46 protein-coding genes (1 of these 46 only partly in view) are annotated in these 57,671 nt (G+C 60.8%); 29 read left to right on the forward strand and 17 right to left on the reverse strand.

Annotated features, from left to right (window positions below; translation table 11 throughout):
• From AO065_RS27545 to AO065_RS24575, 3 genes are all read right to left on the reverse strand, one after another.
• A partial coding sequence (locus tag AO065_RS27545) for a pyridoxal-phosphate dependent enzyme (protein ID WP_122857102.1) occupies positions 1-630 on the reverse strand: 630 nt, incomplete at its 3' end.
• Positions 631-1,211: 581 nt separating this feature from the next.
• Complete coding sequence (locus AO065_RS24570) at positions 1,212-2,252, reverse strand: AraC family transcriptional regulator (RefSeq protein WP_004884536.1); 1,041 nt, start codon at positions 2,250-2,252, stop codon at positions 1,212-1,214.
• Between the two features lie 2 nt (positions 2,253-2,254).
• Entirely contained in the window at positions 2,255-3,397 is a 1,143-nt protein-coding gene (locus AO065_RS24575; RefSeq protein WP_004884535.1) for a carbon-nitrogen hydrolase family protein, read from the reverse strand.
• A 222-nt stretch (positions 3,398-3,619) separates the two neighbouring features.
• Between AO065_RS24575 and AO065_RS24580 the strand changes: the two genes are divergently transcribed.
• From AO065_RS24580 to AO065_RS24600, 5 genes are all read left to right on the forward strand, one after another.
• Positions 3,620-5,659: an NADPH-dependent 2,4-dienoyl-CoA reductase gene (locus AO065_RS24580; RefSeq protein ID WP_004884534.1), complete on the forward strand. Its 2,040-nt coding sequence runs from the start codon at positions 3,620-3,622 to the stop codon at positions 5,657-5,659.
• 51 nt (positions 5,660-5,710) lie between these two features.
• Positions 5,711-6,646, forward strand: coding sequence for a 1-aminocyclopropane-1-carboxylate deaminase/D-cysteine desulfhydrase (locus AO065_RS24585; RefSeq protein ID WP_004884532.1), 936 nt, complete (start codon positions 5,711-5,713; stop codon positions 6,644-6,646).
• 120 nt (positions 6,647-6,766) lie between these two features.
• Positions 6,767-8,113, forward strand: coding sequence for an MFS transporter (locus AO065_RS24590; RefSeq protein ID WP_004884530.1), 1,347 nt, complete (start codon positions 6,767-6,769; stop codon positions 8,111-8,113).
• A gap of 392 nt (positions 8,114-8,505) precedes the next feature.
• Positions 8,506-9,714: an MFS transporter gene (locus AO065_RS24595; protein WP_004884529.1), complete on the forward strand. Its 1,209-nt coding sequence runs from the start codon at positions 8,506-8,508 to the stop codon at positions 9,712-9,714.
• Positions 9,714-10,994 (forward strand): arsenic transporter, encoded by a 1,281-nt coding sequence (locus AO065_RS24600; protein WP_004884528.1) that lies wholly within the window; start codon positions 9,714-9,716, stop codon positions 10,992-10,994. The genes AO065_RS24595 and AO065_RS24600 overlap by 1 nt, the downstream gene beginning before the upstream one ends.
• Here AO065_RS24600 and AO065_RS24605 read toward each other — a convergent pair.
• Positions 10,960-11,943 carry a DUF1853 family protein gene (locus AO065_RS24605; protein ID WP_004884527.1) on the reverse strand — a complete coding sequence of 328 codons (984 nt, stop codon included), beginning with the start codon at positions 11,941-11,943 and terminating at the stop codon, positions 10,960-10,962. The genes AO065_RS24600 and AO065_RS24605 overlap by 35 nt on opposite strands.
• Positions 11,944-12,276: 333 nt before the next feature.
• On the opposite strand from AO065_RS24605, the gene AO065_RS24610 reads away from it, so the two are divergent.
• From AO065_RS24610 to AO065_RS24690, 17 genes are all read left to right on the forward strand, one after another.
• A complete protein-coding gene (locus tag AO065_RS24610; protein ID WP_032651727.1) occupies positions 12,277-13,362 on the forward strand; it encodes a GGDEF domain-containing protein in 1,086 nt (361 codons plus the stop codon).
• A 96-nt stretch (positions 13,363-13,458) separates the two neighbouring features.
• Positions 13,459-14,349 carry an NAD(+) kinase gene (locus AO065_RS24615; RefSeq protein ID WP_004884525.1) on the forward strand — a complete coding sequence of 297 codons (891 nt, stop codon included), beginning with the start codon at positions 13,459-13,461 and terminating at the stop codon, positions 14,347-14,349.
• On the forward strand, positions 14,349-15,320 hold the full coding sequence (locus tag AO065_RS24620) for a metallophosphoesterase (RefSeq protein ID WP_004884524.1): 972 nt from the start codon (positions 14,349-14,351) through the stop codon (positions 15,318-15,320). The genes AO065_RS24615 and AO065_RS24620 overlap by 1 nt, the downstream gene beginning before the upstream one ends.
• Positions 15,317-16,189: a rhomboid family intramembrane serine protease gene (locus tag AO065_RS24625; protein ID WP_004884523.1), complete on the forward strand. Its 873-nt coding sequence runs from the start codon at positions 15,317-15,319 to the stop codon at positions 16,187-16,189. Before AO065_RS24620 ends, AO065_RS24625 begins: the two co-directional genes overlap by 4 nt.
• A 28-nt stretch (positions 16,190-16,217) precedes the next feature.
• Positions 16,218-16,478 (forward strand): YeaC family protein, encoded by a 261-nt coding sequence (locus AO065_RS24630; protein ID WP_004884522.1) that lies wholly within the window; start codon positions 16,218-16,220, stop codon positions 16,476-16,478.
• Positions 16,475-17,311, forward strand: a complete 837-nt coding sequence (locus AO065_RS24635) for a DUF2797 domain-containing protein (RefSeq protein WP_004884521.1) — start codon at positions 16,475-16,477, stop codon at positions 17,309-17,311. The genes AO065_RS24630 and AO065_RS24635 overlap by 4 nt, the downstream gene beginning before the upstream one ends.
• 12 nt (positions 17,312-17,323) lie before the next feature.
• Positions 17,324-19,990 carry an aminopeptidase N gene (gene pepN / locus AO065_RS24640; RefSeq protein WP_004884520.1) on the forward strand — a complete coding sequence of 889 codons (2,667 nt, stop codon included), beginning with the start codon at positions 17,324-17,326 and terminating at the stop codon, positions 19,988-19,990.
• A 244-nt stretch (positions 19,991-20,234) separates the two neighbouring features.
• On the forward strand, positions 20,235-20,888 hold the full coding sequence (locus AO065_RS24645; RefSeq protein WP_004884519.1) for a YjfI family protein: 654 nt from the start codon (positions 20,235-20,237) through the stop codon (positions 20,886-20,888).
• 26 nt (positions 20,889-20,914) lie between these two features.
• On the forward strand, positions 20,915-21,622 hold the full coding sequence (locus AO065_RS24650; protein ID WP_004884518.1) for a PspA/IM30 family protein: 708 nt from the start codon (positions 20,915-20,917) through the stop codon (positions 21,620-21,622).
• Positions 21,623-21,652: 30 nt separating this feature from the next.
• On the forward strand, positions 21,653-22,219 hold the full coding sequence (locus tag AO065_RS24655; RefSeq protein ID WP_004884517.1) for a rhomboid family intramembrane serine protease: 567 nt from the start codon (positions 21,653-21,655) through the stop codon (positions 22,217-22,219).
• Positions 22,220-22,292: 73 nt separating this feature from the next.
• Positions 22,293-23,318, forward strand: a complete 1,026-nt coding sequence (locus tag AO065_RS24660; RefSeq protein ID WP_004884516.1) for an ion channel — start codon at positions 22,293-22,295, stop codon at positions 23,316-23,318.
• Positions 23,315-23,977 carry a YjfK family protein gene (locus AO065_RS24665; RefSeq protein WP_004884515.1) on the forward strand — a complete coding sequence of 221 codons (663 nt, stop codon included), beginning with the start codon at positions 23,315-23,317 and terminating at the stop codon, positions 23,975-23,977. The genes AO065_RS24660 and AO065_RS24665 overlap by 4 nt, the downstream gene beginning before the upstream one ends.
• Before the next feature lie 13 nt (positions 23,978-23,990).
• Entirely contained in the window at positions 23,991-24,416 is a 426-nt protein-coding gene (locus tag AO065_RS24670) for a DUF350 domain-containing protein (protein ID WP_004884514.1), read from the forward strand.
• 27 nt (positions 24,417-24,443) lie between these two features.
• Positions 24,444-25,247, forward strand: coding sequence for a DUF1190 domain-containing protein (locus AO065_RS24675; protein WP_004884513.1), 804 nt, complete (start codon positions 24,444-24,446; stop codon positions 25,245-25,247).
• A gap of 12 nt (positions 25,248-25,259) precedes the next feature.
• Positions 25,260-26,417, forward strand: coding sequence for a glutathionylspermidine synthase family protein (locus tag AO065_RS24680; RefSeq protein ID WP_004884512.1), 1,158 nt, complete (start codon positions 25,260-25,262; stop codon positions 26,415-26,417).
• A 214-nt stretch (positions 26,418-26,631) separates the two neighbouring features.
• Positions 26,632-27,678 (forward strand): WD40/YVTN/BNR-like repeat-containing protein, encoded by a 1,047-nt coding sequence (locus AO065_RS24685; RefSeq protein WP_004884511.1) that lies wholly within the window; start codon positions 26,632-26,634, stop codon positions 27,676-27,678.
• Positions 27,679-27,705: 27 nt separating this feature from the next.
• Positions 27,706-30,096 (forward strand): efflux RND transporter permease subunit, encoded by a 2,391-nt coding sequence (locus AO065_RS24690; RefSeq protein WP_004884510.1) that lies wholly within the window; start codon positions 27,706-27,708, stop codon positions 30,094-30,096.
• Positions 30,097-30,321: 225 nt separating this feature from the next.
• Here the strand turns inward: AO065_RS24690 and AO065_RS24695 are convergent, their stop codons facing one another.
• Together AO065_RS24695 and AO065_RS24700 are read right to left on the reverse strand one after the other, a co-directional pair.
• Positions 30,322-31,035: a FadR/GntR family transcriptional regulator gene (locus AO065_RS24695; protein ID WP_004884509.1), complete on the reverse strand. Its 714-nt coding sequence runs from the start codon at positions 31,033-31,035 to the stop codon at positions 30,322-30,324.
• Between the two features lie 121 nt (positions 31,036-31,156).
• Positions 31,157-32,899, reverse strand: coding sequence for an IlvD/Edd family dehydratase (locus AO065_RS24700; RefSeq protein ID WP_004884508.1), 1,743 nt, complete (start codon positions 32,897-32,899; stop codon positions 31,157-31,159).
• A gap of 215 nt (positions 32,900-33,114) precedes the next feature.
• On the opposite strand from AO065_RS24700, the gene AO065_RS24705 reads away from it, so the two are divergent.
• The 6 genes from AO065_RS24705 to AO065_RS24730 all read left to right on the forward strand — a co-directional run bounded on the left by AO065_RS24705 (position 33,115) and on the right by AO065_RS24730 (position 38,597).
• Positions 33,115-34,428, forward strand: a complete 1,314-nt coding sequence (locus AO065_RS24705) for an MFS transporter (RefSeq protein WP_004884507.1) — start codon at positions 33,115-33,117, stop codon at positions 34,426-34,428.
• Positions 34,429-34,461: 33 nt separating this feature from the next.
• A complete protein-coding gene (araD1, locus tag AO065_RS24710) occupies positions 34,462-35,454 on the forward strand; it encodes an AraD1 family protein (RefSeq protein WP_004884506.1) in 993 nt (330 codons plus the stop codon).
• A 552-nt stretch (positions 35,455-36,006) separates the two neighbouring features.
• On the forward strand, positions 36,007-36,291 hold the full coding sequence (locus tag AO065_RS24715; RefSeq protein WP_032651582.1) for a DUF5629 family protein: 285 nt from the start codon (positions 36,007-36,009) through the stop codon (positions 36,289-36,291).
• A 112-nt stretch (positions 36,292-36,403) separates the two neighbouring features.
• Complete coding sequence (locus tag AO065_RS24720; protein WP_004883853.1) at positions 36,404-36,946, forward strand: hypothetical protein; 543 nt, start codon at positions 36,404-36,406, stop codon at positions 36,944-36,946.
• Positions 36,947-37,054: 108 nt separating this feature from the next.
• Positions 37,055-38,227: a lactonase family protein gene (locus tag AO065_RS24725; protein WP_004883854.1), complete on the forward strand. Its 1,173-nt coding sequence runs from the start codon at positions 37,055-37,057 to the stop codon at positions 38,225-38,227.
• 187 nt (positions 38,228-38,414) lie between these two features.
• Positions 38,415-38,597: a hypothetical protein gene (locus AO065_RS24730; RefSeq protein ID WP_004883855.1), complete on the forward strand. Its 183-nt coding sequence runs from the start codon at positions 38,415-38,417 to the stop codon at positions 38,595-38,597.
• A gap of 246 nt (positions 38,598-38,843) precedes the next feature.
• Here the strand turns inward: AO065_RS24730 and AO065_RS24735 are convergent, their stop codons facing one another.
• From AO065_RS24735 to AO065_RS24785, 11 genes are all read right to left on the reverse strand, one after another.
• Positions 38,844-39,443 carry a glutathione S-transferase gene (locus AO065_RS24735; protein WP_004883856.1) on the reverse strand — a complete coding sequence of 200 codons (600 nt, stop codon included), beginning with the start codon at positions 39,441-39,443 and terminating at the stop codon, positions 38,844-38,846.
• Complete coding sequence (locus AO065_RS24740; RefSeq protein WP_004883857.1) at positions 39,440-43,087, reverse strand: AAA family ATPase; 3,648 nt, start codon at positions 43,085-43,087, stop codon at positions 39,440-39,442. The genes AO065_RS24735 and AO065_RS24740 overlap by 4 nt, the downstream gene beginning before the upstream one ends.
• Positions 43,084-44,328 (reverse strand): exonuclease SbcCD subunit D C-terminal domain-containing protein, encoded by a 1,245-nt coding sequence (locus tag AO065_RS24745; RefSeq protein WP_004883858.1) that lies wholly within the window; start codon positions 44,326-44,328, stop codon positions 43,084-43,086. Before AO065_RS24745 ends, AO065_RS24740 begins: the two co-directional genes overlap by 4 nt.
• A 39-nt stretch (positions 44,329-44,367) precedes the next feature.
• Positions 44,368-46,032: a BatD family protein gene (locus AO065_RS24750; protein WP_004883859.1), complete on the reverse strand. Its 1,665-nt coding sequence runs from the start codon at positions 46,030-46,032 to the stop codon at positions 44,368-44,370.
• On the reverse strand, positions 46,029-47,747 hold the full coding sequence (locus AO065_RS24755; protein WP_004883860.1) for a VWA domain-containing protein: 1,719 nt from the start codon (positions 47,745-47,747) through the stop codon (positions 46,029-46,031). Before AO065_RS24755 ends, AO065_RS24750 begins: the two co-directional genes overlap by 4 nt.
• Positions 47,744-48,802, reverse strand: coding sequence for a vWA domain-containing protein (locus AO065_RS24760; protein ID WP_004883861.1), 1,059 nt, complete (start codon positions 48,800-48,802; stop codon positions 47,744-47,746). The genes AO065_RS24755 and AO065_RS24760 overlap by 4 nt, the downstream gene beginning before the upstream one ends.
• A complete protein-coding gene (locus AO065_RS24765; protein WP_004883862.1) occupies positions 48,795-49,289 on the reverse strand; it encodes a DUF4381 domain-containing protein in 495 nt (164 codons plus the stop codon). The genes AO065_RS24760 and AO065_RS24765 overlap by 8 nt, the downstream gene beginning before the upstream one ends.
• A complete protein-coding gene (locus AO065_RS24770) occupies positions 49,286-50,230 on the reverse strand; it encodes a DUF58 domain-containing protein (RefSeq protein ID WP_004883863.1) in 945 nt (314 codons plus the stop codon). The genes AO065_RS24765 and AO065_RS24770 overlap by 4 nt, the downstream gene beginning before the upstream one ends.
• Before the next feature lie 4 nt (positions 50,231-50,234).
• On the reverse strand, positions 50,235-51,194 hold the full coding sequence (locus AO065_RS24775) for an AAA family ATPase (RefSeq protein ID WP_004883864.1): 960 nt from the start codon (positions 51,192-51,194) through the stop codon (positions 50,235-50,237).
• A gap of 326 nt (positions 51,195-51,520) precedes the next feature.
• On the reverse strand, positions 51,521-52,282 hold the full coding sequence (locus AO065_RS24780) for an amidohydrolase family protein (protein WP_004883865.1): 762 nt from the start codon (positions 52,280-52,282) through the stop codon (positions 51,521-51,523).
• Positions 52,283-52,320: 38 nt separating this feature from the next.
• Entirely contained in the window at positions 52,321-52,680 is a 360-nt protein-coding gene (locus AO065_RS24785; RefSeq protein ID WP_004883866.1) for a hypothetical protein, read from the reverse strand.
• 382 nt (positions 52,681-53,062) lie between these two features.
• Here AO065_RS24785 and AO065_RS24790 point away from each other — a divergent pair, with 382 nt between their 5' ends.
• Positions 53,063-57,671, forward strand: the 5' portion of a protein-coding gene (locus AO065_RS24790; RefSeq protein ID WP_004883867.1) for an NAD-glutamate dehydrogenase. 248 nt of this gene lie beyond the right edge of the window; the window shows 4,609 of its 4,857 coding nt (coding positions 1-4,609); it begins with the start codon at positions 53,063-53,065; the stop codon falls past the right edge of the window.

Consider the following 57,671-nt stretch of genomic DNA (forward strand, 5'->3'; position numbering starts at 1 on the left):
CTCGACGCCGATCACCTTGATCTCGGGCCGCAAATACTTCACGTAGGCCGCAATCCCCGCGATCAGTCCGCCGCCGCCCACGGGCACGAAGATCGCGTCCAGTTGGCCCGGCTGCTGACGCAGGATTTCCATGGCCACCGTGCCTTGCCCGGCAATGGTGTCGGGGTCGTCGTACGGGTGGATATAAACAAAACCCTGCTCGTCGACCAGCTTCAGCGAATACGCCAGCGCCTCGGGAAACGAATCGCCATGCAGCACCACGGTCGCCCCGCGTGAGCGCACGCCCTCGACCTTGATTTCAGGCGTGGTGCGCGGCATCACGATCGTCGCCTTGATGCCCAACTCCCGCGCCGCCAGCGCCAGCCCTTGCGCATGGTTGCCCGCCGAAGCCGTGACCACACCGCGCGCTGCGTCTTCAGCGGTCAGTTGCGCCAGCTTGTTGTAAGCGCCGCGAATCTTGAACGAGAACACCGGCTGCAGGTCTTCGCGCTTGAGCAGCACCTGGTTGCCGAGCCGCTCGGAGAGCTGGCGCGCGCCGTGCAGCGGCGTCTCGATGGCGACGTCGTAGACGCGGGAAGTGAGGATTTTGCGGGCGTAGTGATTGAGCAGATCGGGCTGGCCATGACTCATCGCGTCGTGTCCTTGCAGATCGTTGTTTCGCAGGAGGCGTTGCAGGAAGAGGCAATAATCGAGTGCGCGGCTGCAATGAGGGCGATAGAGCGATGGATAGCGATCATGTCTGACTCCTGTTGAGCATTAGTGGCTCTGGAGGCAGAAAAAAACCCGCCTCCAGGGCGGGTTTTTTTGAAAACGTCGGCTAACCCGCCATGACTGGAATGACGGTAATAATAATCTGGCCTAGGTTTTGCTGGATGAGGTTCATGTGGCCGAGGGTAGGGCGGCCGGGGCAATGAAGTCAAGGCTTGATTGCCAACATCCCGAGGCGTCCGGCTTCTGAAGATCCTGTCAGGCTTTTCGTTTATTGATGGGTATCAACATTTTTATTTCACATTGGCACTTTAATGTTGATCCAACGGTCAGTTATTCCAGCTTTACTGACCGTCGTAACCGACCTTGGTAAAACCACTGCATGACTCAATCAGCCGGAGGGCGAAGAAATGGATGAATATCAGGAAGAACTGCTCGAATATCGCGCATCGGAGCTGGACCCGGTAGAACCGGCCGATGACGCTACCGAACTGTGAAGGGCTTCAGGCACTTCGACGCTGGCTGCGGCGGAACTCCCCCGGAGTCTGTCCGTTCCAGCGTTTGAAGGCGCGTTGAAAGGCTTCGGCCGACGCAAAACCCAGCAGATAGGCAATCTCCCCGAACGCCAGTTCAGTGTCGCGAATATACGTCATCGCCAGATCACGTCGCGTGTCATTCAGGATCGCGCGAAAACGGGTCCCTTCTTCGGCCAGCTTGCGGCGCAGTGTCCAGGTCGGCAACTTAAGCCGCGCAGCCACTTCCTCCAGGTCCGGTTCCCTGCCTCCGCTCAATAAAGGTCCCAGCAACTGAGTGATGCGTTCACGCAGACTGCGTGTGCGGGTCAATTGATCCAGTTCCTTCTCGCACAACTGCAGCAGATGCCGCCAGGTGCTCGGGCAATGGTCGGGATTCTTCAGTGCCAGACAGTCCAGATCCAGCCGAAGCTGGTTGGTGGTCGCACCGAACGCAATCGGGTTGTCGCTCAGATGTGCGTACTGCGCGGCGTATTCTGGTGCGTCGAACTCGATTTCGACCCGTTGAGCGCGCAGTTGGCGACCGGCCAGTGCTGACAGTTGCGCGACCCACCCGCTCAGGATCGAATCCACGACAAAGCGGTTGTAACTGTTATAGGGGCTGATTGAATAGAAGCGTATCCACGCCCCGCCAGCCTCTTCATGAAAGCTCGACTGGCCCCGATAGTTTGCGCCGTACAGAGGCTCGAAGCGGATCATGGTGCGGGCTGCCTCGCGTACATTCGGCGCCTGGGCTGCGGTGACACCGGCAAGCCCTGCCTGACCGAGCCTGCTCAGCGCCCCCATGCGCAACCCCAGGCCCGGTTGGTTGGTAAGCCGGATGGCGGCGTGGCCCAGGCGCATGTAGCGTGGAATCGACAGCCGTGCACCGGCTTCGCTCAGGCGGTCTGCATCCAGACCGTATTGTTCGAGCAGCAGGTCGGGGTCGTGCCCGAAACTGCGTACCGCGTCGGTCAGGCTCTGTACGAAACCCACCGAGAGATCGCCCAGGCGCAGGGTCAGGTTCGGCATGTTCAGAGCCAGACGTTGATCAGTCGGGCACCGCCGTCAGCAGCATTGTCCAACGGTTGCTCGGTAATGGTCTGACCGCTGCGGCTGACAAAGCTCTGCCCGGAGGTGCCGTGATTCCAGAATTGCCCGTGCATGAACACGCTGATACCGGCCCTGGCGGTGCTCTGTGGTTCGCGTGCGATGAGGGTCAGGCGGTGCCAGGCTTCTTGTTCGCTCAGGCTGCCGGGCTCAAGGTCCAGTCTGGGCGTGTCGTGCGTGCGGGTGCCATGCCACGCACCCGACCAGCTGTTTTTCCCGTTTACAAAGGCAGGTACAACGATCAACTCGACGTTTTGCTGATTCATCCGTGCGTAATTATCGGGGTACCAGCTGTCGGTGCCGATGAGGATCCCCAACCGGCCGGCCGGCGTGTCGATCACATTGATCCGGGAGTCGCCTGCCGCTTTGACGTAACGCTTATGGTAGCGGCTGGTAAACAGCTGGCGTTGGGGCTGGCCCAGCGGCTTGCCGTCACTGCCGAAGGTCACGCTGCTGTTGTACAAGGCGCCGCTGCCGATCTGCAACTGCCCGTCTTCCACGCGAGGGTTTGGCAGCACGATGGAGCCTGCCACCAGCGTTACCTCGAATTCCTTGGCCAGCCCGCCGAAAACGTTCTGGTAATCGCGCACCATGGAGCGCGCCTTCATCCGCAGACGGGCATCGTCCACACGTTTTTCGCCCTCGGCAGTCATCATCGCCGTGACGAATTTCAGGGGATTGCTCCAGGCCAGCCAGTCCATGGACTCGTCCACGGTGGCAGCCTGATAGAACTGGTTCTTCTCACCACTGGCATACAACCAGGTGCCGATGTGCTCAGGCAGTACGACGATAGTCCGGGCATTGAGCAGTCCCTGGTCGCGCGCTTGCTGCAGGTAGGCTGCCAGTTTGCGATGCAGATGCGACAGGTCCTGATAATCGGTGGGAAACAGCTCGGGCTCGATGCCCAGCAGGTTTCCCCGCTCGCCGGGCTGCCCTTCATTGATGGCCAGGCGGATGCGCAGATCCGACAGGTAATGCCCCATCGGACGCTGCTCGGTCCAGAGTGCGTAACTGACAAGGCTGGCCAGGCTCACCAGAATAAGGCACGTGGCAAAGAATTTACGCATAAGAGGGGCGCACGGCTGCCTGAGTGAAATAGTCGACTAGGGTAGGACTACACCCGGCGCTTGCCAAGGGGTGCTGCGCGTTTGGATCAATAACTTGTCACTTTCGGTCATTGAGTGTGATCGGGCGGCTCTTTACTGTTGCGCCATAGAGGGTCTGCAGGATCCTGATGAAGAGGGCACGCAGAGGTCCTCTACCCGTGATTGAAACGATGGAGCTCCGCCATGACTGCTGCTCATTACCCGCATCTGCTGGCCCCGCTGGATCTGGGCTTCACCACGCTGCGCAACCGCAGCCTGATGGGCTCGATGCACACCGGCCTTGAAGAGAAACCAGGCGGTTTCGAGCGCATGGCGGCGTACTTTGCCGAGCGTGCACAGGGTGGTGTGGGCCTGATGGTGACGGGTGGCATCGCGCCGAACGAAGAAGGCGGCGTCTACGAGGGTGCAGCCAAGCTCACGACCCCGGAAGAAGCCTTGCAGCATCGCGTCGTGACCCAGGCGGTTCACGAGGCAGGCGGCAAGATCTGTCTGCAGATTCTGCATGCCGGGCGTTATGCGTACAGCCGCAAGCAGGTCGCGCCCAGTGCGATTCAGGCACCGATCAACCCGTTCAAGCCGCGTGAACTGGACGAAGAGGGCATCGAAAAGCAGATCAGCGATTTCGTGACCTGCTCGACCCTCGCTCAGAGCGCAGGCTATGACGGCGTGGAGATCATGGGGTCGGAAGGTTACTTCATCAATCAGTTCCTGGCCGCGCATACCAACCACCGTACCGACCGCTGGGGCGGCAGTTACGAAAACCGCATGCGTCTGGCGGTCGAGATCGTGACGCGTGTGCGTCAGGCCGTCGGCCCGAATTTCATCATCATCTTTCGCCTGTCGATGCTGGACTTGGTCGAAGGCGGCAGCACCTGGCAGGAAATCGTGCAACTGGCCAAGGCCGTCGAACAGGCGGGCGCGACGATTATCAACACCGGTATCGGCTGGCACGAAGCGCGGATTCCGACCATCGCCACCAAGGTCCCACGCGCCGCGTTCAGCAAGGTCACGGCCAAGCTGCGTGGTTCGGTGAACATTCCGTTGATCACCACCAACCGGATCAACACCCCGGAAGTCGCTGAACGGATTCTCAGTGAAGGCGATGCGGACATGGTCTCCATGGCGCGGCCTTTCCTGGCTGATCCGGAATTCGTCAACAAGGCTGCCGCCGGGCAGGCAGAACTGATCAATACCTGCATCGGCTGCAATCAGGCGTGTCTGGATCATACCTTCGGCGGCAAGCTGACCAGTTGTCTGGTCAACCCGCGCGCCTGTCACGAAACCGAACTGAATTATCTGCCCACCCGACAGATCAAGAAGATCGCCGTTGTTGGCGCAGGTCCTGCCGGGCTGGCGGCGGCCACCGTGGCTGCCGAGCGCGGACATCAGGTGACCCTGTTCGATTCCGCCAGCGAAATCGGTGGTCAGTTCAACATCGCCAAGCGCATTCCGGGCAAGGAGGAGTTTTCCGAAACCCTGCGCTATTTCACTCACAAGGTGCAGGACACCGATATCGACCTGCGTCTGAATACTCGCGTGACTGCGCAGGACCTGTTGGGCGCGGGCTTTGACGACGTCATCCTGGCCACCGGCATCGCTCCGCGTACACCGGCCATTCCCGGTATCGACAACCCGAAGGTGCTCAGCTATCTGGACGTGATTCTGCAGCGCAAGCCGGTAGGGCGCAGCGTGGCGGTGATCGGCGCGGGTGGTATCGGTTTCGACGTGTCGGAGTATCTGGTCCATCAGGGTATCGCCACCAGTCTGGATCGTGAGGCGTTCTGGAAAGAGTGGGGCATCGACACCACGTTGGAAGCGCGCGGTGGCGTGGCGGGGATCAAGCCGGAAGTTCATGCGCCGGCGCGTCAGGTTTTCCTGTTGCAGCGCAAGAGCTCCAAGGTCGGCGACGGTCTGGGCAAGACCACCGGCTGGATTCATCGCACGGGCTTGAAGAACAAGCAGGTGCAGATGCTCAACAGCGTTCAGTACCTGAAAATCGACGATGCCGGTTTGCACATCCGCATCGGCGAAGAGGGTGAGGAAAAGCTGTTGCCGGTGGACAATATCGTGATCTGCGCCGGGCAGGACCCGTTGCGTGAACTGTATGACGATCTGGTCGCGGCGAAGCAGAGCGTGCATCTGATCGGTGGCGCGGACGTCGCAGCCGAACTGGACGCCAAGCGGGCGATCGATCAGGGCTCGCGGCTGGCCGCCGGGCTGTGACATCGCTCGCGGGCAGGTAAACTGCGGCTCGTTTCATAACCGGCCTTCACCATGATCCGCGATGCCCTCGACTGGCAACCCTTTGCAGCGCTTGAACCCCTCGACTTCGACTGGCTGCAACAGGCCGGGGTCGAGGTCAAGGTTTTGCGTCTGGACCTCATCGACCCGCTGATCAGCGGCAACAAATGGTTCAAGCTGATCGGGCACCTGACTCAGGCTGTCCGCGTCGGGGCAACGGGTGCGATCAGCCTGGGCGGTGCCCACTCCAACCATCTCCACGCGCTGGCCGCAGCGGGCAAGCGCTTTGGCTTCCCGACCGTCGGCCTGTTGCGCGGTCATCCGCAGGAAACCCCAACCGTGCTCGACCTGCAAGCCTTCGGCATGCAGTTGCACTGGCTCGGTTACGCCGGTTATCGCGAGCGTCATGCGGCTGATTTCTGGCTTCCCTGGCAGGCGAGCCATCCGGCGCTCTACCCGATCCCTGAAGGTGGTGGCGGTTTGCCGGGCACCGTGGGCTGCGCCCGGCTGTTGTCGTTGGTTCGCAGCCAGCTCGGGCAATCGGGGTGGGACGATTATCACGGCTGGTGGCTGGCCGCCGGGACCGGCACGACGATGGCCGGACTGGTCATCGCCGAGCAGGGTAGCCATCCGGTGTATGGCGCGATGGCGGTGCCGGATGATCATGGCGTCGCGCAGAACGTTGTGACATTGGCCGGTGATGACAAGCCCGGCTGGCAGTTGCTCGATGCCAGCCGAGGCGCGTTCGCCAGAACCGACCCCCTGTTGCTGGAATTCATGACCCAATGTGAAACGCAAAGTGGCGTGCCGCTTGAGCCGATCTATACGGGTAAAGCCTTGCTGGCACTGCATGACGAAGTGCTGGCTGGCCGCTTCAAGCCCGGCACCCGTCTGGTTTTTGTCCATACCGGTGGGTTGCAGGGCAGACGTGCGATGGGGCTAAAGCCCGCGCCAGAGCCTTTGGCATGAAACCTGTACCGAATGCGTCGAGGCGTCGGCTCTGACTATGCGGATGACTGTTCTGGACTGAGGTGTCCGGGTCGCTGTCTCGATAATCGATCCATTCCAGATCAATACGCCGAGGTCAGCATGACAACTACCGCCGCAGAACACGTGGATCCTGCCACGCTGAGAAAAGTCATCGTGGCCGCTGCCATTGGCAACTTTGTCGAATGGTTCGACTTTGCCGTCTATGGCTTTCTGGCCACCACCATCGCCTTGCAGTTCTTCCCCAGCGGCGACACCAGCGCCGCGCTGTTGAAAACCTTCGCCGTATTTGCCGTGGCGTTTGCGTTCAGGCCGTTGGGCGGCATCTTTTTCGGCATGCTGGGTGACCGAATCGGCCGCAAGCGGACGTTGGCCATGACCATTCTGCTGATGGCGGCGGCAACAACACTGATCGGTTTGCTGCCCACGTACGCCGCCATCGGTGTGACCGCGCCGATTCTTCTGACCATCATCCGCTGCGCTCAAGGCTTTTCGGCGGGCGGTGAATATGCCGGTGCCTGCGCCTACCTGATGGAGCATGCTCCGCGTACGCAACGCGCCTGGTATGGCAGTTTCGTCCCGGTCTCGACGTTTTCCGCCTTCGCGGCGGCGGCCGTGGTGGCTTACGCGCTTGAGGCTTCGTTGTCCGCTGAAGCCATGGGCAGTTGGGGCTGGCGTCTGCCGTTCCTGATCGCCGCGCCGCTGGGGCTGGTCGGTTTGTACCTGCGCTGGAAACTGGACGAAACCCCGGCGTTCCAGGCGGTAACCAAGGAGCACGCGATCGCTCATTCACCGCTCAAGGAAACGCTGCGCAACCACGCAGCCGCTATCTGTTGCCTGGGCGCGTTCGTGTCGCTGACGGCGCTGTCGTTCTATATGTTCACCACCTATTTTGCGACCTATCTGCAGGTGGCGGGCGGATTGAGTCGGGCGTCGGCGTTGCTGGTGTCTTTGATTGCCCTGGCGTTTGCCGCCGCGATCTGCCCGCTGGCCGGGGCGTATTCTGACCGGGTAGGGCGTCGCGTCACCATGGCCACGGCTTGCATACTGTTGATGCTGGTGGTGTTCCCGTCGTTTTTGATGGCCAGTTCCGGCTCGTTCGCAGCGTCGGTGATCGGCGTGATGCTGCTGGCGGTCGGCGCGGTGCTGTGTGGTGTGGTTACGGCAGCGCTGCTGTCGGAGACGTTTCCGACCCGCACGCGATACACCGCGTCGGCCATCACCTACAACATGGCCTACACGCTGTTTGGCGGCACCGCACCCTTGATGGCGACCTGGCTGATCAGCACGACCGGCAGCAACCTGTCCCCGGCGTTCTACCTGATTGCCGTGGCGGTGATGGCGATGGTGGGCGGTCTGGCCCTGCCCGAGACTTCCAGGGTTTCGTTGCATGATGTGGCGGTTGCGGATAACGGGGCTGCAGTGGCTTCGGCTCAGACGCATGCGTAACGTCTGCTTACGGATGTGACGCGGAGCGTCACGGGAGGCATGTCCACGCGGAGCGATGGGCACGATAAGCCAAGTCACTGATCACCGATCGTTACCACGCTCCGCGTGGTAATGCATTTCAGGACGCTCCGCGTCCCGGCGTGCACTCAGATATACCCCGTTTGATCAGACCTATTGGGACGCAGAGCGTCCCGAGCGGCATGCCAACGCAGAGCATTGGCATGATCACTCAAATACCTTGTCCTTCCCAGTGGCTGAACCGGTTTACAAAAACGCAACAAAACGTGGCACACCTGCTCCAAAAAATGGCACATTGGCGCGCCCTGGTACGCGTGACACATCTTGTAATCATCCGTCCGGGGACACCCGAAAATCTTTTATGGATGAATCCCATGGCGACCAGTGCTCAGCCAGGTGCGGCGACGGCCACGACAACCCCACAATCCAGCCCGCTGGTGATGCGCATCATCGGTGCGGTTGCACTCGCGCACCTGATCAATGACCTGATCCAGGCGATCCTGCCGTCGATCTACCCGATGCTCAAGGCCAGCTATGACCTGAGCTTCACCCAGATCGGCCTGATCACCCTGACGTTTCAGATCACTGCGTCGCTGTTGCAGCCTTGGGTCGGTTATTACACCGACCGCCATCCCAACCCGCTGGTGTTGCCGGTGGGTTCGATCTGCACCCTGATCGGCATTGTGATGATGTCGATGGTCGGCACATTTCCGCTGATTCTGCTCGCCGCCGCGCTGATCGGCATCGGTTCGTCCACCTTTCACCCGGAAGCCTCGCGTATCGCGCGGCTGGCCTCGGGCGGGCGTTACGGGCTGGCGCAGTCGACGTTCCAGGTGGGTGGCAACACCGGCTCGGCGTTCGGCCCGTTGCTGGCGGCGGCGATCATCATCCCGTTCGGGCAGGGCAATGTGGCCTGGATCGGCCTGTTCGCGTTGTTTTCCCTGGGCCTGCTCTACGCGATCAGCCGCTGGTACCGCGCGCACCTGAACCTGTTCAAGCTCAAGGCCGGGCAGGCCGCCACGCACGGTCTGTCGAGAAACCGGGTGATTGCCTCGCTGGGTGTGCTGGCGTTTCTGGTGTTCTCCAAGTTCTTCTACATGACCAGCCTGACCAGCTATTTCACCTTCTACCTGATCGAGAAGTTCGACCTGTCCGTGGCCAGTTCGCAGTTGCATCTGTTCCTGTTTCTGGGCGCGGTGGCGGCGGGGACGTTCTTCGGCGGCCCGATTGGCGACAGGATCGGCCGTAAGGCGGTCATCTGGTTCTCGATCCTCGGCGCCGCGCCTTTCACCCTGGCGCTGCCTTACGCGGACCTGTTCTGGACCAGCGTGCTGAGCGTGATCATCGGCTTCGTGCTGGCGTCGGCGTTTTCCGCCATCGTGGTCTACGCCCAGGAACTGGTGCCCGGCAACGTCGGCATGATCGCCGGACTTTTCTTCGGCCTGATGTTCGGCTTCGGCGGTATCGGCGCAGCCTTGCTCGGCAGCCTGGCCGACAGCCACGGCATCCTCTTCGTTTACAACCTGTGTTCGTACCTGCCGCTGCTTGGCATTCTCGCGATCTTTCTGCCTCGGACTAAATGATGCTAATAGCAACGCTGATCTTCCTGTTCACCATCACGCTCGTCATCTGGCAGCCCAAAGGGCTCAGTGTCGGATGGAGCGCAGTGCTCGGGGCGGGTCTGGCGTTGCTGACCGGCGTGGTTCATCTCAGCGATATTGCAGTGGTGTGGGGCATCATCTGGAATGCCACTGCCACTTTCATTTCGCTGATCATCATCACGTTGCTGCTGGATGAGGCGGGTTTCTTTTCCTGGGCGGCGCTGCACGTGGCGCGGTGGGGCAATGGCAAGGGGCGGCGTCTTTTCGCATTCTTCGTATTGTTCGGCGCACTGGTGTCGGCGCTGTTCGCCAACGACGGCGCGGTGCTGATCCTGACGCCGATCGTGATCGCGATGATGCTGGCGCTGCGCTTTTCCCCGGCCTCGACCCTGGCCTTTGTCATGGCTGCCGGATTCATTTCCGACACTGCCAGCCTGCCGCTGGTGGTGTCGAATCTGGTGAACATTGTGTCAGCGGACTATTTCAAGATCGGCTTCAACCGCTATGCGGCGGTGATGGTGCCCGTCAACCTGGTCAGCGTTGCGGCCACGCTGGCGGTATTGATGCTGTATTTCCGTCGTGACATCCCGCGTGACTTCGATCCCGAGCAGCTTGAGAAGCCGGAAACCACCATCAAGGACAGGGCAACCTTCATGGCTGGCTGGTGGGTGCTGCTGATCCTGCTGGTGGGCTGTTTCGCACTCGAACCGCTGGGGATTCCGATCAGCGCGATCTCGGCGACCTGCGCGGTGCTGTTGCTGGGCATCGCCGCCAAGGGCCATACGATTTCCACGCGCAAGGTCGTCAAGGAAGCACCGTGGCATATCGTGGTGTTCTCGCTGGGCATGTATCTGGTGGTCTACGGCCTGCGCAACGCCGGACTGACCGGTTATCTGGCCAGTCTGCTGGACTGGTTCGCCGGTTACGGTATCTGGGGCGCGGCGATGGGCACGGGTGTGATGACCGCGTTCCTGTCGTCGATCATGAACAACATGCCGACGGTCCTGATCGGTCTGTTGTCCATCGAAGGCAGTCATGCGACCGGTGCCATTCAGGAAGCGATGATTTACGCCAACGTGATCGGCAGCGACCTGGGACCGAAAATCACCCCGATCGGCAGTCTGGCAACCCTGCTGTGGCTGCACGTGTTGCAACGCAAGGGCATCACCATCGGCTGGGGTTATTACTTCAAGGTCGGCATCGTGCTGACCTTGCCGGTGTTGCTGATCACACTGGCGGCGCTGGCAGTGCGATTGGGTTGAACGGATGGCTGGTGTCGGCCAGGTTCGGCCACAGGTCCGACACCAGAAACAATCGCTCGGCTTCCTCCCATTCGCCCTCGGCGTTTTCGGTCAGGCGCACCAGCAGCTGCGCCGGTGCCAGCGGGTCGAGCTGGGTCAGCCAGTCCTGTAACTGTTCACCGCTCCACGCCTGTCGATAGTGCGCGGGTGCCAGCCAGGCGTGGCGGGGCAGCGGTTGCCAGCGACCTGTTTCGCTCTGGCTCATGAACCGCTCCCAGTCGCGCTGATGCAGCCAGCGGCCTTTCAAATGCTGAAGATGCGCTCCCGCAGGTGGATCGGCAGATCCCGGCCAAGGGTAGAGCAGATACCCACCCAGCCACAGCTCGGCGCTGAATGTCTCGATGCCCAGAGCTGCGAGGGTCGAGCGACTTTCTGGCCGTGAAGAGATCGGCAGTTGATGCTGGCTCAGGTGCGCCAGCTTGCGATCCAGCCGGTCGTGACAGCCAGGGCCCAGCCATTGCGCCGGGTCACTGCCGTCGCCGTCCTGCGGGCCGAGATACAACTTGATCGCCAGCTCTACGTGATGCACGCCGTCACGGTCGCGCAGCAGCATATCCAGTTCGCCCAGTGTCTGACCGTCCAGGCGGATCGGCAGGTTGGCGGCGATGATCTCCACGCCCGGCGCGTGCTGCACTGCGAATTGCCAGAGTCTTTCGTAATAACGCCCCAGACGGCGCGTGGAGGCCTGCGCGATCCAGTGCTCCAGCTCCCGGCTGTCCTGATCCAGTTCACGCAGGAAATCGGCCAGTCGTTGTGGCGCCTCGACCCAGTCGCTCCCGGCCAGTGGATGGCGTTGCGGCCAAGGCGTGGCATCAAGCATGGGCGGCGCCAGAATGACCCACGCAAGGTCGCGCACCTCAGGGTGTCGCAACTGACGCGGCAGGTCGATCAGATCGGGGAATAAAGTCATGTATCGAGAATAGCCCGAGTCGGGTATGGCAGGTCGAGTGTTTTATCAGACGCCAGGTGGATATTTTTCACACCGCAGGCGATCAATTCACTATCACGCTGTCAGGTCTGCCAAAGCGATCATTGCCTCGTAACAATTGCTTCGTAGCAATTCCTTCGCAGCAATTGATTCGTAACAATGACAGGCATATCTTGATGCTGGCATTTTAATGCGAGTTTGTATTCAGGCGTTGAATTGCAACAGGTTTGAAAGTCCCTTGTGCTGTCAACAGGATGGCACAGCGAACGGGGCAATATGTGTCGTGATCAGGGTTTGGAAGGCCTGGAGTTTTCAATGAATGCTGAAATGCAGGCCCGGATAAAGAATCTTCTCTCACCTGCCGTTGCACTTGCGCAATGCCTGGCGATCCTGTGCTGGGTCATTGTTCTGCTGGTGACGCCGGGCGTCCAGTACGGCGTTCTGGAAATCGCGCTTACCCTGGGGCTTCTTTCTATCTGTGTGGTGCAATGCCGAGCAAGGAATTTCAAGGTCTGGCGGCTGGCAGGCGTTCTCTTCGTGATCATGGTCGCCTGCTGTTTTGCCAGAGCCAGTCAGTTGAACAGCGCCATGGGCATCAATTGGGCATTGCCCATTGCCGTGATGATTATTCTGGGGTCGACATTGTTGATGGTTTATACCCGGGATTATGTAGTCGTGACGATGCTCTCCTGGATCATTCTCTCTCCCGCGCGTGGTATTGAACCCGGCGCGGTGGCTTATATATTCATCGCGCTGTTGTTTATTGCATCGACCAGCCTCGGCATTCTGCTCAATCACACCTACACCCGGACGATTAGAAATGTACTGTCGCTGGAAAGCCGCTTTCGCGAACTGTCATTGACTGATCACCTGACGGATATATTGAATCGTCGCGCCCTGATGGAGTCGCTTGAATATCATCTGGATGCCCGAAGTGCCGGTTATTTTCTGATGCTGGATATTGATGACTTCAAGCGGGTCAATGACGAGTCCGGCCATGACGTCGGTGATAACGTGCTGCGATACATGGCCTCGTGCCTCAAACGAACGGATGGCAGCCTCGCGTATGGCCGTCTGGGCGGTGAGGAATTCGGCGTGATCCTGCCGGTCTGCGGCGAGCACCAGGCGCTGGACTATGTGAGCCGCCTGCTGGACACCATCAGGCAATCAGCGACCGGTTACCCCTTCACCTGCAGCGCCGGGCTGGCTGAAATCGACGCCGAATCGACCGCTTTTCAAGTGATCAAGACGGCAGACGTCAACCTGTATCAGGCCAAGGGGGCAGGCAAGGACATGGCCTTCTGGAAAAATTCGCCGCTGGCTGACTCGACGGCAGGACGCTTTTACGCCGAGCGTGATCAGGTGCAGGGGCTGGTGCCGTCTCCCGGTCTGGAGCCCTGAAACGGCGCCTGCTGCTGCACGTCCGTTTGCCGCTGCGCGGTGCTTTCGCCCATAATCCCCTTTTCCAAGCCGTCTCGAACCCGCAGCAGGAGTCTCATGGAGCAATTTCGCAATATCGGCATCATCGGCCGCCTGGGCAGTGTTCAGGTGCTCGATACCGTGCGCCGACTCAAGAAATTCCTGTTGGACCGGCATCTTCACGTCATCCTTGAAGAGACCATCGCCGAAGTGCTGCCGGGTCACGGCCTGCAGACCTCGTCGCGCAAGATGCTCGGTGAAGTCTGCGACATGGTGATCGTGGTCGGCGGCGACGGCAGCCTGCTGGGTGCTGCCCGGGCGCTGGCCAGGCACAACGTGCCGGTTCTGGGTATCAACCGGGGCAGCCTGGGTTTCCTGACCGACATCCGTCCCGACGAGCTGGAGGTCAAGTGCGCCGAAGTGCTGGACGGGCACTATCTGGTCGAAAACCGTTTTCTGCTGCAGGCCGAGGTTCGCCGTCATGGCGAGGCAATCGGGCAGGGCGATGCGCTTAACGACGTGGTGCTGCATCCCGGCAAATCGACCCGGATGATCGAATTCGAGATCTACATCGACGGCCAGTTTGTGTGCAGCCAGAAGGCCGACGGCCTGATCGTTGCCACCCCGACCGGTTCGACAGCCTATGCGTTGTCGGCAGGCGGCCCGATCATGCACCCCAAACTCGACGCTATCGTTATCGTGCCGATGTACCCGCACACCTTGTCCGGCCGGCCCATCGTGGTCGATGGCAACAGCGAGCTGAAAATCGTGGTGGCCAAGGACATGACGATCTATCCGCAAGTCTCCTGTGACGGGCAGAACCACTTCACCTGCGCGCCCGGCGACACCATCACGGTCAGCAAGAAACCGCAGAAGCTGCGCCTGATTCATCCTCTGGACCATAACTACTACGAAGTCTGCCGCACCAAGCTCGGCTGGGGCAGCCGGCTTGGTGCTGGAGGCGACTGATGATCGATCCGGCGCGTGGCTACGATCTGATCGGTGACGTGCATGGGTGTGCTCATACCCTGGAGCATCTGCTGGAGCTTCTCGGTTACCGCCTCCAGGCTGGCGTGTGGCGCCACCCTGAACGCATCGCGATCTTTCTCGGTGACATCATTGACCGCGGGCCTCGCATCCGTGAGTCGCTGCATATCGTTCATGACATGGTCCAGGCCGGTCAGGCGTACTGCATCATGGGCAACCATGAATTCAACGCACTGGGCTGGGTTACGCCGGCGTTGCCGGAAAGCGGCCACCGCTTCGTGCGTGAGCACACGCCGCGTCACGCCAAGCTGATCGGCGAGACGCTGGCGCAGTTCGAACAGCATCCCGATGAGTGGAAAGCCTTCGTCGAGTGGTTCTATGAGCTGCCGCTGTACCTGGATGCAGGGCGTTTCAGGGTGGTGCATGCCTGCTGGGATGCGACCCTGATCGATCCGCTACGCGGTCTGCACGGCACCGGTTGCATCGATAAACACTTCGTCCAGGCCTCGGCCGTGCCCGGCAGTTTTGCCAGCAATGTGTTCAACCGCCTGCTGCGCGGCACCGACATGCGCCTGCCGCACGGTCTGACCCTGACCGGTGGCGACGGCCTCACCCGTGCCTTCTTCCGCACCAAGTTCTGGGAAGACGATCCGCAGACCTACGGCGATATCGTGTTCCAGCCCGATGCGCTGCCCGAGGGCGTTGCCAAGACGCCGTTGTCCACTTCCGAAAAGAACGCGCTGCTGCGTTATGGCAGTGACGAACCGATGCTGTTCGTCGGTCATTACTGGCGCAGCGGCATTCCTGCGCCCATTCGGCCGAACCTGGCCTGTCTGGATTACAGTGCCGTGCTCTACGGCAAACTGGTCGCTTACCGACTGGATCAGGAAACACACATCGATCCGGACAAATTTGTCTGGGTCGACGTACAGCGTCCCGAGGTTTCACGATGAGCCCTGTTGCAGCCCTGCGTCTGCCGTTGAACGCTGACCTGAGCGGTTTCGTGACCCTGTTGCAGCGTATGCAGATTCCGCACCGGGTCAGTGAGGAAGTGGGCGAACAGGTACTGTGGGTGCCGGATGCGGGAGAGTTGGTGCAAGACGTCCGAGAGCTGTACGAGCGCTTCCCCCAGGGTGACGAAGCCTTTCAATTGCCCGGCAGCACTCAGGCTCCGGTCACCGGTGGTCCCGGTGTGATGCATCAGTTGCGACGTTGCCCGGTGACCGCGCTGGTGCTGCTGGTCACGTTGCTCGTCGCCGGTCTGACCTTGCTGGGCGACAATCTGGAAGCCATTCGCTGGCTGACGTTTCTGGACTTCCGTGTTCAGGGTGATTACGCCACCTTCTTGCCGCTGGATGACATGCTTGCCAGTGGTCAGTGGTGGCGGATCGTATCGCCCATGCTGATTCACTTTGGCATCCTGCATCTGGCCATGAACGGCATGTGGTACTGGGAGCTGGGTCGGCGGATCGAGATTCGTCAGGGCAGCTGGCAGTTGTTGGGTCTGACGCTGCTGTTCTCGGCAGTGTCCAACTATGTTCAGTACCTGTCGTCCGGTCCAAGTCTGTTCGGTGGGCTTTCCGGTGTGCTTTATGGTCTGCTCGGCCATTGCTGGATTTTCCAGATGCTGGCGCCCAATCCTGTCTATCGCCTGCCGCGCGGCGTGCTGGTCATGATGCTGGTCTGGCTGGCGCTGTGCATGTCCGGTCTGGTGAGCATGCTCGGCTTTGGCGAAATCGCCAACGGTGCCCACGTCGGTGGCCTGATCATCGGTTGTATTACCGGCCTGCTGGGTGGTGCGCTCGCGCGCCGCAAGGCCTAAAATTGCCCGCTATTTTCTGGAGTGCGCCATGTCATCTTTTGTAGAAATGATTGAAAACATCACCCCGGATATCTACGAGAGCCTGAAACTGGCCGTGGAAATCGGCAAATGGTCCGATGGTCGCAAGCTGACGCAGGAGCAGCGCGAGCTGTCGCTGCAGGCATTGATCGCCTGGGAAGCGCAGAACCTGCCTGAAGACCAGCGCACCGGTTACATGGGGCCGCAGGAATGTTCGTCCAAGTCGGCGCCGGTGCCCAATATCCTGTTCAAGTCGGATGCCATCCATTGATCGAGATTGGACGCGGCGCCGTCAACAAGATGTCCGTGCGCCAGGACGACGATTCGTCGCTGGTGCAGTACGCTTTTCGCCTGGGCGACACTGAAATCGCCGTCAACCCGCTGATCGGCAAGACGGTCCGTCTGGAATTTCTGGGCGCCATTCATTGCAGCCACTGCGGCCGCAAGACCAAGTCCAGCTACAGCCAGGGTTATTGCTACCCGTGCATGCTCAAGCTGGCGCAGTGCGACGTTTGCATCATGAGCCCGGAAAAATGCCATCACGACCAGGGCACCTGCCGTGATCCGTCGTGGGGCGAGCAGTTCTGCATGACTGACCACATTGTCTACCTGGCCAATTCGTCGGGCGTGAAGGTGGGCATCACGCGTTCCACCCAGCTGCCGACCCGCTGGCTTGACCAGGGCGCCAGCCAGGCGCTGCCGATTCTGCGTGTCGCTACGCGTCAGCAGTCGGGCTTTGTCGAAGACCTGTTGCGCAGTCAGGTGGCCGACCGTACCAACTGGCGCGCCTTGCTCAAGGGTGATGCACAGCCGGTGGACCTCAAGGCCATCCGTCAGGAGCTGTTCGACACCTGCGGCGCGGGCCTGCTGGGATTGCAAGAACGATTCGGTCTGCAAGCCATCCAATTACTTCATGACGCCGAGCCCGTCGAGTTTCGCTATCCGGTCGAGGCTTATCCGACCAAGATCGTAAGCTTCAACCTGGACAAGAACCCGATTGCCGAGGGCACGCTGCTGGGGATCAAAGGCCAATACCTGATCTTCGATACAGGCGTGATCAATATTCGCAAATACACGGCCTACCAGCTGGCCGTGCATCAGTAAAAGGATTCCAGCATGCGCACCGAACAACCGACCATGATCTATCTGAAGGATTATCAGGCGCCCGAGTATCTCATCGACGAGACGAACCTGACGTTCGAGCTGTTCGACGATCACTCGCTGGTCCACGCGCAACTGGTCATGCGCCGTAACCCTGCACGTGGTGCCGGTCTGCCGCCGCTGGTGCTGGACGGTCAGCATCTGGAGCTGCTGTCGGTAAATCTGGACGACGTCGAGCTGACGGCGGCCGATTATCAACTGACCGAAGACCACCTGACCCTGCACCCCAAGGCAGAGCGTTTCACGGTCGACAGTACCGTGCGCATCCACCCGGAAACCAACACCGCACTGGAAGGGCTGTACAAGTCCAGCGGCATGTTCTGCACCCAGTGCGAAGCCGAAGGGTTTCGCAAGATCACCTATTACCTTGACCGCCCCGACGTGATGAGCAAGTTCACCACGACGGTCAGCGCCGAGAAACACAGCTTCCCGATCCTGCTGTCCAATGGCAATCCGGTTGCCAGCGGCGAGGAAGAGGACGGTCGTCACTGGGCGACCTGGGAAGATCCGTTCATGAAACCGGCCTACCTGTTCGCGCTGGTAGCGGGCGATCTGTGGTGTGTCGAAGACACCTTCACCACCATGAGCCAACGGGTCGTGACCCTGCGCATCTATGTCGAGCCGGAAAACATCGACAAGTGCCAGCACGCCATGAACAGCCTCAAGAAGTCCATGCGCTGGGACGAGGAGACCTATGGTCGTGAGTACGATCTGGACATCTTCATGATCGTCGCCGTCAACGACTTCAACATGGGCGCGATGGAGAACAAGGGTCTCAACATCTTCAATTCCAGCGCCGTGCTGGCCCGTGCCGAGACCGCCACTGACGCCGCTCACCAGCGCGTCGAGGCCATCGTAGCCCACGAATATTTCCACAACTGGTCGGGCAACCGCGTGACCTGCCGTGACTGGTTCCAGCTGTCGCTCAAAGAAGGCTTCACGGTCTACCGCGACGCAGGCTTCTCCGCCGACATGAACTCGGCCACGGTCAAGCGCATCCAGGATGTCGCGTTCCTGCGCACTCATCAGTTCGCCGAAGATGCAGGCCCGATGGCCCATGCCGTGCGTCCTGACAGCTTCATCGAGATTTCCAACTTCTACACCCTGACTGTGTACGAGAAGGGCTCCGAAGTGGTCGGCATGCTGCATACCCTGCTGGGCGCCGACGGCTTCCGCAAGGGCAGCGATCTGTACTTCGAGCGGCATGACGGCCAGGCCGTGACCTGCGATGACTTCATCAAGGCGATGGAGGATGCCAACGGCGTCGACCTGACCCAGTTCAAGCGTTGGTACAGCCAGGCCGGTACGCCACGTCTGGCAGTCAGCGAGTCCTATGACAGCGCAGCCGGCACCTACAGCCTGACCTTCCGCCAGAGCTGCCCGACCACACCGGGTCAACCGGGCGATCAGAAACAGCCGTTCGTGATTCCGGTCGAGCTGGGCCTGCTGGACAGTCAGGGCAACGACATTGCGCTGCGTCTGTCGGGCGAAGCGTCAGCCACGGGTACCACGCGCGTGCTGTCGGTGACCGAGGCCGAGCAGACGTTCACGTTCGTCGACGTCACTGAAAAGCCGCTGCCTTCTCTATTGCGCGGCTTCTCGGCACCGGTGAAGCTGAGCTTCCCTTACGACCGCGACCAGCTGATGTTCCTGATGCAGCACGACAGCGATGGCTTCAACCGCTGGGATGCCGGTCAGCAGCTGTCGGTGCAGGTCCTCCAGGAAATGATCGCTCAACATCAACAAGGTCAGGCACTGGTGATGGACCAGCGTCTGGTAACAGCGCTGGGCACTGTGCTGGCTGACGAGCAGTTGGATCAGGCAATGGTCGCGGAAATGCTGTCGCTGCCGGGCGAGGCCTATCTGACTGAAATCAGCGAAGTGGCGGACGTCGAAGCCATTCATGCGGCGCGCGAGTTCGCCCGTCAGCAATTGGCGGACAGCCTGTACGAGGGCCTGTGGGCGCGTTATCAGGCCAACCGTGACATCTCCAAAGTCACACCTTATGTCGCCGAGGCCGAGCATTTCGCCCGCCGTGCGTTGCAGAACATCGCGCTGTCGTACCTCATGCTCAGCGGCAAGCCGCAGGTGTTGACCGCGACCATCGACCAGTTCGATACCAGCGACAACATGACCGAGCGCCTGACTGCACTGGCCGTACTGGTCAACTCGCCGTTCACTGAAGAGCGTGACAAGGCGCTTGCCGTATTCGCCGAGAACTTCAAGGACAACGCGCTGGTCATGGACCAGTGGTTCAGCGTCCAGGCTGGCAATGCGCAGCCGGGTGGTCTGGAGCGGGTCAAAGAGCTGATGCAGCATCCTGCGTTCAACATCAAGAACCCGAACAAGGTCCGCGCCCTGATTGGTGCCTTTGCCGCGCAGAACCTGATCAACTTCCATGCCGCGGACGGCTCTGGCTATCGCTTCCTGGCAGATCTGGTCATCGAGTTGAACGGCTTCAACCCTCAGATCGCCTCCCGCCAGTTGGCCCCGCTGACTCGCTGGCGCAAATACGACAGCGCCCGTCAGGCCCTTATGAAAGCCGAACTGGAGCGCATCCTCGCCTCCGGCAAGTTGTCGCCGGATGTGTATGAAGTGGTGAGCAAGAGCCTGGCCGAGTAAGGGCTGATGTAACGAAGGGTGTGATGTCGGCACTCTGAACAGAAGGGCTGTCCGCTGCGGGGGACGGCCCTTTTTTATGGGGTGAGTGACCGAGCGTTTCAGACATCACAGATTGCGCGCGCAATGATCGCGTGAGCATCGAGAAAAATCCTACGAAAAATCTCACATGTGATGTATATCCAGCCGTGAAAACTTCTGATACGTTGCTCATCAGTTTCATGGCCATACACAAGGGGAAGCGCCAATGCCTCGTAAAGCCAAGGGCGATAACGCAACTGACCCGGCCAAGGCATCGAAGAGCTCCACCGACTACATGCGTGAAATGCGTCTGCGACTCAAGGACGCCGGGCTGGTCAAGCGGGAGTTCTGGATACGGCCCGAGAACGTCGATGCCCTGCGGGGGATCGAGAAAGCGTTAAGACAGCCCTTTCTGGGTGACAGGATCAAACTGGAGGATTTCATGACCGAGAACACCAACTGGACGATCAGCTCTCTGCAAAAGGCCCTTTCCGAACTGGATCTGGTCACTGAGGGCAGGATCGAGATGGGCGTTATCGAAGGCGACGCGGCAGGCATCAAGCTGACCATGGCCGACTTCGGTGATCTGCCTATCTACATCGCGGTCGAGGGCGATCAGATTCTGGCCGACGCCACGCTGATCGAGGTGAACAAGATCAAGGATGTCGCCGCCTTCAATGGCGAAGTGTTACGCAGTCGCGACCTGTTTCCGCTGTCTTCGGTCGGTATCGAAAGTCTGGCTGATGGCCAGGAAGTCTATTGCCTGTTTGGCGCGCTGAGCGCTGCGTCTTCGCTCACAGTGATTGTTCAGGAAATTCTGACCCTAGCGGACAACGTGATCCGTGCGGCCGAAGCCTTCGAAGATCACTTCATTTACTGAACATCCCTGTCAGGAGCAAAGCATTCATGACAACAAGCATCTGGAAAAAACTGGTTACCGCCGTCCGTGGCGGAGCTTCCGAAGTGGGCGAGTCGATCGCCGACGCCAACGCGATCCGCATTCTGGATCAGGAAATCCGTGACGCAGACAGCGCGCTGGTCCGGGCGCGCGACGGCCTGATCACCATCAAGGCCAAGCACAAGCTTTCGGCGCAGCGTCTTGAAGAGCACGCCACCAGTATCGCCAACTGGGAAGGTCGCGCCATGCAGGCCCTGAACAAGGGTGAAGAAGCGCTGGCCGTGGAATGCGCCACCAAGATCGCCGAGATCGAAGCCCTGCGTGATCAGGAAAAGGAACTGGCTGATCAGTTCGGCAAGCAGGTCGGTCTGCTGCAGGAACAGGTCGTCAAAGCCGAGTCGCGCATCAAGAGCCTCAAGCAGCAGGTCGAAATGGCCAAGGCGCGCGAAACCGTACAGAAAGCCCGTGTTGCAACAGCCACTGCCACCGGTGGCGCGAGCGGCGCGGTCGAAACGGCCGTCGGTTCGCTGGCTCGCCTCAAGCAGCGTCAGGACGAACAGGACGCCAAGCTGGAAGCCGCTGAAGAGCTGGCGGGTCAGTCCAACGGCAGCGATCTGGAGCGTCGTCTTCAGGAAGCGGGCATTGGTGCCAAAAGCGGCGGTGCAAATGATGTGCTGGCGCGCCTGAAAGCCAAAAGCCAGACGCCTGCACAGTAATCGTTCATTGAAGGCAGGCGAGGCGACCGGATGAGCTTTTCGGCACGATTGAAGGTCATCCTCGCACTGTCGCTGGTGTTGGTCGCCGTGCAGTTCGTCAATGTGTTTTCGTCCGGCAATCTGGTCACGTACGGCATCATTCCACGTACGTTTTCCGGTTTGCAGGGCATCTTTTTCGCGCCTTTCATTCACGGTTCGTTTCGTCACCTGTTTGGCAACCTGTTGCCATTCATGGTGCTGAGCTGGCTGGTGGCGACCGAAGGTGTGAAACGTTACGCATGGGTCGCAGGGCTAATCTGTCTACTGGGTGGCATTCTGGTATGGCTGTTTGGCCGTTCCAGCATTCATGTCGGTGCAAGTGGCTTGATATTCGGCCTGTGGACCTATCTACTGGCGCGGGCGTGGTATCAGCGCAGTCTGGTCAGCCTGCTGCTGGCGATGATCGCGCTGGCCGGTTACAGCGGACTGATCTATGGATTCGTTCCCATGCCGGGTATTTCATTCGAGTCGCACCTGGCCGGCGCGCTTGCGGGTGTCGTCGTCGCCCGGCTGATGCATTCAAAAACGTTACAGAGTGAAACCACCCGAGTGGTTTGAAGGGCATGCTGTGGATTGCGGGTCGTCGTTGCCGACCCGTCTGGAAGGGAACCTGAATCATGGATTTGCACGCATGACCCTGTTGCTGTTACTTCGGCGTCACGCCTCGGTGTTCTTCGAACGATTCGGCTGGGCCGGTATTGGCGTCCTGCTGCTGACGCACTACATCGTCTCTTGGCTGTTGCTGACGCTGGCGGGCGAGGAGCATCTGGTTCAGGGGGTCGATTTCACCTACTTCTACCTCACGACGGCGACCACGGTCGGGTATGGCGACCTGTCGCCCAAGTCCGAATGGGGCAAGCTCATTACCACCACCTGGATCATGCTGGGCGGTATCGCCTTGCTGACGACCGTCATTGGCAAGGCGTCGACTTCGGTCGGTGACATCTGGAGAAGAAACATGAAAGGACAGGGCGACTGCTCGGCTCTCACCGGCCATACCTTACTCGTCGGCTGGGACGGTGAAACCAGCGAACGCATCGTCGAGCTGCTCGGCCAGGACACGTCCACCAGCCGCACAGGACTGGTGATCTGTGACTCGATCATCACGGAAAACCCGATGCCGGGTCGTGCCTCGTTCATCAAGGGCGATTCGCTGGACTCGCCAGCCGTGCTGCTGCGTGCCGGAGCCATCGGCGCGCAACGAATTCTGGTGCACACCCAGTCCGACAGCCTGACCCTGGCAATCGTGCTGACGCTCAAGAGTCTGGGGCCTACCGGGCATGTCGTGGCGCATTTCAACAATTCCGAACGGGCGGCGCTGGCCAGAACCTATGCCCCCGAACTGGAATGCACGTCGAACATGGCCATTGAAATGCTGGTGCGTTCGTCTCAGGATCCGGGCTCGAGTTCGGTGATCACCGAGTTGCTGTGCATCGGCGAGGGCGCCACGCAGTTCCGCCACGTGCTGCCAGACAATTACACCTCATCCTGCGGCGACCTTTACATGCGCCTGCGTCAGGATTTCAACGCCACGCTGATCGGCTATCGAGCCTCTGCCGTGGCGCAGTTTCAGATCAATCCCGCCAATGATGTACCTGTGCACGGTGGGGAAATTTTCTACATTGCCTCCAGTCGGCTTCAAGGAGATGCGCTATGAGTTGGTTCAAACGTGCCATGGGGCTGGAAGCGCCCAAGACGTCGGCCAGTGCCAACGGAACGACGGGCTTTTCCAGTCCTCTGGGCCTGGCCTCCGGACGGATGCTGTGCCTGGACAGCTCGCTGAAGATGCTGCTCGACGGGCATTCCTATGTGGTCATTCCCGGCGACGAAAAGGTCTGGTCGGTTGGCCGTATCGACCTCGGTCAGTCCATGGCGCTTCAGCGTTTCTATCTGGATAACGAAGACTACTTTCTGCAAGTGGTCACCAATGGCCCGGCGCCTGAAGATATTCAGGACATCATCCTGTTCGGCTATTACAGTGCCTCGCCGATCACCAGCAAGGACGAGTTGCTGCGCCTGACCGGACCTGCGTCGAAGATCGGGCTGCCGACCTACGAGCACGAAGGCGAGGTATTCGAAAGGCAATGGGGAACCGAACCCGGACAGACCGAGCTGACGCCGCTGGACGAAGACGTCGTCAGCCCTGACGGCGCCTATCGCGTCAAACACCTGAGCATGCTGTACGCCCGTGAGACAGGCCTGATCAATCGTCGGGAGTTCCTGCTGTTCTCGGTCGAGGAAGACGAGGAGGGCGAGATCACCGTCACCACGGCGGTTGGCGTGACGCTGCAATCCACTGATATCAACGTTCTATGACAAGGAAATCCTCATGATCGACGCGCTTCGTATGTCGCTCAACGCCACTGCGGTGTTCGGTTTTGTGATGTACATCCTGGTGGCGGCCATCCTGTTCGCCCTGTTCCAGTTCATCTACAGCCGCATCACGCCGCACAAGGAATTCGCGCTGATCCGCGAGAACAACAGCGCCGCCGCACTTGCGCTGGGTGGTTCGCTGATCGGTTTCGCGCTGCCAGCCAGCAACATCATCACGTACAGCATCAGCATTCTGGACGTGATCGTCTGGGTGGTGATCGCAGCCGTGGTGCAACTGGCCGCGTTTGGCGTCACCAGCGTGGTGCTCAAAGGGCTGTCGACGCGCATTGCCAAGGGCGAAACAGCTGCCGCCATCTACTCGGCCAGCGTCGCGATCAGCGTCGGTCTCCTCAACGCAGCCTGCATGACCCCTTCGGTCTGACAGCAGCGACGGTCAAGGAGACTCTCGATGAGACGCAGTTCAGTAAAATGGGTGCTCGCCAGCACGCTGCCTCTGGCCATTTCCGGCTGTGGCGCTGCAGACGAGGAGCCCAACTTCACGGCGCGGGCCAGCTTCAAGTCGGTCCAGGAATGCACCGAATCCAAGGTTCCGGTCGATGTTTGCTCGGATGCCTTCATGAAGGCAATGTCGGATCACAGGGCCATAGCTCCGGTCTACGATGACAAGGCTTCGTGTGATGCCGATTTCATCCCGGATTACTGCCAGGTCACGTCCGACGGCAAGTACATGCCCAAAATGGGCGGGTTCGAGCTGGGGTTTGAAGGCAATGTGCCCAAGGATGCTCTGGAACGGGCCCAGCAGGAAGTGGCACAGACTGCACCACCCGGCATGAGCGGCACCACCGGACTGTTGACCGGCCTGCTGATCGGCAACCTGATGAGCAATGGCTTTGGTGGTGGCAGCCGCTACTACTCGCAGCCTATCTACCAGACTCGCGACGACCGCAGCTCGGGCTCGTTCGGTTATTACGGCTCGTCGTTGCCGAGCCAGATGGAGCGTGGCAAGACTTTCGGCAGCTCGACCCAGGCACGCTCAGGCTCCGGCAGCTACGACAGGAATACGCTGGGTCGAAGTCTCGGCAGTTCCGGTTCAGGCTCAGGCTCGAGTTCGGGGTCCAGCTTCGGGTCACGCTCCAGTTCCGGGTCATCGGTGTCTTCGACGATCTCGCGCGGTGGCTTCGGCAGTCAGGCGTCTGCGCGCAGCGGCTGGGGTGGCAAGAGCAGCAGTAGCAGTAGCAGTTTTGGAGGCTGACGGATCCGGCCCATGAAAAAGATCAGCATCGAAGAACGACCTGACTGGCAAGCCACCGTCGAGCGTGAGGGGTTCAACTTCCACACCATCGACGGCGAACGCTACTGGGATGAACGCGGGTATTACCTGTTCACCGAACAGCAGATCACCCGCGATCTGGAAGCGCCGACCCAGGAACTGCATCAGATGTGCATGGATGCCGTGGGACGGATCGTGGACAGCGAAGAGCTGCTGCGCCAGCTCGCCATTCCGGAAGCGTTCTTCGACCTGATCCGCACCTCATGGAAGCAGGGTCACCCGCACCTCTATGCACGGTTTGACTTCGCCTACGATGGCAGCGGTCCGGCAAAGATGTACGAGATCAATGCCGATACCCCGACCAGCCTGATGGAGGCCGGGGCGGTGCAGTTGCTGTGGCTGGAAGAGCAGATGGCGCGCGGTGTTCTGCCTGCTCATGCCACTCAGTTCAACTCCATTGCCGAAGACCTTGTGCGAGCGTTCGCCGAGTTTCCCCGTCAGGGACCGTTTCATTTTTCGGCGATGTCGGGTTCAGTCGAGGATCGCGGCACCACTGATTTTCTGCGGCGGATGGCGGCTCATGTCGGCATCGACGCCCGACACATCGACATCGAGGACATCGGTCTGACCGCCGACGGACGCTTTGTCGACCTGGACGCACAGCCCATCGAACGTCTGTTCAAGCTGCATGCCTGGGAACACATCTTTAACGAGTCGTTCGGCGAGTATGTCGCGGCCAGCGGCACACAGTTCGTCGAGCCGGCCTGGAAGGCCATTCTCAGCAACAAAGGCATTCTGCCGCTGCTGTGGCAATTCAACGAAGGCCATCCCAACCTGCTGGAGTCCCACGTGGATCGTGATCCCCGGCAGGCTGTGCCCAGAGGCTGGGTACGCAAGCCGTACTTCTCCCGCGAAGGCGCCAACATCGAGATGCGCACACCGGGTGATCAGGTCATTGCTGTCGATGGGCCGTATACCGATGCGCCTTACATCATGCAGGCGTACTCGCCACTGCCGCGATTCGACGACAGCTATACGCTGATCGGTTCCTGGGTGATCGGTGATCTGGCCTCGGGTATCGGCATCCGGGAAGACGACAGCCTGATCACCAAGGACTCCAGCCGTTTCCTGCCTCACGTCGTCATCGACTGATTGCGACCGACACGTTCTGTATCAGGCTGGCTGATAGCGCATCAATCACAGTCAATGCGCTTAACAAAAGATAACGACATGTCGATTGTCAGCCATTTGCAAAACTGCCTAGGATGGCGAGGCTTGCAAAAGGTAAGGCCAGAGCGCTCGCGAGCGTTTGACCCGTGCGAACGGGCCGGTGTCAGAGCCTAATAACAATAAGAGGGGAACGTCCATGAGTGAGCCTGTCTATCGGCGCACCCGGTTACGCGCGGGCATGTCCCTGGCAATCCTGATGGCGTGCACGGTGTCTGCACCGCTCATGGCCGCGACCGATCCGGCGCCAGCCGCGACCACCAGCACGACCGGCATTTATGCCATTGAATCAGCGAAAGCCGCTCGCGGCCTGCTGCTGGACATCGCCCACGCAGGGGCTCGACTGGTCGCAGTCGGCGATCACGGCCATATTCTTTATTCCGATGATCAGGGCAAGAGCTGGGTCCAGGCCCGCGTGCCGACTCGCCAGTTGCTGACCGCCGTCTATTTTGTCGACGAACAGCACGGGTGGGCGGTGGGACACGACGCACAGATCCTCGCCAGCAGCGATGGTGGCAAGAACTGGAACAAACAGTTCGAAGACCTGGCCCGCGAGGCGCCGTTGCTGGATGTCTGGTTCAAGGACCTGCAGAACGGTCTGGCCGTCGGGGCCTACGGTGCCTTGTTGACCACCACTGACGGCGGACAGCACTGGGAAGACGTCAGCGATCGGCTGGACAACGAAGATCAATACCACCTCAACGGCATTGCTCAGGTCAAGGACGCTGGGCTATTCATCGTCGGCGAGGCTGGCAGCATGTTTCGCTCCCATGATGAAGGGCAGACCTGGGAAAAGCTTGACGGTCCCTATCAGGGCTCGCTGTTCGGGGTGATCGGTACCGCCAGCCCTTCGACGCTGCTGGCCTATGGTTTGCGCGGCAACCTGTTCCGCTCCACTGACTTTGGTGACACCTGGCAGCCCATTGAGCTGCAGGGCGCACGCGGCCCGCTGGAATTCGGCCTGGCCAGTGCTTCGCTGCTGGCTGATGGCTCGCTGGTGCTGGTCGGCAATGGCGGCAGTGTGATGCGCAGCAGCGACGACGGCGAAACCTTTCAGGTCTTCAACCGCCCCGACCGGATCTCGCTGGCGGGTGTGACCTCCAATCTTCAAGGCAATCTGATTCTGGTAGGTCAAGGAGGCGTTCGCATCGCCTCGCCAACGGGCGCCGAGACGACCCAACAATAAGACCTTTCAGGGCGGGGACATTCAGGCATGACCAATCTTCAACACACCCAGCATTCCGGCGGAAAAGAGACCTTTCTTGAACGCCTGATCTTCAACAACCGCCCGGCCGTGATCATTCTGTGCCTGCTGGCCAGTATTTTTCTGTTCTGGCAGGCCACCCAGGTTCGCCCGTCCACCAGCTTCGAGAAGATGATTCCGCTGTCCCATCCGTTCATCCAGAACATGATGGCGCACCGCAACGATCTCGCGAACCTGGGTAACACCGTGCGTATCTCGGTGGAGGCCAGGGATGGCGACATCTTTTCCAAGCAGTACATGGAGACGCTGCGCCAGATCAGCGACGAGGTGTTCTACATCCCCGGCGTCGACCGCTCCGGCCTGAAATCGCTGTGGAGCCCGAGCGTACGCTGGACCGAAGTCACGGAGGAGGGCTTTGCCGGTGGCGAAGTGATTCCGCAGAGTTACAACGGTTCGGATGAGAGTCTGGACCTGTTGCGCAACAACATACTCAAGTCCGGGCAGGTCGGACGATTGGTGGCCAACGACTTCAAATCCAGCATCATCGATGTGCCGTTGCAGGAGTCCTACCCGGACCCTGCTGATCAGGGCAAGTTGCTGGCGCTGGACTATCAGCAGTTCTCGCACCAGCTCGAAGAGAAGATTCGCGACAAGTACGAAGCCCAGAACCCCAACATCAAGATTCACATTGTCGGTTTCGCCAAGAAGGTCGGTGATCTGATCGACGGCCTGTTCATGGTGGTGATGTTCTTCGGCATCGCCTTTCTGATCACGCTGGTTCTGCTGATCTGGTTCACCCGCTGCCTTCGCAGCACCATCGCCGTGCTGATCACCACGTTGATTGCGGTGATCTGGCAACTGGGGCTGATGCATGTCGTGGGGTTCGGTATCGACCCGTACTCAATGCTGGTGCCGTTCCTGATCTTTGCCATCGGCATTTCCCATGGCGTGCAGAAGATCAACGGTATCGCCTTGCAATCCAGCGACGCCGAAAACGCATTGATGGCGGCGAAGCGTACTTTCCGTCAGCTGTTCCTGCCGGGCATGATCGCGATTCTGGCCGACGCCGTGGGTTTCATCACGCTGCTGATCATTGATATCGGCGTGATTCGCGAGCTGGCCATCGGGGCGTCCATCGGTGTCGCGGTGATCGTGTTCACCAACCTGATCCTGCTGCCAGTGGCCATTTCCTACGCAGGCATCAGCAAGCGGGCGATCAATCGCAGCAAGCAGGACGCGGTGTCCGAGCATCCGTTCTGGCGGCTGCTGTCCAACTTTGCCAGCGCAAAGGTCGCGCCGGTCTCCATTGTGCTGGCGCTGCTCGCCTTCGGTGGCGGCCTCTGGTACAGCCAGAACCTCAAGATCGGCGACCTGGACCAGGGCGCGCCGGAGCTGCGTCCCGATTCACGCTACAACAAGGACAACGCGTTCATCATCAGTCACTACTCCACCAGTTCGGACGTGCTGGTGGTGATGGTCAAGACGCCTCCAGAAGGCTGCTCGGCCTATCCGACGATGTCGGCGATCAACGAACTGGCCTGGAAGATGGAGAACACTCAGGGCGTGCAATCGGCCATCTCGCTGGTGACGGTTTCCAAGCAGGTCATCAAGGGCATGAACGAGGGCAACCTGAAATGGGAAACTCTGTCGCGTAACAAGGACGTGCTCAACAACTCCATTGCCCGTGCCGATGGCCTGTACAACAACACCTGTTCGCTGGCACCCCTGCTGGTGTTCCTCAACGACCACAAGGCCGAAACCCTTGACCGTGCGGTACATGCGGTGCAGGACTTCGCCAAAGAGAACGACCGCCCGGACATGCAGTTCTTGCTGGCTGCGGGTAACGCCGGTATCGAAGCGGCGACCAACGAGGTGATCAAGAAGTCCGAGCTGACCATCCTGATTCTGGTCTACATCTGCGTCGCCGCCATGTGCATGATCACCTTCCGCTCCTGGGCGGCGACGCTGTGCATCGTGCTGCCGCTGGTCCTGACCTCGGTGCTGGGCAACGCGCTGATGGCGTTCATGGGCATCGGCGTGAAAGTCGCGACCTTGCCGGTGGTGGCACTGGGCGTGGGGATCGGGGTCGATTACGGTATCTACATCTACAGCCGTCTGGAGAGTTTCCTGCGCGCCGGACTGCCGTTGCAGGAGGCCTATTACGAAACCCTCAAGTCCACGGGCAAGGCGGTGCTGTTTACCGGTCTGTGTCTGGCAATTGGCGTGTGCACCTGGATCTTCTCGGCGATCAAGTTCCAGGCCGACATGGGCCTGATGCTGACCTTCATGCTGCTGTGGAACATGTTCGGCGCACTGTGGCTGCTGCCAGCACTGGCGCGGTTCCTGATCAAACCGGAGAAAATGGCGGGCAAGGTGGGGAATTCACTGTTTTCGCATTGATAAGGCGGTGGCGCATGAGTGTGCCAACGCTATACAGTCGCGAGACATAAACGCAACCCCCCGTGGGAGGCGGCTTGCCGGCGATGCGGATTTTCAGTCGATACATCAGTGACTGGTCTTACGCTATCGCCGGCAAGCCGCCTCCCACGGGTTGTATGTTCAGCCAGTCATTAACGGTTTAGCCCTGTCCTGCGCTTTTCCGGGTTTGTGCATCGCACCTGCCAATCAAACCCCGCCGAGCACGACCGTCAGCGCGTTGCGCGCATCGTCCAGTTGCACCAGTGAAGCATGGCGGGCGGCGAGGGCGTCGCGGTTCTGGATGGCGGTGAGGATGGCCTTGTGACGCGGCATGGCCAGCTCGTGCAGGTTGGGCCGCTTGTTGGAATACTTCAGCGCTTCGCGCAACGCCAGTGAGAGCATGTTGCACAAGTGAGCCAACAGGTCATTGTGAGTCGCGTCGGCGATACGGCTGTGAAAATCCAGGTCAGGTTGCAGCAGGTCTTCCGGCGTCGGGGCCGCTTCCATGCGCTGGTACGCCTCATGAATCGACTCGATTTCCTCATCCGTCGCATGCTGCGCCGCCAGCGCTGCAACAGCGGGTTCGATCACTGCGCGCACGCTGGTCAGCAGATTGAAGAACTCATTCTGCGGCGAGCTCTGCATCACCCAATGCAATACATCCGGATCCAGCAGGTGCCATTCGCGCCGTTCCTTGACCACCGTTCCGACGCGTGGCCTCGAGTAGACCAGACCCTTGGCCACCAATACCCGCGTGGCTTCACGCAGCACCGGACGGCTGACGGCGTACTCTTCGCAGAGCAGCGCCTCGGGAGGCAGTTTTTCGTCAGGTTTGAAACGACCGGATACGATCTGCATGCCCAGTTCCTGGACAATGCGCGCGTGCATGCTTTTACGGTCTGAAGGCTTTCGGTAGTCCATGGGAACGTGCGTCGATCCTGGCGGTGAGTGCCGCGCATCATAACACTGCGCATCGCCCAAGGCGGCCGCCCGTGGGAGGGGCAGCCGCTTCTCAGGACAGGGAACTGATGGCAGTCAGCGACTAGTGAGAATGCCTCGGCACTTCAGAGCCTCGGTTGCCGATCAGGAAGTCGAAATCGCAGCCCTGATCCGCTTGCATGACGTGATCGATATACAGCTGGCGATAGCCACCCAGCAGCAATTGAGGTGGTGCCTGCCAGTCGGCCAGACGCGCCGCCAGTTCCGCTTCAGGAATGTCCAGGTGCAAACGCCCGCTGGCGCAGTCCAGTTCGATCCAGTCGCCTTCCTTCACCACCGCCAGCGGTCCGCCTGCCGCCGCTTCCGGTGCCACATGCAGCACCACGGTGCCGTAGGCCGTACCGCTCATGCGCGCATCGGAAATCCGCACCATATCGGTCACGCCCTGGGCCAGCAGCTTGGCCGGAAGGCCCATGTTGCCGACCTCCGCCATGCCGGGATAACCCTTGGGTCCGCAGTTCTTGAGGACCATCACGGAGGTTGCGTCGATGTCCAGATCCGGATCGTTGATGCGGGCCTTGTACATCTCGAAATTCTCGAACACCACGGCGCGACCGCGATGTTGCATCAGCGCAGGTGTCGCAGCGGAAGGCTTGAGCACGGCGCCCAGCGGGGCGAGGTTACCGCGCAGCACGCAGATACCGCCGTCGGCGCGGATCGGGTTGTCCAGCGCGCGGATCACCTGATCTTCGCCATAGATCGGCGAGTTGCAGGTGTTCTCGGCAATGCTTTTGCCGTTGACGGTCAGTGCGTCAGGGTTGGGCAGCAGACCGGCTTCATTCATGCGTCGCAGCACGGCGGGCAGGCCACCCGCGTAGTAGAACTCTTCCATCAGGAAGCGCCCGGACGGTTGCAGGTCGACGATGGTTGGCATGCCGCGACCGACGCGGGTCCAGTCATCCAGCTCCAGATCGACACCGATGCGTCCGGCGATGGCTTTCAGGTGGATCACAGCGTTGGTCGAGCCACCGATGGCGGCGTTGACCCGGATTGCGTTCTCGAACGCGGCCTTGGTCAGGATCTTCGACAAACGCAGGTCTTCACGAACCATGTCTACAGCGCGCATGCCGGACATGTGCGCGAGCACGTAGCGTCGTGAATCCACTGCCGGAATCGCTGCGTTGTGTGGCAGCGAGGTGCCCAGCGCTTCGGCCATGCAGGCCATGGTGGATGCGGTGCCCATGGTGTTGCAGGTGCCTGCCGAGCGGGACATGCCGGCTTCGGCAGACAGGAATTCATCCAGGCTGATCGTGCCGGCTTTATAGGATTCATGCATCTGCCAGACGATGGTGCCGGCGCCGATGTCCTTGCCTTCGTGCTTGCCGTTGAGCATCGGCCCACCGGTCACGACGATGGCCGGAATGTCGCAACTGGCCGCGCCCATCAGCAGGGCCGGGGTTGTCTTGTCACAGCCGGTCAGCAGCACAACGCCATCGATCGGGTTGCCGCGAATCGCTTCCTCGACATCCATGCTCGCCAGGTTGCGGGTGAACATCGCGGTAGGGCGCAGGTTGGATTCACCGTTGGAGAACACCGGGAATTCAACCGGCCAGCCACCGGCCTCGATCACGCCGCGTTTGACGTGTTCGGCAATCTGACGGAAGTGGGCGTTGCAAGGCGTCAGCTCTGACCAGGTGTTGCAAATGCCGATGATCGGCTTGCCTTGAAACTGATGGTCGGCGATGCCCTGATTCTTCATCCAGCTACGGTACATGAAGCCGTTCTTGTCGGCAGTGCCAAACCACTGGGCAGAACGAAGGGTCGGTTTTTTATCGGAGTCAGACATGATCGGCTCTCTTATTGTAAGACTTAATGTCGATGCTGCTGGCTAAGGTAAGCCTAAAAAACGCCGATTGGAAGAGTTGTCAGTTTAAATAGTATTACTATATAGTCGTTTTCAGTTGAGGGACGACCCTTGCTTCGGTGTTGCTGCATATCGGCACCCAGGTACTGAGGTGATCCCCGCAGGTTCCATAACAAAAACAATGGGAGACCGCCTTCATGAGCCAGGAACTGCGGCTTATACGTCGCATTACGTTCAAACTGATTCCCTTTCTGATCCTGCTTTACCTGATTGCCTACGTGGACCGCTCTGCCGTGGGCTTTGCCAAGCTGCACATGGGTGCCGACATCGGTATCGGCGACGCTGCCTACGGGCTGGGTGCCGGGCTGTTTTTCATCGGTTACTTCCTGCTGGAAATCCCCAGTAACCTGATGCTCGAACGCTTTGGCGCACGCCGCTGGTTCGCCCGGATCATGATTACCTGGGGCGCCATCACCATTGGTATGGCCTTCGTTCAGGGGCCGCACAGCTTCTACGTGATGCGCTTTCTGTTGGGCGCGGCCGAGGCGGGCTTCTTTCCTGGCGTGCTGTACTACATCACCCAGTGGTTCCCGGTTCGCCATCGCGGCAAGATATTGGGCCTGTTCATCCTCTCGCAACCCATCGCCATGATGATCACCGGTCCCGTGTCCGGCGGTCTGCTGGGCATGGACGGCGTCTTGGGCCTGCATGGCTGGCAGTGGCTGTTCATTGTTATCGGTACCCCTGCGATTCTGCTGACCTGGCCGGTGTTGCGCTGGTTGCCGGACGGTCCGCAGCAGGTGAACTGGATGAGTCAGGACGAGAAGGACTGGCTGACCGGCGAGCTGAAGAAGGATCTGGAAGAGTACGGCCAGACCCGCCATGGCAATCCGCTGCATGCGCTCAAGGACAAGCGCGTGTTGTTGCTGGCGCTGTTCTACCTGCCCGTGACCTTGAGCATCTATGGACTTGGCCTGTGGCTGCCGACGCTGATCAAGCAGTTCGGCGGCAGTGATCTGACCACCGGTTTCGTCTCTTCAGTGCCTTACATTTTCGGGATCATCGGCCTGCTGATCGTGCCGCGCAGTTCCGACCGCCTCAACGACCGTTACGGCCATCTGGCGGTGCTGTATGTGCTGGGCGCCATCGGTCTGTTCTGCAGTGCCTGGCTGACGCTGCCAGTCGCGCAACTGGCAGCGTTGTGTGTCGTGGCGTTCGCGCTGTTTTCCTGCACGGCCGTGTTCTGGACCCTGCCGGGCCGTTTCTTTGCGGGTGCCAGTGCGGCAGCCGGTATTGCGTTGATCAACTCGGTCGGCAACCTGGGCGGCTATATTGGACCGTTCGTGATCGGCGCCCTGAAAGAGGTGACCGGCAGTCTGGCGTCAGGCCTGTACTTCCTGTCCGGCGTCATGGTCTTCGGTCTGGTGCTGACCGGCATCGTTTATCACGTGCTGGAGCGCAAACATGTGCTGCCAGCCTCCGAGTTTGCCGCCAGCGCCAAGGCGCGCTAGGTCCGGCTTTTCACTGTCTGAAAGGAGATTTCCATGCGGTTGGTGCAATTTGAATTGAACAACGGTGAGCGTCGGGTCGGTCTGGTGGACGGCGATCAGGTGCGTGAAGTGCAGGGCGTAGAGAGCGTGCGCGAACTGGCACTGGCGGCGATCAAGGCCGGTTCAGGGCTTGCGCAGCAGGTCGAGCAGCGCGGTGTTGGCGAGGCGCATGATTACGCGCAACTGCTGGAAGAGCTGCGCATTCTGCCGCCACTGGATCACCCGGATCCGGCGCACTTGCTGGTCAGTGGTACGGGGCTGACGCATCTGGGCAGCGCTTCTGCGCGGGACAAGATGCATCAGCAGTCGGGCGACGAGTCAGCCATGACCGACACCATGCGCATCTTCAAGTGGGGCGTGGAAGGTGGCAAACCGCAAGCCGGGCAGGTCGGTGTGCAGCCGGAATGGTTCTACAAGGGCGATGGCAGCATTGTCGTGCGTCCGGGCGAGTCGTTCTCGCTGCCGCCGTTCGCTGAAGATGGCGGGGAAGAGCCGGAGTTGAGCGGTCTGTACGTGATCGGCCACGACCACAAGCCTTACCGGCTGGGCTACGCAATCGGCAATGAGTACTCCGACCACATCATGGAGCGCCGCAATTACCTGTACCTGGCCCACTCCAAGCTGCGCGCCTGCTCGTTCGGGCCGGAACTGCGCGTCGGTGATCTGCCGCAGAACCTGTCGGGCACCAGCAAGGTCTGGCGTGACGGCGAAGTGCTGTGGGAGAAAGAGTTCCTCAGCGGCGAGGCCAACATGTGCCATAGCCTGGAAAACCTTGAGTACCATCACTTCAAATACGCCCAGTTCCTGCGTCCAGGTGACGTGCACGTACATTTCTTCGGCACCGCGACGCTGTCCTTCGCCGACGGCATACGGACCCAGCCGGGGGATAAGTTCGAAGTCAGCCAGGCTGAATTCGGCAAGCCGCTGGTCAACGGTCTGGCACCGAGCGAAGCGGTGTTTCAGCCGGGTGGAATTGGCAAGCTGTGAGATAAGGGCACCCATGTTGTTCTGCGCCATCTCCTCAAGGTGACGCAGAGCGTCACGGGCTGCATGCCCGCGCAGAGCACTCAGCGTTATACACAAGTTTGCAAGACGCGCAAAACGGGGGGCAAAACGAAAGTGACTGACTGAATGCATACCCCCGTGGGAGGCGGCTTGCCGGCGATGGCGTCAGTTCAGTCACTGATAGATCGCTTCAGAAAAAGCATCGNCCGCCTCCCACAGTCCGTGGTCGCAGCAAGACTCGGCTATAACGCTGAGCGCAAGCATGGGCATGATCGGGGTGCTTGAGATCACGCTGATCGTTCCTCACGCTCCGATGGGCACGATCAGTGTTTGACAGACTTGTGTATAACGATGAGCGCGGAGCATGGGCATGATCGGTGTGCGTGAGACCACTGATCGTTCCCACGCTCCAGCGTGGTAACGCCGCCCTGGACGCTCCGCGTCCGCTTGTGGCCGTTGCAGGGTTCGCGAAGATCATGGCAAGTCATCGCGCTATTGCCCTATCATTCGCGCTTTTGCAGCCCGGATGCCCTCATGACCACTACCCCAGACACTTTGCTCGCCGCCCTTGAAACTTCTTCGATGCTGGAAATCGACGGTCTTCACGCCTGGGAATTTTCCCTGGGTGAAGAGCTGAACATCGAGTGCATGGACGGACGCGAGCGCAAGGTATGGCGTTTCACGCTGGATCAGGTCAAGGCTGCGGTCTTCGACGAGTCGCTGCAAAGCTGGGTCGTCAACGATGGCAACGCCGACCACCGCATCGTCTGCCTCGATGCCTTCACGCCTAGCGATGAAGACGACGCCGACGAAGCTTGATCCAGATCAAGTGCGCTTCACCGGTTAGCCGCTAGATTCGACGCTGTACACACTGGCTTCGCCAGTGTCGGCCCAATGGACTGGGCCGAAACCAAAAAGATAGGGAGATCCAATGTCTACTCAAGGTGCGTTGAGTCGTGCACGTCTGTTGCCGACGTTTCTGGGGGGCCTGCTGCTGGGGCTGGGCATCATCATGGTCATCGGCGGCTTCAGGCTGTCGGGCCTGGGCGGTTCGTTCTACTACATGCTTTGCGGGTTCGGCTTCTCGGCCATCGGTATTTTGCTGGTGATCGGGCTGCGCTTCGCTGTCTGGCTGTTCACCCTGATGCTGTTGCTGAGCACAGTATGGGCGCTCTGGGAGGTTGGCCTGGACCGTCAACGCCTGATGCCGCGTCTGTTCGTGTGGTTTCTGGTCGGGCTGGTTCTGGTGCTTCCGGTTGCACGTCAGGCGCTCAAACCGTCCCGTCAGCGTGTGTCCGTCAGCAGCCTCATCATCGCTTTGATCCTGGCGGGCATCACGCTCGACCCCATCGGTCAGCTCAAGTACTTCACTCACCATACGCAGGAAATCGTGGCCACGCTGGTTCCGGGCATGGAGCTGCCGTGGGTGTCATTTGCCGAGACACAAGCCCGGTTCCGGCAGCCGGAAGGCTAGTCGGCGCAGAATCCATTGCAGACCTTGCAAAACTACACCCCGTTGTCAGTGTCATAGAGCTGATTGCCGCGTGACAGGCGTCATAACTTCAACAAAAGGGATGCCCCCATGCCCCACAAAATTCTGCCTTGGCTGGCGATGGCCAGTGCCATGAGCGCTTTCACCCTGCAGGCTCAAACCATGACCGATTCCGAACTGCTGCTGGGTTCCTACACCCAGGGCGCGAGCGAGGGGATCTACCGTTTTGGCTTCGACAGCAAGACCGGCATGATCAGCCCCAAGCCGCTTCAAGTGATCAAGACCGAGAACCCCTCCTGGCTGACGGTTTCCAAGGACCAGCGTTACCTGTTCGTCGTCAACGAAAACGGCCCTGGCCAGACCGACACGGTGGGTAAGGTCAGCAGTTTCTCCATCGAACCCAAGACCTTCAAGGTTGCACCGATCAATCAGGTCGAAACCAAAGGCGAGGAGCCGACTCACTCGAGCCTGAGCAAGGACGGCCGCTACTTGTTCGTGGCGAACTACGCGGTGAACCCTGATCCGGGTGGCGCGTTGTCTGTGATGCCGGTCGGCAAGAATGGCCAGTTGAGTGATGCCGTTCAGGTCCTGCCTCTGGGCCCTGGCAGCAAGGTCAATCCGGAACGGCAGGCCTCGTCCCATGTTCACCTGGCAGTGCCAACGCCGGATGGCAATTACGTGGTAACGGCCGACCTGGGTGCCGACAAGCTGTTCGTCTACCGCTACAACGCTGATCAGGCCAAACCCCTGCAACCTGCCAAGGTGCCGACCGTGCAGTTGCCAGCGGGCAGTGGTCCACGTCATGTGCTGTTCAGCAGCGATGGTAAACATGCCTGGCTGGTACTGGAAATGTCGGCTCAGGTGGTGGTGTTCGACTACCTGGACGGCGGCTTCAAGCAAACCCAGATCCTGGACATGAAAAACAAGGGCGTTGACCAGAAGAACGGCGGCGGCGCCTTGCACGCCTCACCCGACGGCAAGTTCCTGTACGTGACCAACCGTGGCGAGGCCAATCAGGTCGTGGTGTTCCGCATCGACCCTGCCAGCGGGAAGCTTGAGGAAATCCAGCGTCGCACTGTTGAAGGCAAGGAGCCTCGTGAGTTCAGCTTCGACCCCAGCGGCAGGTTCATGCTGTTTGCCAATCAGAAGAGTAACCAGATCGTGACCGTACGCCGTGATCCGCAAACCGGCATGATCGGCGAAACGGTGCAGAAACTTGATGTAGATGCACCTTCTTATGTGCATTTTTTGAGTGACAAATAGGATACAAACGCGTCAGCCCGCGCAAACCGCGGGCTGAAGCCGTTATCAATCCTGATGATATAAGTTAGTGCTACAAAAGATTTCTGCTGAATCACCCTCAGGCGTAAGTTTGAGTCACGGCCAAGACGGCCAGAACTCACAGCAGCACAGAAGCAGTGTGCAGCGCCGACATAGAGAGGTGACCAACATGAACTTCAATCTTTTCTCCATCATTGCTGCATCGGCTATTTCCGCTTCCGTGGCACTTCCTGCCAGCGCCAGTGTTGAAGTCAGCGACAAGAAAGCCCACGCGACACAGACCTACACAACCAAGTATCTGCAACAAAGCGCCAACTTCTACGCCGCGCTGGATCACAAGTCCGCGCAATGAAGCGTGCGTGAATCCATTCCCCGTTAACGAAGGTTTCGATGCCGGGGAATGGATTCGTGAACGGCAATGCTTTCGCGAGCATGTTCGCCCACACAGGTCCACGCGACCACTGCCCATTGCGTGGCAGACAAGGCATGGACTGTTACGTGAGCCTGCTCGCGAAAGCGTTGAATCCCCTTGACCCCGTTACCTCATCCGTTACGGGGATTTTTTTGTGCGGGAAAAAGACAATCGTGGGCAGTTGGTCTATTTGCGCATGACTGCTTCAAACAGATTGGAGTCCAGAAAGCGCTGCAGCCAGTTGCGCAAGGCAGGGTAGGGACTTTGTGCAAACCAGTCCGGATCGACAAAGCAGAACTGGCGAATGAACGGCGCGAGGGCGATGTCAGCCAGTGTCTGTCGTTCACCCAGCAGATAAGCCCCCGATTGCAGTCGATCTTCCAGCTTGTGCAGAAAGACCTCGCCCAACGCTCGGTAATGTTCGGTTGGGTGTTCCGGATAACGCACCGCGTACTTGTAGCGATCCAGATTCAGCTTGAAGACATGATCGTTCTCTTCGATCAGGTCGACGATCTGTCGTTGTCCCGAAGGGGCGTCCGCCAGCAGCCAGTCATCCGGGTCGTTCTGCGCCAGTGCCCAGTGCATGATGTCCAGACTCTGTTCCAGAACACGGTCTTCCAGGACCAGCACTGGGACTGTGCCCTTGGGCGAGCGTTTGAGCATTTCCGGCGGCTTGTCCTTGAGGCTGACTTCGTGAATGTCTACCTGACAGCCCGCGTAATGCAACGCCATGCGGGCGCGCATGGCGTACGGGCAGCGTCGGAAAGAGTAGAGCACCGGTGTCATGAACTGCCGACTTCGATGGTGCTCAGCCCGTTGCCCTGACGACGGACCTTGATCTGCACCGGGATGCGCTCGTGCATTTCCTGAACGTGGGAAATGACGCCCACCTTGCGACCCTGAGCCTGCAGGCCGTCCAGTGCATCCATGGCCAGTTGCAGCGACTCCGGGTCGAGGCTGCCGAAGCCTTCGTCGATAAACAGCGATTCGATACGCAAGGTGCTGGACGCCATCGATGCCAGGCCCAGCGCCAAAGCCAGCGACACCAGAAAGGTTTCTCCGCCGGACAGCGAATGCACCGATCGGGTCTCGTCGCCCATCTCGGTGTCCAGCACCAGCAGGCCGAGCATGCTGCCGCCGCGTTTGAGGCGGTAGCGGCGCACCAGTTGTTTCAGTTGCGCGTTGGCGTGGTGCACCAGCAGATCGAGGTTGTAGGCCTGGGCGATCTTGCGGAATTTGTCGCCTTCTGCCGAGCCGATCAGCGCAGCCAGTCGTGCCCAGCGTTGGTATTCGCCGGTGGCGTCGTTGATGCGCGTCTGCAATTCACTGTTGGCGTTGCGGCGGCGCTGGTCTTCGCTCAGTTGCGCGCGCAGTTCGGCACAGTGCTGTTCGCTCAGGGCCGTCTGTTCCTGCGCCTGCAACAGGGCGACATTCAACGCGTCGCTGTCGGTCAGGTCGGCATGTTGCGCCTGATGCTGCTGCACGCGCTGTTCGCGTTCGTTGAGCAGGATTCGCGCCTGCTCCAGCGCTTTCTCGGCTGCCTGCGACTGCTGGCGCAACTGTTCGCCCTGCTCGTCATCGTAGGTGAGGAGGGTGTCCAGCGCCGCGTCATCCAGTTCTGCGTGCTGACTGCGCCAGTCGGTGAGGGTGGCGTCCAGCTCCGTCAGTTCCTGCTGCAAGGCCTGCTGCTGTTGCTCACCGGACTTGAGTTCGGCCGCCAGCTGTATCAGCTGACTCTGGATATCCTGCAGGGACTGGGCAGCCGAGCTTTCGGCCTGACGGGCCTGCTCGACGGCGTGTTCCAGCGTCTGCTGCCACTGCTCGGCGCTGGTGTGGTCGCCCAACAGGTCCTTTAACCGTTGCTGGCTTGCCTGCTGCTGTTCGCTGAGGGCGGCCACGGCCTGCTGCTGTTCTGTAACGCGCTGCAGGCGGTTCTTCTGCTCGACTTGTTCGCTGTCGATGCGCTGCTGGCGTTCACGCTGTTCCTGCTGCTCTTCGCCTTGCTGCTCCAGTTGATCGAGGCGCTGCACCACTTGCTGCTCAAGCTGCATCACGGTGGTCGAGGCATCACTGCGCAGCCCATCCAGAGTCTGCGAAGACACCAGCGGCGCGAGTGCAGCCAGTTCTTCGTCCAGACGCTGCTGATCAGCGCTCAGTTGCTGGAGCTGTTCGGTCACGTGATGGGCTGCGGCCTGACTGGCTTCCTGCGCGGTCTGCACCGACTGCTGCAGGCGTGCGGCATCTTTCTGCAGATTGAGCAGGGCTTGCTGGCGCTGCTCGTCGCGCAGAATGATTTCGTTCAAGTGGCTGAGCTGCTGGCTCAGCCAGGCATCGCGTTTGGCAGGATCACGGTCCAGCAACTGGGCGCCGAGCGGATGCGCTTCAAGGTCCGGAGCCAGTGCCTGATGGCGTTGCATCAGTTGGTCGTGCTGGCGTAGCAGTTCTTTCTGCCGGGCGATGATACCGCCGACCTGCTCGCGCAATTGGTTGCGCTGCTCGGTCAGGGTGTCGACGGCCTTTTGTGCGCTGGCCTGCTCATCTTCGTCGTGTTGGGTCAGGCTTTGCAGCAAGGCTTCCGGCTGATGCCACGGGTGCTCGGCACTGCCGCAGACCGGGCAGGGCTGGTCGTCCTGCAACTGGGTACGCAGTTCTTCGACGCTGGCGCTGCGGGCCAGACGCTGGCGCTCCAGCAACTGGCGGGTCACGTTAAGGGTCTGTTCGGCGACAGTCAGCTCGTCCTTGACCTTGATGCCCTGGGCGACCAGTTGCTCGCGTTCCTGCTGGGCTTCCTGTTGCTGCCGGGTCAGCGCCTGCAATTGGTGTTCGATGTCCTGCTGGGTGGCCCATAGACGCGTCACCTCTTCGAAAGCGCGCTGCTGCTTGCGGTTGTCCTGCAACAGGCTGCCGAGGATCTGCAGTTGTTCGGTGACGGCAGCGACTTCGCAATCGGCCTCGCGGTACAGCAACTCCAGCGCGTTGCGTTGTTCTGTCAGTTTTTGCTCGGCCTCGCTGGCGCGCTGTTGCAGCGCAGGCAGCTCGCGGTTGCCGTGCTTGAGGCGATTGGCAGTGAGCGTCAGGGTTTTCAGGCGGTCGCGCCACGCGTTCCAGCCTTGGGCCAGCGGAGCCAGATCGCTGCTGTCCGCCAGTTGTACGGCGATGCGCTCAAGACGCTGGGCAACCTGCTGTTGCTGGTCGAGCAGGATGTCCAGGCCGGTCTGGCCCTGAGTACAGAGGTGCTCGGCCTGCTGATGGTGTTCCGAGGCTTTGGCCAATTCCTGAGCGAGGCGGTTCAGCGTGCTGTGCGCATCGAACGCCTGCTGCAACAGTGGTTTGGCGGAGTTGTGCGCCTGCTGGGCGTCCTGCAACCGAAGCTGCGCCTGGCTGCGTTGATCGTGCAGTTGCTGCTGGCCGGTCTGCAGCGAGACCTGTTGCTCCCGGTGCTGGCGAATCTGCTCGGCCAGTGGCGCGAGCTGAGCGTTCAGGGTGATCCGGCGTGCGAAGCGGTGCCGTTGCGGACCGAGGCGTTCAAGCTGCCCCAGTGTCTGACGCTGGCTGCTCTGGTCGTCCCACACCTGCTGCGCGGCGGTCAGGCTTTCCTGAGCGGCGAGTTGTTCGTCGCGCAGCCGATGCAGTTCGGTCAGCCATTGCTGCTGCAGTTCCAGCTGGCGCTGTTGAGCCTGATGGAGCTTGAGCTGCTGCTGGGCGTCGCTCATGCGCTGCTCGAGCTCGGCAAGCTGCTCGGGATCCAGCGGGCTGATATGACTGGCCTGGGCGGTCAGTGCCTTGAGCGCTTCTTCGGCTTCCTTGCTCTTGCTGTAGGCGCGTCGGCCGAGCTGGCTGTAGATCGCCGTGTTGGTCAGCTTCTCCAGCAGTTCGCTGCGTTCCTTGTCGTCGGCCTTGAGAAAGGCGCTGAACTCGCTCTGGGCGAGCATCACGGCACGGGTGAACTGTTCGAAATTGAGGCCCAGACGGCTTTCGATCAGTTGCTCGAATTCGCGTTTGCTCTGATTGCTGAGGATCTGCTCGCTGTCCAGATCGGTCAGGGTCTGGCGGCTGGCCTGAAGTTTCTTGGCGGCGTTGTCCCGCGCGCGGTTGGTTTCCCAGCGCGCCCGATAGCGGCGTTGGTCGATGCCGATGAAGTCCACTTCGGCGTAACCGCTGCCGGTGCCACGGCGCAGCAGGGTGCGTGGATCGCTGGTGGTAATGTCGCCGTCGATGTCGGGGACCTTCGACTGGCCGATGTTGCTCAGGCGCGGAATGGCCCCGAACAGTGCCAGGCACAACGCATCGAGCAGCGTGCTCTTGCCTGCGCCGGTCGGGCCGGTAATGGCGAACAGGCCGGCGCTGGCCAAGGGCTCTGCGGTGAAGTCCAGTTCGAACGGTCCGGCCAGCGAGGCCAGGTTTTTCAGGCGAATGGCAAGAATCTTCATGGCTGTTCGCTCTCCTGCTGCACTTCACGCAACAGTGTGGCGAAGTCGGTCAGGGTCTGTTCATCGACCTCGCTGCCGAAGTTGTCCTGCCAGGCGCGGCTGAACAGTTCCTGCGGGCTGAGCTGATCCAGTTCGATCAGCGCGGCATCGTCATCACTGCCGTCGGCGCTGCCCTTGCCTGCGTATTCGGCACCGATGCGCACCAGTCGCACGGCCTTGCCCTGCAGGGCGGTTTCGATCTGGTTGCGCAGGTCCGGCTGCGGCTCGTCGAGGCGCACGCGCACCTCCAGCCACGGCTGTCGATCCGGGTCGGCCAACAGATCGACGTTGGGCAGTTCCTTGAGCTGCACCAGCAGTTCGGCCAGCGGTGCAGGGCCCAGGCGTTGCAGGTTGACGGCGCGTGGAATCAGGCAGGTGTCGACACTGGTCAGGGTTTCACCGTCGCAGTTGATTTCCAGAATCTGATGCTGATAGCCGATTTCCGAGAATGACAATGGGATCGGCGAGCCGCTGTAGCGAATGCGCTCTTCACCGTTGACCCGCTGCGGCTTGTGCAGATGTCCGAGGGCGACGTAGGTGATGCTCGGCCCGAACAGGCTGGCGGGCAGGGCCTCGGCGTTGCCGATGATCAGGCTGCGCTCGGAGTCTTCGGACACCGAACCACCGGCCATGTGCGCATGGCTTACGGCAATCAGCGCCTGACCCGGCTGGCGTTTGAGGTTGGCGGCTTCGATCAGGCGCTCGTGAACTCTGGCGATACCTTTCAGGTAATCGTCGCCCAGCGTCGGACCGGTGACTTCGGCCGGGCGCAGGAACGGCAGCGCCAGGCACCACGCCCGGACCTGACCTTCGGCGTCGGGCAGTGGCAGCAGCAGCCGCTCGGCGTCCAGCACGCCTTCATCCAGCCACAGCACACGGCCGAGCGCGTGGGTGCGCAGACGACGCATCAGCGGTGCGGGCAGTTCGATGCGCGAACCTGAGTCGTGGTTTCCGGCAATCATGACGATGGTCAGCAGCGGGTTCTGTTCGTGGGCATTGACGATGAAGTCGTACAGCCGTTCCTGGGCTTTGACCGGCGGGTTGACGGTGTCGAAGATGTCGCCCGCGATCAACAGCACATCAGGCTGGCGCTCTGCCAGACGCGCCAGCAGCCAGGTCAGAAAGCAGGCGTGTTCGAAATCGCGCTCCTGACCGTGAAGGTTCTGACCCAGATGCCAGTCGGAAGTGTGAAACAGACGCATTGAATTACCTTGTCATCAAAGGGGTGGCCGGCTGCATCCTCACTTGGGATACAGCGGCGGCAACCCGGCATCGCCTGCCGGGTCCTGAATGTGTTCGGCGGCGGGCAGGGTGCGGATCGCACGCCACAGGTCCTCGCCCAGCCAGAGTTTTCCGGTCTCACTGTAGAGTGCGCCGTTCAGGCCATCCAGTGCATCGGACAGCGGCACGAAGCGGGCCGCCATGTCGGCCAGGGTTTCCGGTTGTTGGCGCGCCCAGGCATCCAGGGCCTGGCGCGTGGCCTGCGGGTCGTTGGCCAGACAGGCGCGCTTGAGATCGTCCAGCACAGTACGCGGGCTCGGGCCTGCCTGCACGGTTTTGGCGATTGCCGGCTGGCCGCGCGCGCGCCACCAGAGCAGGCAGGCCAGCAAGGTGGTGAAGGCAAAGAACAGCGTACTCATCTGCCACGGCCAGACCGGTGGGCCGATGACGGTCAGGCCACTCATGTCGTTGCTGACCGGTGTGTCAACGCCCAGTCCGGGATTGCCGCTGATCTGCAAGGTGCGGGCGGGCAGGCTGGTGTGCTCCAGGTGGTCTTCGCGGGTGTTCCACCAGGTGACTTCCACCGCAGGCAGATCAATCGCACCGGCGCGGGTGGGCACCAGCGCTTCGCGTTCTTCACGGGTGCCGATCAGGCCTCGCTCGCTGGGCAGGTTGCGCAGTTGCGGCTGGTCCGGATAACGGCGCAGGCCGGGTACTTCGGTGGGAGGCAAGGGCGGCAATTGCGCACCGGCCAGACCTTCGGCCTTGAGAATGAGGGTGCGTGTCAGTGAATCGCCGACCTGAGTCTTGCCCGGTTCCGGGCTCCAGCTCTCTTCAAGGCTGACGGTGCGGGCCGGAAGCCAAGGCACCTGAGTCGGGTAGTCCGCAGGCACTGCTCTGACGTTCAGCGGGATCTCGGCGGAACTGACGCGCATCACCTTGCCCGGTTGCGGGCCAAACGGATTGGCGTCCTGATTCGCTGCACTGCTGGCCTGAGGCTGCACTTGCGTCGCGCTGAACACCTGAGGCGGAATGGTCAAGACTCCGCTGTGCTGGGGATAGAGCGCATAGCGCATCTCGATGACCCCGTGGCGCACGCTGTTGATCAGCTTTTCGTAGGTCCGCGAATCGCCCAGCTTCTCGATGCGGGCGTCCGGCACCTGAAGCGGGCTGAGGCTGCTGTCGTCGAACAACTGCACGGAGTGGTAGATGCGCAGGGTCAGCACGACCTGGGCCTGAACGTAGACGCTGTCCTGATCCAGTGTTGCCTCGATGAACACCGGCGCCAGTTGCCGATCCTGTTCCTGCTCCCTGGGTTCGGTCTGAATCACTTGCAGGGTCAGCGGCTGGCTTTTCAGTTCGCCCAGTTGCAGAGAGGGAATCGTCACGCTGCCGGTCTGGCGGGGCAGCAGGGTGACGATCCAGCGCGTGGTCGCCTGATTGTTGGTGCCCAGGGTCGTCAGTCGGTTGACCTGACGGGTGTCGCGCACCTCGAAATCGCTGTCCAGCGCGGTCAGGTCGGGCTTGCCGAACTGCGTGACGTCGTCGGTTTCCAGCGTCAGCTCGAAGGTTTCCCCGGCGTTCAGCCGTGTGCGGTCGACGCTGGCCGTCAGTTCGGCCGCGTGTGACGACAGGACAGACAGGCTCAGCAGCAGGCCGGTCAATAAGGGGTACGCGCGACTCATCGGGTCTTTTCCTGATGTTGCTGTTCGTAGCGGAATTTGCGCCGCAGCAGTTCGCCCGGATCGTCCGGAATCTGTCTCAGCCACTGCTCCAGTTCCTGACGTCGTTCGCTGGGGACGGGACGGTCGGCAGGCTGCAGGGGCGGGCGAGTGGTCTGTTCATCGTCTGTCGATGGGCCGGAAGACTGCAGGCCGGACGTGTCCGGAGGCAGGCTTTCGCTGCCGTCGTCCTCACTTGGCCGGGCAGTGTCCTGTTCGGTGGGCGAGTGGCTGCTGGTCTGATCCTGCGTGCCATTCTGGCCTGCTTCATCCTGCTCGGGTTTTTCCGGTTTGTCCTGTTCGGGTTGAGCCGCATTGGCCTGATCCAGAAGATTCTGAACCAGTGCACGGTTGTTCACCGCTGCGGGGAAGTCCGGCTGCCGTTCGAGCGCCTGTTCATAGGCGTCCAGCGCCGCTTCCAGTTCGCCACTGCGGGCCAGCGCATTGCCACGGTTGTAATGATCGGCCGCTGTGTTTCCTTCAGCAAAGCGCTGTGCTGCGCTGGCGTAATCCCCGGCTTCGTAGAAGGCGATACCTTTCCACTGCGGGTCTTCAAAGCGTTGTGCCGCTTCTGCCGGTCGGCGCTGTTCCAGCAGGCGTTGACCCTGCTGATCCGGGCGCAGCCACAGGTCCTGAAATTCGAACGCCTGACTGGTCTGCGGAAACATGAACAGCAGCGGCAGGCAGAACAGCCAGCCGCGGCGACCCGCACAGGCGGCGATCAACAGCAGCGGCAGCAGAAACCAGTGACCCTGATCGGCCCAGGTGTCGAGCTGCACGATCTGCCCGTCGCTGCGCAGGCGTTGCGGGCTGGCGAGCAGGCCGAGGCTGCGCAGGTCCTCTTCATCAGCCCGCGCCTGACGGTAGCTGCCGCCGACCTGCTCGGCAAAGTCATTGAGGCTGGTGCTGTCCAGACGCGGCACCATGATCGCGCCCTGATCGTCCTTGAGCAGGCTGCCGTTTTCCTGAGTCACTGGAGCACCTTCGGCGGTTCCAATACCCAGTATCAACAAGGGCGGCGACTGACCGCGCAGGGCCTGACGGATGCCGTCGCGCTCCTGTTCACTCAAGGACGAGCCGATCAGCAGAATCCTGCCCTGGCCCAGCGCACCCTGCTTGAGCAGGTTCAGCGCCTTGACGACCGCCAGATCGGCACGCTGGCCCGGCATCGGCATGATCGACGGCCTGATCGCCTCCAGCAGGTTATGGCTGGTCACCAGATCGTCGGACAGCGGCACCAGCGTGTGGGCGCTGCCCGCGTAGACCACGATGGCGGTCTGTGAGTCGCTGCGCAGTTGCAACAGATCGAGCAGTTTGCGTCGCGCCTGTTCCAGACGTGTCGGGGCAATGTCGGTGGCGAGCATCTGCGGGGTGAGTTCCAGCACCACCACCAGCGGATCGACCGGCTTCTGGCTGATCTGCTCGACACGTTGCCAGCTGGGACCAAGCAGCGCGGCCAGCGCCAGCAGCCAGGCCAGCGCCAGTACCACCCACGGCAGTTTGCTGTTGCTGCCGCGACTGCCGTTCAGCAACACGGCATGAAATGCGGCGGGCAGGATGATCTGCCAGCGTCCGGCGCGTTTCTGCCGATGCCAGAGTTGCCAGATCAACAGCGCCAGCAAGGGCACGATCAGCAGCCACCATGGACGGAACCAGTGCGGCCAGAGGGAGGCGATCATCGCGACCTCCACAGACGTTCGACGCGCTCACGCCAGCCGAAAGCGCGCAGGCGAACAAGCGCCCGTTGCACGGCGTTGTTGGGCCACAGGCTGCGGATCACCAGCAACACGCTCATCAATAACGCCAATGACAAGGGCCACTGATACAGCACTTGCGCCGGGCGGGCCTGGGTGGGTTGCTGGGCGACCGGTTCGAGCGAGTCGAGGGTGGCGCGGATCTTTTCCAGTTGCTCGCCATCGCGGGCGCGGAAGTATTGGCCGCCGCTGAGGCTGGCAATGTCCTTGAGCGTAGGCTCATCCAGGTCCAGGCTTGGGTTCAGGCCCAGCAGTCCCTGGATGCCGCTTTTGTCGGGATCGGAGCCGATGCCGATGGTGTAGATCCGAACGCCTTCGTTTGCTGCCAGCCGTGCCGCCGTGATCGGGTCGATCTGCCCGCCGTTGTTGGCGCCATCGGTGACCAGCACCAGAACGCGGCTATTGGCCGGACGCAGGCGCAGGCGTTTGAGCGCAAGACCGATGGCGTCGCCGATGGCTGTGTTTTTGCCCGCGATGCCGATTTTCGCCTCGTCCAGCCAGATACGCACGGTGCGGCGGTCAAACGTCAGCGGGGCCTGAACGAAGGCCTGACTGCCGAACAGGATCAGGCCGACCCGATCACCCTGACGGCCTTCGAGAAAATCGCCCAGCAGATGCTGAACCAGCACCAGTCGGCTGACTTCGTCGCTCTGCCATTGCATGTCCGGGTAATCCATGGAACCGGAAACGTCCACGGCCACCAGCAGGTCGCGGCCGCTGGCAGCCACGGGAAGCGGCTCGCCCAGCCATTGCGGGCGGGCGGCGGCGATCAGCAGAAACAGCCAGATGAGCAGGAACGGCGAGCGCTGTCGCCACGCAGGCAGGTTGGCCTTGGCGCGCCGACCGCTCAAACCTTCGAGTTCGTTGAGGAAGCTGACCTTGAGCGCGGCTTCGCCGCTGTCGGCCATAGGCAACACGAAGCGCATCAGCCAGGGCAGCGGCAGCAGGGCGAAGACCCAGGGCCAGACGAACTCAAACATGTTTGCGAATCCAGATATCGACGGCCTGGGTCAGGCCGCTGATGGCCTTGTCATCGAGTTTGCATTCGGGTTTGTAGGCACCTTCAACAAGGATCATCCAGCGCGTCAGGCCTGCGGCCGGGCAGCGGTTATCGAGAAACGCCAGCCATTTACGACCGTTGAGGGTGTGGCTCTGGCTGTGTGGATAGTGGTTGCGGCACAGGCGTTTGAGCAGGCCGTTGATCTGTTGCAGCCAGGCTCCGGCGGGGGCGCCGTCATAGGGTTTGGGCAGGCTGGCCAGTTCCGCCAGCGCCGCGACCCGCACGGGGTCAAGCGGCTGCTCGCTGCGGCTTTTGCTGGCCTTGACCGGCAACAGCGTGCGCAGCCGCCAGATGCCCCAGCCCAGCGCGGGAATCAACAGCAACAGCAGCCACCAACCCGGCGCAGGAGGCCAGAAGCCGATGGCTTCAGGGGCGATCAGGGGTTGCAACTGATCCAGTGGATTCATTTGCGCTTCACCGGACGCTGGGCGTTGAGGTATTCACGCAATTGCTCGACCAGTTCGAACTGGGTGCTCAACGGCATCAGCAGCACGCGCAGTTTCTGGGCCAGCAGTTCCCAGCGCGCCGAGCGCTCCTCACCCTGAACGCGATAGGCCCGACGCAGTTCGGGATCAAGGGTGTCGAGTTCCAGTTGCGCGCCGCGCTCGGCGAATCGCAGCAGCCCGGCTGCAGGCAGCGCGCGGTCCAGGGGGTCGGACAGCGGCAGCAGCAACAAGTCGCTGTGGCGCGCCAGCAGGGTGAGTTGCTGCTCTGCGGCATCGGAAAGGGCGCGCTCGTCACAAAGCACGATCACCAGACTGCCGGGGCGCAGCACTTCACGGGCACGCCGCAGGGCGGTGCCGAACGCATCACGGTCGGCGGGGATTTCGGTGTGCAACGACTGATTGACCCGCACCAGCCGGTTGAGCAGCTGTAAGAGGCTCTGTTTGCTGCGCCGGGGTTTGATCTCGTAATGCTCGTTGTCGCCGAACACCAGCCCGCCCACCCGGTCATTGTGTTCCAGTGCGGCCCAGCCGATCAGCGCCGCCGCCTGTGCAGCCAGTACCGACTTGAACATCTGTCCGGAGCCGAAGAACAGGCGACGGCTCTGTTCCACCAGAATGAAAATCGGCCTCTCGCGTTCTTCGTGGAACAGTTTGGTGTGTGGCTCCTGCGTACGTGCGGTCACTCGCCAGTCGATGCTGCGCACATCGTCGCCTGCCTGATAGACCCGGACCTGATCGAAGTCCACCCCTCGGCCACGCAGCTTGGAGTGGTGCAGGCCGATCAGCGGGCTGCGCTGGCTAGGCGTGGAAAACAGCTGCACTTCCCGCACGCGATGGCGCATCTCGATCAGCTCGCTGAGCGTGACGCGAATGCCCGGTTGTGGGATCAGGTAGGGTTGCATGGGGTCAGGCGACGGCCACGACGTCGAGGATCCGCTGAATCACGCGGTCTTGATCGATGCCCGCAGCTTCGGCCTCGAACGACAGGATGATGCGGTGGCGTAGCACATCGAACAGCACCGCCTGAATGTCTTCCGGGCTGACGAAGTCGCGTCCCGCCAGCCAGGCATGGGCCCGTGCGCAGCGGTCCAGCGAGATCGAGCCACGCGGGCTGGCGCCATAGGCAATCCATTCGGCCAGCTCCTGATCGAACTTGGCCGGTGTGCGAGTGGCCATGACCAGTTGCACCAGGTATTCCTCAACCGCGTCGGCCATGTACAGACCGAGGATTTCCTTGCGGGCTGCGAAAATGGCCTGCTGGCTGACGCGCCGCTCCGGCTTGGTTTCGCCGTTCAGCGCTTCGCCGCGGGCCTGCTGCAGGATCTTGCGTTCGACGGCAGCATCCGGAAAGCCGATCTTGACATGCATCAGGAAGCGGTCGAGCTGTGCTTCAGGCAGGGGATAGGTGCCTTCCTGCTCGATAGGGTTCTGGGTCGCCATGACCAGAAACAGCGGCGAAAGATCATAGGTACTGCGCCCGACACTGACCTGACGCTCGGCCATGGCCTCGAGCAGAGCCGACTGGACCTTGGCTGGCGCGCGGTTGATTTCGTCCGCCAGCACCAGATTGTGGAAGATCGGACCCTGCTGGAACACGAAGCTGCCGGTTTCCGGACGATAGATCTCGGTGCCGGTGATGTCGGCAGGCAGCAGGTCGGGGGTGAATTGAATGCGATGAAACTGTGCTTCGATGCCTTCTGCCAGCTCCTTGATGGCCTTGGTCTTGGCAAGGCCCGGTGCTCCTTCGACGAGCATGTGGCCGTCGGCAAGCAGGGCGATGAGCAGGCGTTCGATCAGCTTTTCCTGGCCGAGGATTTGCGTTGAAAGAAATGTTCGCAGCGCAATCAGCGCCTCACGATGTTCCATCGGTGACTGTTCCTGGCAGGGTAATCAGCCGCGTCGGGCGACAGCAGGCTGGGGGCGTTACTTTAATTCATTCGGACAGGTATCGACTAACGACTCTGGGGTTTTTTATGAAGTTTAGAGATAGTTCATACGTTTAGATGGGAATTGTCCTACATGTTTTGTCTGCTCTTTGTAGGAAGTTACAGGCGAGAGCTACTTTCAACAGTAATTCCCTCATGTCTGACCGGCCGCAGACTTGCAGCTGACAAATGACTGTGGGAGGCCTGACCGGCCCTTTGGCGTAGCGCTGTCGCGCAGCTCCCACGTAAACGTTTTCATTCAGCAGATCACGTATTGTTTGATGACAGCCGATAAAACGCCGCAGCATTTCCCCACAACACGTTTTGCGCAGCCGCCTCACCCAGCGCCTCCACTACCAGATCGATATCACCCGGCTCGAACGGCCGGGGTGCGCGGGTGGAGGGCAGGTCGGTGCCGAACATCAGGGCGTCGGGGTTGGCTGCGTGGATGTCCTTCAAAATCGCTGGCACAGCAAAGTCGACCCGCCCGAAACCGCAGGCCTTGATCCGCACGCCATGCTCGGCCAGACGCAGCAACACAGGCAGGCCTTCGGCACTCAGCCCCAGATGATCGATGCTCACGGCAGGCAGCCTGAGCAGGCGGGTTTCGATGTCGGCCAACTCGCGTGAGTCGATATACAGCTCCGAATGCCAGCCGAGCAGATCGTGAACCCGCAGCGCCAGGGCTTCCAGTTGATCGAGCTGTTCAGACCCGCCCCGCTTCAGATTGAAACGCAGGGCCCGTACGCCAGAGGCGTTGAGCATTTCCAGTTTCGCATCCGTGACACTGGATGGCAACTGAGTCACGCCGACGAAATTCGCACCCAGCCGTTTCAGTGCCGCGAGCAGGTAACTCTGATCAAAGCCCTGAAACGATCCCGAAACCACGGCACCGCCAATCACGCCCAAGGGTTCGACCTGCGCCAGATAGTCGCTCACCCGGAACGGCTCCGGCAGGAAACCATTGTTGGCCTGAAGCGGATAACCGGGGTCGATGATGTGGCAGTGGGCGTCGAAAATGGCGGGCATGACGGGCTCCTTGTTGTCCGGGACGACGATGGGTCTGATCAGGCGAGTTCGCTTACGTAGCTGCCCACATCTTTCAGAATGATCTGCAGGGTTTCCTCGACCTCGTGCAGTTCGCCTGCCGAGGTGCTGTGCAGGATTTCGTAACGCTCATGGCCGTCCAGTTGCTTGCCGTCCGCAGGATCGATTTCCAGCAGCAGGCGTTCGGCACTGAAGGTCACTTTCAGCGTCGAGACCGTATGTGTCCTGTCGTCGCGAACGGTGATTTCCACTTCGTTTTCATCGGGAAAACGACTCAGCGAGAACAACTCACCGTTCTCGCTGTGGCAGCAGAGCAGGGCCATGTTGTCGTATTCGTCATCGCAGGGATTGACGATAAGGCTGGCAGTCTTGATGAGCATGGTCGGGTTCCGGTTTTTCGAAAGTGGGCGGGCAGGACGGATTTTGCCAGTCCGCGAGACATTTTGTCGGCCATTAATTGGCACTTTCGTGCCGATTGACCGGCTAGGCGATGACCGAATATGTCGCAGCCTCGTAAGTAGTGTCCGGTCCGCTGTCGTTAAGCTGCACCAAAGGCGTGCGCGCACGGAGCTTTCGAGCTTCATGCTTCTTTTTTAATGACATGCACTGCGACATTCAAATGTGACTACCCTGACACGACAGGCGTTAGTACTTTAGCTTTACACTCGATCAGGTGGTGTCCATTCAACCGGACGCCGGTACACCCGGATCACAACACCTTCTTCAAGCCTCCCCAATAAAAGCCAAAGCGGAGTACCACAGATGGCGTTCTTCACCGCAGCCAGCAAGTCCGATTTCCAGCATCAACTGCAATCGGCACTGGCTCAGCACATCAGCGAGCAGGCACTGCCACAAGTGGCGCTGTTCGCTGAACAGTTCTTCGGCATCATTTCACTGGATGAACTCACACAGCGTCGACTGTCCGACCTCGCGGGCTGCACACTGTCCGCCTGGCGCCTGCTCGAGCGTTTCGAACACGCCCATCCTCAGGTCCGCGTCTACAACCCCGATTACGAGCGTCACGGATGGCAGTCGACTCACAGCGCCGTCGAAGTGCTGCATCATGACCTTCCGTTTCTCGTCGATTCCGTACGCACCGAGCTGAACCGTCGCGGTTACAGCATCCACACCCTGCAAACCACCGTCCTGAGCGTGCGACGCGGCCCGAATGGCCAGTTGCTCGAACTGCTGCCAAAAGGCACGACCGGCGACGACGTGTTGCAGGAATCGCTGATGTACCTGGAGATCGACCGCTGCGCCAACGCCAGCGAGTTGAACGTGCTGGCCCGCGAGCTGGAGCAGGTGCTCGGCGAAGTCCGCGCCGCTGTCGAAGATTTCGAGCCGATGAAGGCGCGCCTGCGTGACCTGCTTGTCAGCATCGACGCCAACGAATCCAACACCGACGTCGAAGAAAAGGCCGAAATCAAGGTTTTCCTTGAATGGCTGGTGGATAACCATTTCACCTTCCTGGGCTATGAAGAATTCCAGGTCAGCAACGACGCCGATGGTGGGCAACTGATCTACGACGAATCCTCGTTCCTGGGCCTGACCAAGCTGCTGCGTCCGGGCCTGAGCCGCGAAGAACTGCACATCGAAGACTACGCAGTGAAATACCTGCAAGAGCCGATGCTGCTGTCGTTCGCCAAGGCTGCCGTGCCAAGCCGCGTGCATCGTCCGGCCTATCCTGACTTCGTCTCGATCCGTCAGATCGACGCGTCGGGCAAGGTCATCAAGGAATGCCGTTTCATGGGCCTCTACACCTCGTCGGTGTACGGCGAGAGTGTCAGGCAGATTCCTTATATCCGTCGCAAGGTCGCGGAAGTCGAGCGTCGTTCCGGTTTCGATGCCAAGGCGCACCTGGGCAAGGAACTGGCGCAGGTGGTCGAAGTGCTGCCCCGCGACGATCTGTTCCAGACGCCGGTGGACGAACTGTTCAGCACCGTCATGTCCATTGTGCAGATCCAGGAGCGCAACAAGATTCGCGTGTTCCTGCGCAAGGACCCGTACGGCCGTTTCTGCTACTGCCTGGCCTACGTGCCGCGTGACGTGTATTCCACCGAAGTAAGGCAGAAGATCCAGCAGGTGCTGATGGATCGCCTGAAAGCCAGCGATTGCGAATTCTGGACGTTCTTCTCCGAATCCGTGCTGGCCCGCGTGCAGCTGATTCTGCGTGTGGACCCGAAGGTCAATCTGGAAATCGACGTCGCCCAGCTGGAAAACGAGGTCATTCAGGCCTGCCGTTCCTGGAAGGACGACTACGCAAGTCTCGTGGTCGAAAGCTTCGGCGAAGCACACGGCACCAACGTGCTGGCGGACTTCCCGAAAGGCTTCCCGGCAGGCTATCGCGAGCGTTTCGCAGCGCATTCGGCCGTGGTCGACATGCAGCATGTGCTGAGCCTCAGCGAAAGCAATCCGTTGGTGATGAGCTTCTACCAGCCACTGGCCGGTGGTCGTCAGCAACTGCACTGCAAGCTGTACCACGCCGATACGCCGCTGGCGCTGTCTGACGTACTGCCGATTCTTGAGAACCTCGGCCTGCGTGTGCTGGGTGAATTCCCGTATCGCCTGCACCACGCCAACGGTCGCGAATTCTGGATTCACGATTTCGCCTTTACCTACGGCGAAGGCCTGAACCTCGATATTCAGCAGCTCAACGACACGTTGCAGGACGCTTTCGTGCACATCGTCAGCGGCGACGCCGAGAACGATGCGTTCAACCGTCTGGTGCTGACTGCCGGTCTGCCATGGCGCGACGTGGCGCTGCTGCGTGCCTATGCCCGCTACCTGAAGCAGATTCGTCTGGGCTTCGACCTGGGCTATATCGCCAGCACGTTGAACAACCACACCGATATCGCCCGTGAACTGACGCGTCTGTTCAAGACTCGTTTCTATCTGGCGCGCAAACTGGGTTCGGACGATCTGGACGACAAGCAACTGCGTCTGGAACAGGCCATCCTGACCGCGCTGGACGATGTTCAGGTGCTCAACGAAGACCGCATCCTGCGTCGTTACCTGGACCTGATCAAGGCGACCCTGCGGACCAACTTCTACCAGACCGATGCCAACGGCCAGAACAAGGGCTACTTCAGCTTCAAGTTCAACCCGCGTCTGATCCCCGAACTGCCGAAGCCGGTGCCCAAGTTCGAGATTTTCGTTTATTCGCCACGCGTCGAAGGCGTGCACCTGCGTTTCGGCAACGTGGCGCGCGGCGGCCTGCGCTGGTCGGATCGTGAAGAAGACTTCCGTACCGAAGTGCTGGGCCTGGTAAAAGCCCAGCAGGTGAAAAACTCGGTCATCGTGCCGGTCGGCGCCAAGGGCGGTTTCGTGCCGCGCCGTCTGCCGACCACTGGCAACCGCGACGAAGTCCAGGCTGAGGCAATCGCCTGCTACCGCATCTTCATCTCGGGTCTGCTGGACATCACCGACAACCTCAAGGAAGGCGTGCTGGTGCCGCCGGTCAACGTAGTTCGCCACGATGACGACGACCCGTACCTGGTCGTTGCGGCGGACAAAGGCACTGCGACCTTCTCCGACATCGCCAACGGCATCGCGATCGACTACGGCTTCTGGCTGGGCGACGCGTTCGCGTCCGGCGGTTCGGCCGGTTATGACCACAAGAAGATGGGCATCACTGCCAAGGGCGCCTGGGTTGGCGTGCAGCGTCACTTCCGTGAGCGCGATATCAACGTTCAGCAGGACAGCATCAGCGTGATTGGCATCGGCGACATGGCCGGTGACGTGTTCGGTAACGGCCTGTTGATGTCCGACAAGCTGCAACTGGTCGCAGCCTTCAACCATCTGCACATCTTCATCGACCCGAATCCGGACCCGGCCACCAGCTTTGTCGAACGTCAGCGTCTGTTCGACCTGCCGCGTTCGGCCTGGACCGACTACGACACCAGCATCATGTCTGCGGGCGGCGGTATTTTCCCGCGCAGCGCCAAGAGCATCGCCGTCACCGAACAGATGAAGGCACGCTTTGACATCAAGGCCGACAAGCTGACCCCGACCGAATTGCTGCACGCGCTGCTCAAGGCGCCAGTGGACCTGTTGTGGAACGGCGGCATTGGTACGTACGTGAAGTCCAGCGAAGAGTCCCACGCGGATGTCGGCGACAAGGCCAACGACGCGCTGCGTGTCGACGGCAACGAGCTGCGCTGCAAGGTGGTGGGCGAGGGCGGCAACCTGGGCATGACCCAGCTGGGCCGTGTCGAGTTCGGCCTCAATGGCGGCGCGACCAACACCGACTTCATCGACAACGCCGGTGGTGTGGACTGCTCCGACCACGAAGTGAACATCAAGATCCTGCTCAACGAAGTGGTGCAGGCTGGCGACATGACCGAGAAGCAGCGCAACCAGCTGCTTGAAAGCATGACCGACGAAGTCGGCCATCTGGTGCTGGGCAACAACTACAAGCAGACGCAGGCGCTGTCGCTGGCCGCTCGCCGCGCCTACGACCGCATTGCCGAATACAAGCGTCTGATGAACGACCTGGAAGCCCGTGGCAAGCTGGACCGTGCCATCGAGTTCCTGCCGGCCGAAGACCAGATCGTCGAGCGCGTATCGGCCGGTCATGGCCTGAGCCGTGCCGAGCTGTCGGTGCTGATCTCCTACAGCAAGATCGACCTCAAGGAAGCGTTGCTGGAATCCCGTGTTCCGGATGACGACTACCTGGCACGTGACATGGAAACCGCGTTCCCGCCATCGCTGAGCGCCAAGTTCTCCGTTGCCATGCGCGGTCACCGTCTGAAGCGCGAAATCGTCAGCACCCAGATCGCCAACGACCTGGTCAACCACATGGGTATCACGTTCGTGCAGCGACTCAAAGAGTCGACCGGCATGAGCGCTGCCAACGTGGCCGGTGCCTACGTGATCGTGCGTGACATCTTCCACCTCCCGCACTGGTTCCGTCAGATCGAAGCGCTGGACTACAAGGTGTCGGCAGAAATCCAGCTGTCGCTGATGGATGAGCTGATGCGTCTGGGTCGTCGTGCCACGCGCTGGTTCCTGCGCAGCCGTCGCAACGAACTGGATGCCGGTCGTGACGTGGCACACTTCGGTCCGCACATCGCCGCACTGGGTCTCAAGCTCGACGAACTGCTGGAAGGTCCGACCCGTGAAGTCTGGCAGGCGCGTTATCAGGCCTATGTCGAAGCCGGTGTGCCCGAGTTGCTGGCGCGCATGGTGGCGGGCACCACGCACCTGTACACGCTGCTGCCGATCATCGAAGCCTCCGACGTCACCGGGCAGAACGCTGCCGACGTGGCCAAGGTGTACTTCGCCGTAGGCAGTGCGCTGGACGTGACCTGGTATCTGCAGCAGATCAGCAGCCTGCCGGTGGAAAACAACTGGCAGGCCCTGGCCCGCGAAG

Source organism: Pseudomonas viridiflava (genome assembly GCF_001642795.1).
GTDB lineage: Bacteria > Pseudomonadota > Gammaproteobacteria > Pseudomonadales > Pseudomonadaceae > Aquipseudomonas > Aquipseudomonas viridiflava.

Excerpts from the sequence above, each read along its gene's own strand:
- AO065_RS24785 (WP_004883866.1), bottom strand. The coding sequence starts at position 52,680 with ATGCTCATCAAGACTGCCAGCCTTATCGTCAATCCCTGCGATGACGAA.
- AO065_RS24770 (WP_004883863.1), bottom strand. The coding sequence starts at position 50,230 with ATGCAACCCTACCTGATCCCACAACCGGGCATTCGCGTCACGCTCAGC.
- AO065_RS24725 (WP_004883854.1), top strand. The coding sequence starts at position 37,055 with ATGCCCCACAAAATTCTGCCTTGGCTGGCGATGGCCAGTGCCATGAGC.
- AO065_RS24570 (WP_004884536.1), bottom strand. The coding sequence starts at position 2,252 with ATGCCGAACCTGACCCTGCGCCTGGGCGATCTCTCGGTGGGTTTCGTA.
- AO065_RS24685 (WP_004884511.1), top strand. The coding sequence starts at position 26,632 with ATGAGTGAGCCTGTCTATCGGCGCACCCGGTTACGCGCGGGCATGTCC.
- AO065_RS24775 (WP_004883864.1), bottom strand. The coding sequence starts at position 51,194 with ATGGAACATCGTGAGGCGCTGATTGCGCTGCGAACATTTCTTTCAACG.
- AO065_RS24620 (WP_004884524.1), top strand. The coding sequence starts at position 14,349 with ATGATCGATCCGGCGCGTGGCTACGATCTGATCGGTGACGTGCATGGG.
- AO065_RS24675 (WP_004884513.1), top strand. The coding sequence starts at position 24,444 with ATGAGACGCAGTTCAGTAAAATGGGTGCTCGCCAGCACGCTGCCTCTG.
- AO065_RS24700 (WP_004884508.1), bottom strand. The coding sequence starts at position 32,899 with ATGTCTGACTCCGATAAAAAACCGACCCTTCGTTCTGCCCAGTGGTTT.
- AO065_RS24760 (WP_004883861.1), bottom strand. The coding sequence starts at position 48,802 with ATGTTTGAGTTCGTCTGGCCCTGGGTCTTCGCCCTGCTGCCGCTGCCC.
- AO065_RS24610 (WP_032651727.1), top strand. The coding sequence starts at position 12,277 with ATGAATGCTGAAATGCAGGCCCGGATAAAGAATCTTCTCTCACCTGCC.
- AO065_RS24740 (WP_004883857.1), bottom strand. The coding sequence starts at position 43,087 with ATGAAGATTCTTGCCATTCGCCTGAAAAACCTGGCCTCGCTGGCCGGA.
- AO065_RS24625 (WP_004884523.1), top strand. The coding sequence starts at position 15,317 with ATGAGCCCTGTTGCAGCCCTGCGTCTGCCGTTGAACGCTGACCTGAGC.
- AO065_RS24655 (WP_004884517.1), top strand. The coding sequence starts at position 21,653 with ATGAGCTTTTCGGCACGATTGAAGGTCATCCTCGCACTGTCGCTGGTG.
- AO065_RS24735 (WP_004883856.1), bottom strand. The coding sequence starts at position 39,443 with ATGACACCGGTGCTCTACTCTTTCCGACGCTGCCCGTACGCCATGCGC.
- AO065_RS24715 (WP_032651582.1), top strand. The coding sequence starts at position 36,007 with ATGACCACTACCCCAGACACTTTGCTCGCCGCCCTTGAAACTTCTTCG.
- AO065_RS24665 (WP_004884515.1), top strand. The coding sequence starts at position 23,315 with ATGAGTTGGTTCAAACGTGCCATGGGGCTGGAAGCGCCCAAGACGTCG.
- AO065_RS24650 (WP_004884518.1), top strand. The coding sequence starts at position 20,915 with ATGACAACAAGCATCTGGAAAAAACTGGTTACCGCCGTCCGTGGCGGA.
- AO065_RS24750 (WP_004883859.1), bottom strand. The coding sequence starts at position 46,032 with ATGAGTCGCGCGTACCCCTTATTGACCGGCCTGCTGCTGAGCCTGTCT.
- AO065_RS24670 (WP_004884514.1), top strand. The coding sequence starts at position 23,991 with ATGATCGACGCGCTTCGTATGTCGCTCAACGCCACTGCGGTGTTCGGT.
- AO065_RS24605 (WP_004884527.1), bottom strand. The coding sequence starts at position 11,943 with ATGACTTTATTCCCCGATCTGATCGACCTGCCGCGTCAGTTGCGACAC.
- AO065_RS24580 (WP_004884534.1), top strand. The coding sequence starts at position 3,620 with ATGACTGCTGCTCATTACCCGCATCTGCTGGCCCCGCTGGATCTGGGC.
- AO065_RS24600 (WP_004884528.1), top strand. The coding sequence starts at position 9,714 with ATGCTAATAGCAACGCTGATCTTCCTGTTCACCATCACGCTCGTCATC.
- AO065_RS24660 (WP_004884516.1), top strand. The coding sequence starts at position 22,293 with ATGACCCTGTTGCTGTTACTTCGGCGTCACGCCTCGGTGTTCTTCGAA.
- AO065_RS24745 (WP_004883858.1), bottom strand. The coding sequence starts at position 44,328 with ATGCGTCTGTTTCACACTTCCGACTGGCATCTGGGTCAGAACCTTCAC.
- AO065_RS24680 (WP_004884512.1), top strand. The coding sequence starts at position 25,260 with ATGAAAAAGATCAGCATCGAAGAACGACCTGACTGGCAAGCCACCGTC.
- AO065_RS24755 (WP_004883860.1), bottom strand. The coding sequence starts at position 47,747 with ATGATCGCCTCCCTCTGGCCGCACTGGTTCCGTCCATGGTGGCTGCTG.
- AO065_RS24630 (WP_004884522.1), top strand. The coding sequence starts at position 16,218 with ATGTCATCTTTTGTAGAAATGATTGAAAACATCACCCCGGATATCTAC.
- AO065_RS24695 (WP_004884509.1), bottom strand. The coding sequence starts at position 31,035 with ATGGACTACCGAAAGCCTTCAGACCGTAAAAGCATGCACGCGCGCATT.
- AO065_RS24595 (WP_004884529.1), top strand. The coding sequence starts at position 8,506 with ATGGCGACCAGTGCTCAGCCAGGTGCGGCGACGGCCACGACAACCCCA.
- AO065_RS24590 (WP_004884530.1), top strand. The coding sequence starts at position 6,767 with ATGACAACTACCGCCGCAGAACACGTGGATCCTGCCACGCTGAGAAAA.
- AO065_RS24780 (WP_004883865.1), bottom strand. The coding sequence starts at position 52,282 with ATGCCCGCCATTTTCGACGCCCACTGCCACATCATCGACCCCGGTTAT.
- AO065_RS24645 (WP_004884519.1), top strand. The coding sequence starts at position 20,235 with ATGCCTCGTAAAGCCAAGGGCGATAACGCAACTGACCCGGCCAAGGCA.
- AO065_RS24720 (WP_004883853.1), top strand. The coding sequence starts at position 36,404 with ATGTCTACTCAAGGTGCGTTGAGTCGTGCACGTCTGTTGCCGACGTTT.
- araD1 (WP_004884506.1), top strand. The coding sequence starts at position 34,462 with ATGCGGTTGGTGCAATTTGAATTGAACAACGGTGAGCGTCGGGTCGGT.
- AO065_RS24730 (WP_004883855.1), top strand. The coding sequence starts at position 38,415 with ATGAACTTCAATCTTTTCTCCATCATTGCTGCATCGGCTATTTCCGCT.
- AO065_RS24585 (WP_004884532.1), top strand. The coding sequence starts at position 5,711 with ATGATCCGCGATGCCCTCGACTGGCAACCCTTTGCAGCGCTTGAACCC.
- AO065_RS24615 (WP_004884525.1), top strand. The coding sequence starts at position 13,459 with ATGGAGCAATTTCGCAATATCGGCATCATCGGCCGCCTGGGCAGTGTT.
- AO065_RS24765 (WP_004883862.1), bottom strand. The coding sequence starts at position 49,289 with ATGAATCCACTGGATCAGTTGCAACCCCTGATCGCCCCTGAAGCCATC.
- AO065_RS24690 (WP_004884510.1), top strand. The coding sequence starts at position 27,706 with ATGACCAATCTTCAACACACCCAGCATTCCGGCGGAAAAGAGACCTTT.
- pepN (WP_004884520.1), top strand. The coding sequence starts at position 17,324 with ATGCGCACCGAACAACCGACCATGATCTATCTGAAGGATTATCAGGCG.
- AO065_RS24705 (WP_004884507.1), top strand. The coding sequence starts at position 33,115 with ATGAGCCAGGAACTGCGGCTTATACGTCGCATTACGTTCAAACTGATT.
- AO065_RS24575 (WP_004884535.1), bottom strand. The coding sequence starts at position 3,397 with ATGCGTAAATTCTTTGCCACGTGCCTTATTCTGGTGAGCCTGGCCAGC.